This window comes from Methanomicrobiales archaeon HGW-Methanomicrobiales-1, from assembly GCA_002839675.1.
Classification (GTDB): Archaea; Halobacteriota; Methanomicrobia; order Methanomicrobiales; family Methanospirillaceae; genus Methanoregula.
Genome location: PGYM01000002.1, coordinates 114,008 through 166,076, shown reverse-complemented (window position 1 = coordinate 166,076; position 52,069 = coordinate 114,008). Strand labels below are relative to the sequence as shown.

At 54.3% G+C, this 52,069-nt stretch carries 70 protein-coding genes and 1 pseudogene (2 of these 71 cut by a window edge); 28 read left to right on the top strand and 43 right to left on the bottom strand.

Features of this window, described 5'->3' with window-relative positions; all coding sequences use genetic code 11:
• The 8 genes and pseudogenes from CVV30_07050 to CVV30_07015 all read right to left on the bottom strand — a co-directional run.
• Positions 1 to 99 (bottom strand): annotated as a pseudogene (locus CVV30_07050) (tetrahydromethanopterin S-methyltransferase subunit G) (it extends 458 nt beyond the left edge of the window).
• 10 nt (positions 100 to 109) lie between these two features.
• Positions 110 to 313, bottom strand: coding sequence for a tetrahydromethanopterin S-methyltransferase subunit F (locus CVV30_07045; GenBank protein ID PKL69765.1), 204 nt, complete (start codon positions 311 to 313; stop codon positions 110 to 112).
• A gap of 5 nt (positions 314 to 318) precedes the next feature.
• A complete protein-coding gene (locus CVV30_07040) occupies positions 319 to 825 on the bottom strand; it encodes a hypothetical protein (GenBank protein PKL69321.1) in 507 nt (168 codons plus the stop codon).
• A gap of 1 nt (position 826) precedes the next feature.
• Positions 827 to 1,120 carry a tetrahydromethanopterin S-methyltransferase subunit B gene (gene mtrB, locus CVV30_07035; GenBank protein ID PKL69320.1) on the bottom strand — a complete coding sequence of 98 codons (294 nt, stop codon included), beginning with the start codon at positions 1,118 to 1,120 and terminating at the stop codon, positions 827 to 829.
• Positions 1,121 to 1,969 carry a tetrahydromethanopterin S-methyltransferase subunit C gene (locus CVV30_07030; GenBank protein PKL69319.1) on the bottom strand — a complete coding sequence of 283 codons (849 nt, stop codon included), beginning with the start codon at positions 1,967 to 1,969 and terminating at the stop codon, positions 1,121 to 1,123.
• Positions 1,970 to 1,978: 9 nt separating this feature from the next.
• Positions 1,979 to 2,812: a tetrahydromethanopterin S-methyltransferase subunit D gene (locus CVV30_07025; protein ID PKL69318.1), complete on the bottom strand. Its 834-nt coding sequence runs from the start codon at positions 2,810 to 2,812 to the stop codon at positions 1,979 to 1,981.
• A complete protein-coding gene (locus CVV30_07020) occupies positions 2,809 to 3,708 on the bottom strand; it encodes a tetrahydromethanopterin S-methyltransferase subunit E (protein ID PKL69317.1) in 900 nt (299 codons plus the stop codon). Before CVV30_07020 ends, CVV30_07025 begins: the two co-directional genes overlap by 4 nt.
• A gap of 276 nt (positions 3,709 to 3,984) precedes the next feature.
• Positions 3,985 to 4,803 carry an ion transporter gene (locus CVV30_07015; GenBank protein ID PKL69316.1) on the bottom strand — a complete coding sequence of 273 codons (819 nt, stop codon included), beginning with the start codon at positions 4,801 to 4,803 and terminating at the stop codon, positions 3,985 to 3,987.
• A 901-nt stretch (positions 4,804 to 5,704) separates the two neighbouring features.
• On the opposite strand from CVV30_07015, the gene CVV30_07010 reads away from it, so the two are divergent.
• Positions 5,705 to 5,929 carry a hypothetical protein gene (locus tag CVV30_07010; protein ID PKL69315.1) on the top strand — a complete coding sequence of 75 codons (225 nt, stop codon included), beginning with the start codon at positions 5,705 to 5,707 and terminating at the stop codon, positions 5,927 to 5,929.
• A 24-nt stretch (positions 5,930 to 5,953) separates the two neighbouring features.
• Complete coding sequence (locus tag CVV30_07005; GenBank protein ID PKL69314.1) at positions 5,954 to 6,229, top strand: acylphosphatase; 276 nt, start codon at positions 5,954 to 5,956, stop codon at positions 6,227 to 6,229.
• 66 nt (positions 6,230 to 6,295) lie between these two features.
• Here CVV30_07005 and CVV30_07000 read toward each other — a convergent pair whose 3' ends face one another.
• The 7 genes from CVV30_07000 to CVV30_06970 all read right to left on the bottom strand — a co-directional run bounded on the left by CVV30_07000 (position 6,296) and on the right by CVV30_06970 (position 11,264).
• Entirely contained in the window at positions 6,296 to 7,504 is a 1,209-nt protein-coding gene (locus CVV30_07000) for a hypothetical protein (protein ID PKL69313.1), read from the bottom strand.
• Positions 7,505 to 7,602: 98 nt separating this feature from the next.
• A complete protein-coding gene (arsB, locus tag CVV30_06995; protein PKL69312.1) occupies positions 7,603 to 8,682 on the bottom strand; it encodes an arsenical-resistance protein in 1,080 nt (359 codons plus the stop codon).
• A gap of 22 nt (positions 8,683 to 8,704) precedes the next feature.
• Positions 8,705 to 9,139, bottom strand: coding sequence for a hypothetical protein (locus tag CVV30_06990; GenBank protein PKL69764.1), 435 nt, complete (start codon positions 9,137 to 9,139; stop codon positions 8,705 to 8,707).
• 22 nt (positions 9,140 to 9,161) lie between these two features.
• A complete protein-coding gene (locus CVV30_06985) occupies positions 9,162 to 10,121 on the bottom strand; it encodes a hypothetical protein (protein ID PKL69311.1) in 960 nt (319 codons plus the stop codon).
• Positions 10,122 to 10,124: 3 nt separating this feature from the next.
• Positions 10,125 to 10,469, bottom strand: a complete 345-nt coding sequence (locus CVV30_06980) for a hypothetical protein (GenBank protein PKL69310.1) — start codon at positions 10,467 to 10,469, stop codon at positions 10,125 to 10,127.
• A 7-nt stretch (positions 10,470 to 10,476) separates the two neighbouring features.
• Positions 10,477 to 10,869, bottom strand: coding sequence for a cupin (locus tag CVV30_06975; GenBank protein PKL69309.1), 393 nt, complete (start codon positions 10,867 to 10,869; stop codon positions 10,477 to 10,479).
• A gap of 11 nt (positions 10,870 to 10,880) precedes the next feature.
• Positions 10,881 to 11,264 (bottom strand): zinc-binding protein, encoded by a 384-nt coding sequence (locus tag CVV30_06970; protein PKL69308.1) that lies wholly within the window; start codon positions 11,262 to 11,264, stop codon positions 10,881 to 10,883.
• A gap of 82 nt (positions 11,265 to 11,346) precedes the next feature.
• Here CVV30_06970 and CVV30_06965 point away from each other — a divergent pair, with 82 nt between their 5' ends.
• Positions 11,347 to 11,736, top strand: coding sequence for an ArsR family transcriptional regulator (locus CVV30_06965; protein PKL69307.1), 390 nt, complete (start codon positions 11,347 to 11,349; stop codon positions 11,734 to 11,736).
• A 34-nt stretch (positions 11,737 to 11,770) separates the two neighbouring features.
• Here CVV30_06965 and CVV30_06960 read toward each other — a convergent pair whose 3' ends face one another.
• On the bottom strand, positions 11,771 to 13,060 hold the full coding sequence (locus CVV30_06960; protein ID PKL69306.1) for a citrate transporter: 1,290 nt from the start codon (positions 13,058 to 13,060) through the stop codon (positions 11,771 to 11,773).
• Positions 13,061 to 13,212: 152 nt separating this feature from the next.
• Positions 13,213 to 13,572 (bottom strand): ArsR family transcriptional regulator, encoded by a 360-nt coding sequence (locus CVV30_06955; GenBank protein PKL69305.1) that lies wholly within the window; start codon positions 13,570 to 13,572, stop codon positions 13,213 to 13,215.
• A gap of 149 nt (positions 13,573 to 13,721) precedes the next feature.
• Between CVV30_06955 and CVV30_06950 the strand changes: the two genes are divergently transcribed.
• Positions 13,722 to 14,273, top strand: a complete 552-nt coding sequence (locus CVV30_06950; protein ID PKL69763.1) for a hypothetical protein — start codon at positions 13,722 to 13,724, stop codon at positions 14,271 to 14,273.
• Positions 14,274 to 14,289: 16 nt separating this feature from the next.
• Here CVV30_06950 and CVV30_06945 read toward each other — a convergent pair whose 3' ends face one another.
• Genes CVV30_06945 through CVV30_06935 form a run of 3 tightly spaced genes read right to left on the bottom strand, consistent with a single transcriptional unit; the run spans position 14,290 to position 15,297 of the window.
• On the bottom strand, positions 14,290 to 14,619 hold the full coding sequence (locus CVV30_06945; GenBank protein ID PKL69304.1) for a hypothetical protein: 330 nt from the start codon (positions 14,617 to 14,619) through the stop codon (positions 14,290 to 14,292).
• Between the two features lie 9 nt (positions 14,620 to 14,628).
• Positions 14,629 to 14,982, bottom strand: coding sequence for a chromosome condensation protein CrcB (locus CVV30_06940; protein PKL69303.1), 354 nt, complete (start codon positions 14,980 to 14,982; stop codon positions 14,629 to 14,631).
• Positions 14,983 to 15,297, bottom strand: a complete 315-nt coding sequence (locus tag CVV30_06935; protein PKL69302.1) for a hypothetical protein — start codon at positions 15,295 to 15,297, stop codon at positions 14,983 to 14,985. It lies immediately after the preceding gene.
• Positions 15,298 to 15,533: 236 nt separating this feature from the next.
• On the opposite strand from CVV30_06935, the gene CVV30_06930 reads away from it, so the two are divergent.
• The 18 genes from CVV30_06930 to CVV30_06845 are packed head-to-tail and all read left to right on the top strand — an operon-like array spanning position 15,534 to position 26,407.
• Positions 15,534 to 16,037, top strand: coding sequence for a hypothetical protein (locus tag CVV30_06930; protein ID PKL69301.1), 504 nt, complete (start codon positions 15,534 to 15,536; stop codon positions 16,035 to 16,037).
• Positions 16,034 to 16,279: a DUF2109 domain-containing protein gene (locus tag CVV30_06925; protein PKL69300.1), complete on the top strand. Its 246-nt coding sequence runs from the start codon at positions 16,034 to 16,036 to the stop codon at positions 16,277 to 16,279. Before CVV30_06930 ends, CVV30_06925 begins: the two co-directional genes overlap by 4 nt.
• Positions 16,272 to 16,505 (top strand): DUF2108 domain-containing protein, encoded by a 234-nt coding sequence (locus CVV30_06920; GenBank protein PKL69299.1) that lies wholly within the window; start codon positions 16,272 to 16,274, stop codon positions 16,503 to 16,505. Before CVV30_06925 ends, CVV30_06920 begins: the two co-directional genes overlap by 8 nt.
• The gene (locus tag CVV30_06915; GenBank protein PKL69298.1) at positions 16,502 to 16,753 is read left to right on the top strand and encodes a DUF2107 domain-containing protein; all 252 of its coding nucleotides are present in this window, start codon (positions 16,502 to 16,504) and stop codon (positions 16,751 to 16,753) included. Before CVV30_06920 ends, CVV30_06915 begins: the two co-directional genes overlap by 4 nt.
• Positions 16,750 to 17,193: a NiFe hydrogenase gene (locus CVV30_06910; GenBank protein PKL69297.1), complete on the top strand. Its 444-nt coding sequence runs from the start codon at positions 16,750 to 16,752 to the stop codon at positions 17,191 to 17,193. The genes CVV30_06915 and CVV30_06910 overlap by 4 nt, the downstream gene beginning before the upstream one ends.
• 2 nt (positions 17,194 to 17,195) lie before the next feature.
• Positions 17,196 to 17,801 (top strand): hypothetical protein, encoded by a 606-nt coding sequence (locus CVV30_06905; protein ID PKL69296.1) that lies wholly within the window; start codon positions 17,196 to 17,198, stop codon positions 17,799 to 17,801.
• Complete coding sequence (locus tag CVV30_06900) at positions 17,794 to 18,453, top strand: hypothetical protein (GenBank protein ID PKL69295.1); 660 nt, start codon at positions 17,794 to 17,796, stop codon at positions 18,451 to 18,453. Before CVV30_06905 ends, CVV30_06900 begins: the two co-directional genes overlap by 8 nt.
• A complete protein-coding gene (locus tag CVV30_06895) occupies positions 18,453 to 18,662 on the top strand; it encodes a hypothetical protein (protein ID PKL69294.1) in 210 nt (69 codons plus the stop codon). Before CVV30_06900 ends, CVV30_06895 begins: the two co-directional genes overlap by 1 nt.
• Before the next feature lies 1 nt (position 18,663).
• Positions 18,664 to 19,512, top strand: a complete 849-nt coding sequence (locus CVV30_06890) for an NADH-ubiquinone oxidoreductase (GenBank protein PKL69293.1) — start codon at positions 18,664 to 18,666, stop codon at positions 19,510 to 19,512.
• Positions 19,509 to 19,751: a hypothetical protein gene (locus CVV30_06885; protein PKL69292.1), complete on the top strand. Its 243-nt coding sequence runs from the start codon at positions 19,509 to 19,511 to the stop codon at positions 19,749 to 19,751. The genes CVV30_06890 and CVV30_06885 overlap by 4 nt, the downstream gene beginning before the upstream one ends.
• Entirely contained in the window at positions 19,748 to 20,137 is a 390-nt protein-coding gene (locus CVV30_06880) for a DUF1959 domain-containing protein (GenBank protein PKL69291.1), read from the top strand. Before CVV30_06885 ends, CVV30_06880 begins: the two co-directional genes overlap by 4 nt.
• Complete coding sequence (locus CVV30_06875) at positions 20,134 to 20,589, top strand: hypothetical protein (protein ID PKL69290.1); 456 nt, start codon at positions 20,134 to 20,136, stop codon at positions 20,587 to 20,589. The genes CVV30_06880 and CVV30_06875 overlap by 4 nt, the downstream gene beginning before the upstream one ends.
• On the top strand, positions 20,586 to 21,671 hold the full coding sequence (locus CVV30_06870) for a hypothetical protein (protein PKL69289.1): 1,086 nt from the start codon (positions 20,586 to 20,588) through the stop codon (positions 21,669 to 21,671). Before CVV30_06875 ends, CVV30_06870 begins: the two co-directional genes overlap by 4 nt.
• Before the next feature lies 1 nt (position 21,672).
• Positions 21,673 to 22,290, top strand: a complete 618-nt coding sequence (locus tag CVV30_06865) for a 4Fe-4S ferredoxin (GenBank protein ID PKL69288.1) — start codon at positions 21,673 to 21,675, stop codon at positions 22,288 to 22,290.
• Positions 22,185 to 22,679, top strand: a complete 495-nt coding sequence (locus CVV30_06860; protein PKL69287.1) for a molybdopterin dinucleotide-binding protein — start codon at positions 22,185 to 22,187, stop codon at positions 22,677 to 22,679. Before CVV30_06865 ends, CVV30_06860 begins: the two co-directional genes overlap by 106 nt.
• The gene (locus tag CVV30_06855) at positions 22,666 to 23,955 is read left to right on the top strand and encodes a formylmethanofuran dehydrogenase subunit B (protein ID PKL69286.1); all 1,290 of its coding nucleotides are present in this window, start codon (positions 22,666 to 22,668) and stop codon (positions 23,953 to 23,955) included. The genes CVV30_06860 and CVV30_06855 overlap by 14 nt, the downstream gene beginning before the upstream one ends.
• Positions 23,952 to 25,652 (top strand): formylmethanofuran dehydrogenase subunit A, encoded by a 1,701-nt coding sequence (locus CVV30_06850; GenBank protein ID PKL69285.1) that lies wholly within the window; start codon positions 23,952 to 23,954, stop codon positions 25,650 to 25,652. Before CVV30_06855 ends, CVV30_06850 begins: the two co-directional genes overlap by 4 nt.
• The gene (locus CVV30_06845; GenBank protein PKL69284.1) at positions 25,649 to 26,407 is read left to right on the top strand and encodes a formylmethanofuran dehydrogenase subunit C; all 759 of its coding nucleotides are present in this window, start codon (positions 25,649 to 25,651) and stop codon (positions 26,405 to 26,407) included. The genes CVV30_06850 and CVV30_06845 overlap by 4 nt, the downstream gene beginning before the upstream one ends.
• A gap of 16 nt (positions 26,408 to 26,423) precedes the next feature.
• Here the strand turns inward: CVV30_06845 and CVV30_06840 are convergent, their stop codons facing one another.
• The 3 genes from CVV30_06840 to CVV30_06830 all read right to left on the bottom strand — a co-directional run bounded on the left by CVV30_06840 (position 26,424) and on the right by CVV30_06830 (position 30,403).
• Positions 26,424 to 27,206 carry a cobyrinic acid a,c-diamide synthase gene (locus tag CVV30_06840; protein PKL69762.1) on the bottom strand — a complete coding sequence of 261 codons (783 nt, stop codon included), beginning with the start codon at positions 27,204 to 27,206 and terminating at the stop codon, positions 26,424 to 26,426.
• Between the two features lie 86 nt (positions 27,207 to 27,292).
• Entirely contained in the window at positions 27,293 to 29,251 is a 1,959-nt protein-coding gene (gene cooS / locus CVV30_06835) for a carbon-monoxide dehydrogenase catalytic subunit (GenBank protein PKL69283.1), read from the bottom strand.
• Between the two features lie 120 nt (positions 29,252 to 29,371).
• Positions 29,372 to 30,403: a PhoU family transcriptional regulator gene (locus CVV30_06830; GenBank protein PKL69282.1), complete on the bottom strand. Its 1,032-nt coding sequence runs from the start codon at positions 30,401 to 30,403 to the stop codon at positions 29,372 to 29,374.
• A gap of 132 nt (positions 30,404 to 30,535) precedes the next feature.
• On the opposite strand from CVV30_06830, the gene CVV30_06825 reads away from it, so the two are divergent.
• From CVV30_06825 to phoU, 4 genes are read left to right on the top strand one after another with little or no spacing between them, the layout of a single operon-like run.
• Complete coding sequence (locus tag CVV30_06825) at positions 30,536 to 31,519, top strand: phosphate-binding protein (protein PKL69281.1); 984 nt, start codon at positions 30,536 to 30,538, stop codon at positions 31,517 to 31,519.
• Between the two features lie 58 nt (positions 31,520 to 31,577).
• Complete coding sequence (locus CVV30_06820; GenBank protein ID PKL69280.1) at positions 31,578 to 33,533, top strand: phosphate ABC transporter permease; 1,956 nt, start codon at positions 31,578 to 31,580, stop codon at positions 33,531 to 33,533.
• A 3-nt stretch (positions 33,534 to 33,536) separates the two neighbouring features.
• Positions 33,537 to 34,298 carry a phosphate ABC transporter ATP-binding protein gene (locus CVV30_06815; protein ID PKL69279.1) on the top strand — a complete coding sequence of 254 codons (762 nt, stop codon included), beginning with the start codon at positions 33,537 to 33,539 and terminating at the stop codon, positions 34,296 to 34,298.
• A 5-nt stretch (positions 34,299 to 34,303) separates the two neighbouring features.
• Positions 34,304 to 34,954, top strand: coding sequence for a phosphate transport system regulatory protein PhoU (phoU, locus tag CVV30_06810; protein ID PKL69278.1), 651 nt, complete (start codon positions 34,304 to 34,306; stop codon positions 34,952 to 34,954).
• 373 nt (positions 34,955 to 35,327) lie between these two features.
• Here the strand turns inward: phoU and CVV30_06805 are convergent, their stop codons facing one another.
• The 6 genes from CVV30_06805 to CVV30_06780 form a co-directional block, all read right to left on the bottom strand.
• A complete protein-coding gene (locus tag CVV30_06805) occupies positions 35,328 to 35,666 on the bottom strand; it encodes a hypothetical protein (GenBank protein ID PKL69277.1) in 339 nt (112 codons plus the stop codon).
• A 47-nt stretch (positions 35,667 to 35,713) separates the two neighbouring features.
• Positions 35,714 to 36,598 (bottom strand): ATP-binding protein, encoded by an 885-nt coding sequence (locus CVV30_06800; GenBank protein ID PKL69276.1) that lies wholly within the window; start codon positions 36,596 to 36,598, stop codon positions 35,714 to 35,716.
• A 54-nt stretch (positions 36,599 to 36,652) separates the two neighbouring features.
• On the bottom strand, positions 36,653 to 38,248 hold the full coding sequence (gene atwA, locus CVV30_06795) for a methyl coenzyme M reductase system, component A2 (GenBank protein PKL69275.1): 1,596 nt from the start codon (positions 38,246 to 38,248) through the stop codon (positions 36,653 to 36,655).
• A 291-nt stretch (positions 38,249 to 38,539) separates the two neighbouring features.
• On the bottom strand, positions 38,540 to 38,917 hold the full coding sequence (locus tag CVV30_06790; GenBank protein ID PKL69274.1) for a hypothetical protein: 378 nt from the start codon (positions 38,915 to 38,917) through the stop codon (positions 38,540 to 38,542).
• A 45-nt stretch (positions 38,918 to 38,962) separates the two neighbouring features.
• Complete coding sequence (locus CVV30_06785) at positions 38,963 to 39,283, bottom strand: hypothetical protein (GenBank protein PKL69273.1); 321 nt, start codon at positions 39,281 to 39,283, stop codon at positions 38,963 to 38,965.
• A gap of 42 nt (positions 39,284 to 39,325) precedes the next feature.
• On the bottom strand, positions 39,326 to 39,559 hold the full coding sequence (locus tag CVV30_06780; protein PKL69272.1) for a hypothetical protein: 234 nt from the start codon (positions 39,557 to 39,559) through the stop codon (positions 39,326 to 39,328).
• Between the two features lie 178 nt (positions 39,560 to 39,737).
• On the opposite strand from CVV30_06780, the gene CVV30_06775 reads away from it, so the two are divergent.
• Positions 39,738 to 40,586 carry an MBL fold metallo-hydrolase gene (locus CVV30_06775; protein ID PKL69761.1) on the top strand — a complete coding sequence of 283 codons (849 nt, stop codon included), beginning with the start codon at positions 39,738 to 39,740 and terminating at the stop codon, positions 40,584 to 40,586.
• Between the two features lie 47 nt (positions 40,587 to 40,633).
• Here the strand turns inward: CVV30_06775 and CVV30_06770 are convergent, their stop codons facing one another.
• From CVV30_06770 to CVV30_06725, 10 genes are all read right to left on the bottom strand, one after another.
• Positions 40,634 to 40,927, bottom strand: a complete 294-nt coding sequence (locus CVV30_06770) for a hypothetical protein (GenBank protein PKL69271.1) — start codon at positions 40,925 to 40,927, stop codon at positions 40,634 to 40,636.
• 295 nt (positions 40,928 to 41,222) lie between these two features.
• The gene (locus tag CVV30_06765; protein ID PKL69760.1) at positions 41,223 to 41,426 is read right to left on the bottom strand and encodes a DUF2892 domain-containing protein; all 204 of its coding nucleotides are present in this window, start codon (positions 41,424 to 41,426) and stop codon (positions 41,223 to 41,225) included.
• 280 nt (positions 41,427 to 41,706) lie between these two features.
• Positions 41,707 to 42,033: a hypothetical protein gene (locus CVV30_06760; protein ID PKL69270.1), complete on the bottom strand. Its 327-nt coding sequence runs from the start codon at positions 42,031 to 42,033 to the stop codon at positions 41,707 to 41,709.
• Between the two features lie 172 nt (positions 42,034 to 42,205).
• Positions 42,206 to 42,562 (bottom strand): dinitrogenase iron-molybdenum cofactor biosynthesis protein, encoded by a 357-nt coding sequence (locus CVV30_06755; protein PKL69269.1) that lies wholly within the window; start codon positions 42,560 to 42,562, stop codon positions 42,206 to 42,208.
• A 27-nt stretch (positions 42,563 to 42,589) separates the two neighbouring features.
• The gene (locus CVV30_06750; protein PKL69268.1) at positions 42,590 to 42,838 is read right to left on the bottom strand and encodes a hypothetical protein; all 249 of its coding nucleotides are present in this window, start codon (positions 42,836 to 42,838) and stop codon (positions 42,590 to 42,592) included.
• Positions 42,839 to 43,060: 222 nt separating this feature from the next.
• A complete protein-coding gene (locus CVV30_06745; GenBank protein ID PKL69267.1) occupies positions 43,061 to 43,867 on the bottom strand; it encodes a hypothetical protein in 807 nt (268 codons plus the stop codon).
• 2 nt (positions 43,868 to 43,869) lie between these two features.
• Positions 43,870 to 44,640, bottom strand: a complete 771-nt coding sequence (locus tag CVV30_06740; protein PKL69266.1) for an ABC transporter — start codon at positions 44,638 to 44,640, stop codon at positions 43,870 to 43,872.
• On the bottom strand, positions 44,637 to 45,566 hold the full coding sequence (locus tag CVV30_06735) for a zinc ABC transporter substrate-binding protein (protein PKL69759.1): 930 nt from the start codon (positions 45,564 to 45,566) through the stop codon (positions 44,637 to 44,639). Before CVV30_06735 ends, CVV30_06740 begins: the two co-directional genes overlap by 4 nt.
• A gap of 138 nt (positions 45,567 to 45,704) precedes the next feature.
• Positions 45,705 to 46,154 (bottom strand): metal-dependent transcriptional regulator, encoded by a 450-nt coding sequence (locus tag CVV30_06730; GenBank protein ID PKL69265.1) that lies wholly within the window; start codon positions 46,152 to 46,154, stop codon positions 45,705 to 45,707.
• Positions 46,155 to 46,312: 158 nt separating this feature from the next.
• Complete coding sequence (locus CVV30_06725; protein ID PKL69264.1) at positions 46,313 to 47,266, bottom strand: radical SAM protein; 954 nt, start codon at positions 47,264 to 47,266, stop codon at positions 46,313 to 46,315.
• 398 nt (positions 47,267 to 47,664) lie between these two features.
• Here CVV30_06725 and CVV30_06720 point away from each other — a divergent pair, with 398 nt between their 5' ends.
• Positions 47,665 to 48,147: a DUF2124 domain-containing protein gene (locus CVV30_06720; GenBank protein ID PKL69263.1), complete on the top strand. Its 483-nt coding sequence runs from the start codon at positions 47,665 to 47,667 to the stop codon at positions 48,145 to 48,147.
• Between the two features lie 430 nt (positions 48,148 to 48,577).
• Here the strand turns inward: CVV30_06720 and mcrA are convergent, their stop codons facing one another.
• The 4 genes in view from mcrA to mcrD are tightly spaced (at most 7 nt apart) and all read right to left on the bottom strand, a layout consistent with a single transcriptional unit that may run on beyond the window.
• Positions 48,578 to 50,263: a coenzyme-B sulfoethylthiotransferase subunit alpha gene (gene mcrA / locus CVV30_06715; GenBank protein ID PKL69262.1), complete on the bottom strand. Its 1,686-nt coding sequence runs from the start codon at positions 50,261 to 50,263 to the stop codon at positions 48,578 to 48,580.
• 2 nt (positions 50,264 to 50,265) lie between these two features.
• Entirely contained in the window at positions 50,266 to 51,033 is a 768-nt protein-coding gene (mcrG, locus tag CVV30_06710; GenBank protein ID PKL69261.1) for a coenzyme-B sulfoethylthiotransferase subunit gamma, read from the bottom strand.
• A 7-nt stretch (positions 51,034 to 51,040) separates the two neighbouring features.
• Positions 51,041 to 51,676, bottom strand: a complete 636-nt coding sequence (gene mcrC, locus CVV30_06705) for a methyl-coenzyme M reductase I operon protein C (protein ID PKL69260.1) — start codon at positions 51,674 to 51,676, stop codon at positions 51,041 to 51,043.
• Between the two features lie 2 nt (positions 51,677 to 51,678).
• On the bottom strand, positions 51,679 to 52,069 hold the 3' portion of the coding sequence (gene mcrD, locus CVV30_06700; GenBank protein PKL69259.1) for a methyl-coenzyme M reductase operon protein D. Its footprint extends 80 nt past the window's final position; the window shows 391 of its 471 coding nt (coding positions 81-471); its start codon lies off the right edge, out of view; it ends in the stop codon at positions 51,679 to 51,681.

Genomic DNA, 52,069 nt, shown 5'->3' with positions numbered 1-52,069 from the left:
ACCCATAGTGACAACAGCGACTGGGCTGTTTGCGTCACCTGAATGGTAGTCTCCCTTGACGAGTGGCCATCCGCTTGCTGGTGATTTCTTGTCTGCCATCTTGTTCACCTCATCCCACCAGTAATGCCGGTACTATGATCAGAATCAGTGCAAGGAGTAATCCTGCGACAAATCCGACCAGGCCGGACGCGGTAACTGCCGAGTCAATCTTGTTGGTCCTTACGAGGATCTGAGACTTATAGCGGATGTTTTCCACCATATTCTCGATCGCAACCATCCTGATTGGTCCTGTAGATTTTGCTTCTTCTGCCATCTCTTTCACCTCATCATCAGGAACCCGACCAGGGCGAACGAAACGATCAGACCAATCATCAGGCCTTCGATCTTACCTGCATAGACCCCGGCGGCAAATTTATCCCGGTACCCGATGTCCGTCACCATCTTTTCGATGATTTTCATGCGGGCTGTGATGATTGCCATTTCTCCGGAGATCGGTTGCACCTCACCGGTTGCTTCTTCTGCACCGGCCGCTTCTTTGACTTCTACGACAATGGCGTCGCCAGCGAACGCACCCGGGTCCCGGGCCTTGAGTTCGTTGATCTTCGCCTTGATTGCGTTGAGGTCCTCGCTTTCCATGATGTTGACGATTTCCGTCTGTTCCTGGAAGCGCTTGATAGCTGCATCGTTGAGGTTCTCGATGAACGGAATAGCCCCTTCAGCGCCGNNACCCATAGTGACAACAGCGACTGGGCTGTTTGCGTCACCTGAATGGTAGTCTCCCTTGACGAGTGGCCATCCGCTTGCTGGTGATTTCTTGTCTGCCATATCAGCTCACCTTGATTAATTGGAATGCAACGATTCCTGCAATGAAGAGTCCAACCGCGAGACCGTACCAGAATGATGTGATACTGCCACCAATTGCAAGTCCTTTCTCCCTGTTGGGGAAGGATGCAAGCATGTTGCCTTCGCCTGCGAGCATGTTGACGAGGTCATCGGCTGTTGCCTCAAGGACGGTAACTTTCTCCAGAACGGGGGAAAGTGATTCGCCTTGTGAGGTGATGATGCCGATGAACGGGTCAGCGACAAGCCCGAATTCCGGAAGCACTATAATGTTTGCCATTTAGTGTCCCTCCACATCGGGAATCGGTTTCGAGTCGAGCCATGCTGCTGCGTCGCGCTTTGACATTTCAAAGTACTGGCTGTATGTGTAGAACCAGCCGATGATTGCGATAATCAGCGAAATGAGTGCTGATCCAAAGCTGATCAGGGCAAACGACATTACGGCTGCAACGATCATGCTCAAAAATCCGCACTCTGCGGTGAGCATGAGCATCCTGTCCTGTTTCCAGCCGGGTCCAAGGCATGCGTTGAACGGGTGCTGGATTGCAATTGCGCCGAGCAGGAATGCGACAGCGATAAGTCCGCCGCCAAGGAAGGAGTTTGCGTAGCTGGTTATGGGCATTCCCATGAACGAAACGGTTGACGTTGTCAGGCCGGCAAAGGTAAATCCACCGGTGATCATTGCTGCAAATCCCATAACGGTAAGGGAACCAACCACTGCCATTTCAGTGAGTGCCTGGACCATGGCCGGGATTTTCATGTTCAGGATATTGTTTGAGACATACCCGAGAATGAAACCAATGACGGCTGCAAGCACGAGTGCAACAATCGGTGCCATCGTACCAAACTTGGTAGCGAGGAGCATCGCGATTACACCCGAGCCGAATGCGATCATACCTGCGGATGGTACACCGGTACCGATACCGTAGCTGCACAGCACCTTGATGGTGTGGCTGCCCCAGATCAGTGCAGCGACTACTGCAAGTCCGCCGAAGAATGAGAACATCTCGGTGTTGGTGACCGCATTGAGGTACGTCAGGTAAATGCACACGAGTGTGCTGACGAGTCCCGCGATCATGATCTTATTGTGCGGGACGCCGCCTTCAATTACTTCAACTTTTACTGACATCTTCACACCTCACATTACCACGATCAGGATCGCTACGAATCCGCAGAGTGCTGATGCAACTGCTGATGCAACGATTGCCCGTGGCCAGCGCTTGAACTTCGGGTCGTGGGGTCCTTCGATTGTTCCGGTGATGTTGTATGCGGTCAGCACTGCATTCACGAGGAATAAGGCGACTGCGAACATACCGGCGATGGATACTGCAACAGGGAGAATCTGTGCTGCAGTTGCGTTCATCATAGTCGGGAACGTTGCCTTGTAGAGGCCGAGAAGTTCCAGGTAGATGAGCGTACCGCCTGCACCGCCAAGAAGACCGCCAATCACGCCACCGACGAATGAGACGAACGGAAGACCGTGACCTTCAGTACCCTGGGATTTGTATTCTGCCTGTGAGTCCCCGGTGATGGGGTCCTTTAAGACTTTACCTGACGCGGCCGGGATACCCATGCCAAAGACGTAGACAAAGTTCACCATCATACAGGTGATTGCCATCATGAGGCCGCCACCAATACCACCGGTGACGACTGCAACGACCATACCCTGGTCTGCTGCCCATGCTCCGCCGAAGAGTCCGGCGAGACCTGCACCAGCTGCGAGCATGGCGACACCTGTCGCGATACCCGGTGCCTGTCCCATTGCTGCGGGAGCACCACCGACTGGCACGAAATGGGTGCCGAATCCGATCATGACACCGCCGATGATGATGCCGATAAGGGCCATGACTCCCAGACTGGGAGAGACGGTGTATGTCAGGCCGATGATGATGATCAGCATGACAATGCCGACTGCCATCGCGCCTGGGTTCATTGCGCCGCCAGCTGTTGGTTTTGCTGCAACTGCGCTCATGCTTCTGCCTCCTTGGCTGCGGTGTAGGGTCCGTAGTTCTTGCGTGCCCAGACCTCGATATACCGGTCAATGACCGTGAAGATCAGGATAATGAGGACACCGACTGCGATTGCACCCCAGCCTGCGTAGATTCTCTCGAAGAGAATGGTACGCCAGAGTTCGAGGAAAACAATCAGACCAAAACAGAGACCGGATGCCGAACCACCAATCTTGTGGGTGAAGAATCCGTTGTCAATCGAGTTGCGCTCGCCGGCTTCGGCGTAGCGGACGATATTACCTGATGCAGAGATCGGCACACCGGCGCCGAACTTCTGGTTCTGGTACTGACGTTCCTTACCATAGTACGGGTTGCCCGTCGCAGATCCTGCTGCACCGAGTGCAATACCCCAGATCAGTGCGAGCAGTGGCAGCGGGAACGGATGTCCCAGTGCACCATTGATCAACTGACAGAGTGCTACGGTACAGAAAATTGCGATGAACGCGTGTGCCATAGTGACCGTTGTCATGGACTTGATGATGTCCACGTAAACGGGCTGACCGAACTTAGCAAGACTTGCAGTCCTGCCAAGGTACGCAGTCGTTGCGTAGACGCCCTGTACAAAGACTGCGAGTACACAGCCGAGGACGATCGCAAGGATTGCGTTGATTTGCATCGCCATGAATGCCCATGCCAGGCCTGCACCGAGTGCACACCAGAGACCGTATGCCGGTGGTTCTCCAGCGACCGCCTTATTGAAGATACGGTGCAGGAATCCCATCTGCGGTGCGAGCTGAACCTGTGAGTTCGGGTCACCTTGTGATCCGATGTTGGATTCAGTATCTTCCGCAGATCCGGCTACAGTGGCAAGAGCTCCTGTCAATGCAGTAATTCCAATGCCAAATACTATTTGTTCCATTTAGCCTCCTCCCCTCGTGCGAAAACGAGAGTATTCAAAATGCAATGCCACACACATCGAGTTAAACTCTTTGTGGTTAGTGTAAATTTGGTGAGATCTTAATTAAAAGGTTTCGAAATCAAATCGCCGAAATCGGACGATAAATAGCCCGATTTATAAAATTGAGGCTGATATCGGGTTATTTACACATGTGGATTTGTGTTAAGGAAAAAAAAGTTGTGTTAGGGGCAACCGGGCTTGCGATATGGGTGAATGTTCAGGCGTGCCGGTATCGTATCAATCCGGTGGCTTTCCGCTGAGCTGTTGTTCGATTTGGTCGAGCCGTTGCCGGATCTGTTCATTCTGCCGGGTCTGCTCCTGGAGGGCAATCCTGATTTCGGAGAGATTACTATCGCCCGTCCCCGTTGTGTTGCCCGGTACGGGGGGATTGGCAGTATCCGGCGTGAGGAGCTTGTTGGCGATAAAACCGGCAAGGGTTCCAAAGAGGCCGACACCCATGGTCATGACCATAACGCCGACCATTCTCCCGGTATTGGTCACCGGGTAGCGGTCGCCATAGCCTACGGTGGTGATGGTCACGTATACCCACCACATGGCATCCGAGGCAGACAGGATATTGGCATCCGGGGCCGAGCGTTCCGCGATGAGCACGAAGAACGCCCCGGCCTCGATGACGACCATCACGCAGAAGATGACGATGTAGAGGACACTCTCGGCCCGGTGCTTTTTGAGCTGGAGAAAGATGTTCCGGCCGCCATACTTGTCGAGCAGGTGGTAGGCCTTGAAGATCCGAAAGAGCCGCAGGATGCGGAGCGCCGGGATGCTTGCGAGGAGATCTGCCCATCCCCAGTCCCGGATGAAATAGTATCTTTTCGAGCCGGCGGTGAAGAAGCGGTACAGGAAATCTGAGAGGAAGATGATCGTCAGGAAGAAGTTGAAGGTTACGATGACGTTGATGGCATCGGTATCGATCACGGGAAGCCAGGAGATGATGAGGTTGATGACGGATAATATCGAGACGAGGATGATGAAGATCTCGTAGCCGGGATCTTTCATGTCCTGCATGTCGAGGGTTGCTCTGCTGGCTTCGTCCATGGGTTTTCCCCGTTCTTTTTATGATATTCTTGCAGGGGACAATAAAAACAGGTAGGATTTGGATCGCTTTTGATTAGTGATGAAAGGCCCCCCCAGCGAATCATATGATATCGTTAACAGTACTGGTGCACTCTTTGAGCGGGAGGCTGAGGATACCTGGCCTGGTCCATCAAAATAGTATCAACTGCACCACTCACTGCACCACCCGCTAACTTAGAATGTGTTTCAACCCGGACCCTGCTCAAATTTTTTTTAATCACCCTTTGAATTTTATTTTTCAATCAAACCTTGATTTTAAAATTACAACCGGACTTTGATTTTTATTTTTAAACCAGACCTTGTTTTAAAAAAATTAATCGAACCTTGATTTTAAAATTTCAATCAAGCTTTGATTTTTAATTTTTAACCGGATCTTGCTTTAAAAAAATAAATCAAACCTTGCCCGGAAATTTTCAATCGACCCCCGGACCCTGCTTGAAAGCCGTTTGCAGATCAACCAGACTCTGCCTGGAAATGTTCAAAGGCGATCACTTTCAAGGCCACGGAATTCAAAATGGGAGAAAATATGTCCACCCTTCAGACGTAAACGTATTCCGGGATCTCACCAAAACAGTACTTTGGGCTGCTTAGTCGGATCAACCAGACCTTGCTCAAATTGTTTTCATGGCGATCACGATCGCGTTCGAAATCCTTTACCGGATCAATCAAACCCTGATTTTAAAATTACAATCGGACTTCGATTTTTATTTTTAAATCGAACCTTGCTCAAAAAAAATTAATCAAACCTTGGTTTTAAAATTTTAATCAAACCTTAATTTTTATTTTTGAACCGCACTTTGCATACAAAAAGACACTACGGTTGGAAAAATCCTGAAATAATCTGTTCAGCAGGAAATGGTTAGTGCACCAGATCACGGTGCGAAGTGGTGCGTTCCGGCAATTACCGGGTGTTCTTTTGCATCACAACCGGTTGATTATTGGAGTGATCCCGATCCGGAGGAAGCAGGGCCTGGATGGGGGCCTGATTGTGGGGTGGAGGGATGCCCCCCCTCAGCACAGGACCCCCCATTTCGCTGCTCTGTATCAGAACCCGCAGAACTCCCGGAATCAATTTCCCAAACTATAAAACACCCCGGGTCAGGAAATATATATGGAGCGGATCACCGCCGTAGCAAAGGGGAAGGTCCAGGGAGTAGGATACCGGCACTTTGTTTCGAATTGTGCCCAGGCAACCGGTGTGCACGGGTACGTCAGGAACCTTCCCGACGGCACCGTGGAGATGGTAGCCGAGAGTTCTCCTGCATCCCTTGCCGATTTTGTCCGTCTTGCCCGTGCCCGGGATAATCCCGTAATAAAAGTCGAGGATATCGCGGTCAGGAACAGTCCCGCTACTGAAGAATTCCACTACTTCCGGGTTGTTTGGTGACCGTTTTTTTAAAAAAGGCCGTGTTCCTCCCGGTAACCCGCAGACTGTATATACCGGTGTTTCCGTCTACCGCTTACCCGCAATAAGCCGGTTTGCAGTGGCAACCGCGTCATCCGCTCCCGCTGCATATGAATCGGCCCCGACCTGTTTCCAGAGGTCCGGGAGGATGGCAAACGGGTACCCCCCGATGATGATCTTCACGTGTGCCGTACCTGCATCCGCCCGGAGCGACCGGATCAGGTACTGGACATCGGGGAGGCGGGATGGCATGGTAATCGAGAGGGCGACCGCATCGGCCTTCCGGTCCTTTACCGCATCAAGGATACATTTTACCGGTGTGTTTGCCCCAGTGTAATACACCTCCCAGCCGTCCATTTCGAAGAAATCCGCCACCATGCGGATCCCGATATCGTGGAGTTCTTCCCCGACACTGGCAGCAACAACCGATTTTTTCTGCGTTATCTTCCTGCCTGAACCAGCGACCCGGTCATGCATACGACCCATGATCTGGTGAATGGTTCCGGTAACGTAATGCTCCTGCGCAACAGTTGCCTCGTTCTGCTGCCAGAGTTTTCCGGTTTCCCTGAGCACCGGCTGGAAGACCCCGAGATAGATGTCGTGAACCGTGGTGCCTGATGCGAGTGCTTCATCGATGATCGCATCGGCCCGGTCCCGGTCTGCTGCAAGGATTGCATCAAGGAATGATCGGGCAACCGTGGACAGCGAAGTCTCAGGGGCCATACACGGGTCGCTTTTTGCAGGCGATTTCAGGGCAGAAACTGCCTTTTTGACAAAAGCGCCGACATGCTCCCTATAGTCCGGGGGCAGTTCCTGCGCGAGAATATCCTTGAGAACCCCGAGGTAGGAAACAGCCAGTTCCCCGGGAAGGTGCCGGGCAGCAAAGCGGGACTGCTGGTGGCAGGTATAATCGATGAGAAAGGCCGGGCTGCCGGTTGCCAGCGATTCCTGGAGACTCCCGATCATATCCATGAACTCTGCCCGGATACGTGTCCTGCGGTGAGGACTGAATGCCTGCCAGGTTTTGGGATGTGCTTCTGCGTACCGGTCCAGCATTTTTCCGGCAAGATAATCCCGGTTAAGGCTGACCGGGTGGTATACGGGGGTTCCGGGATTTTTCATACTTATGCTCCGCTTCGTAATGAGGAAATCCCGCTGAAGGGTTATTAGCTTTCCCATTGGCACGATCTCCAGATCGCTGCGTGCTGAAGACAGCGCCCGGTGATGATGCAGTGCACGACGGGAAATATCCCCCATCTTATCCCCCTCCCCTGCCGCGACTTTAAAAAAAGGAATCAGGGCAAATGTCCTGTCAAACCCATCTGCCGGTTGACATCCCCCGTTTTTCTCTCAAATCAGGGCTGCGTGCATTCCATAGTGCACGAACCCGCGTTGCCCCCGTACCATCTCTCCCGGATCCAGAGCGAGACATTCACGAGCCCGATCAGCACCGGCACTTCGACGAGCGGGCCTATGACCGTGGCAAATGCCGCAGGTGAGGCGATGCCAAAGACCGCGATGGCAACCGCAATCGCGAGCTCGAAGTTGTTGGACGCGGCGGTGAACGAGAGCGAAGCCGACTTTGCGTAATCGATCCCGAGACGGTGGGACATCCAGAAACTCACGAAGAACATGATGACAAAGTAGCAGAGCAGCGGGATGGCGATACGGACCACGTCGAAGGGCACATTCACGATATACTCGCCCTTGAGCGAGAACATCACGATGATCGTAAAGAGAAGTGCGACAAGCGTGATCGGCGAGATCTTCGGGATGAAGACCTGCTCGTACCATGCCTTTGATTTTACGCGGAGCAGGGCATACCGCGTGACCATGCCGGCGATGAACGGGATGCCGAGGTAGATAAAGACACTCTCCGCAATCTGGAGCATCGTGATCGAGACTTCAGAACCGGTCCCGATGCCGAGCAGGGGCGGCAGGTACGTGATGAAGAACCAGGCATAGACCGAGTAGAAGAATACCTGGAAGAGCGAGTTCATCCCCACGATTGCGGCACAGTACTCGCAGTCGCCTTCCGCAAGATCGTTCCAGACGATCACCATCGCGATACAGCGGGCGATCCCCACGAGGATCAGGCCGTACATGAAAAGCGGCTGGTCGCGGAGGAAGATGACCGCAAGCGCAAACATCAGCACCGGGCCGACAATCCAGTTCTGGACAACCGAAAGACCGAGCACTTTCGTGTTCTGGAACACCTTTCCCAGTTCCTCGTACTTCACCTTTGCAAGCGGCGGGTACATCATCAGGATGAGCCCGACTGCAATCGGGATCGAGGTGGTGCCGACCGAGAGGCCGGTGATCAGGGCCGGTACGGCAGGTGAGAAGTACCCGATGGCGATACCGGCTGCCATGGCAAGGAAGATCCAGAGGGTCAGGTAGCGGTCAAGAAAAGAGAGTTGTTTGTCTGGTTTCATGCGTTTTTCACCCTCTATACTATCAGAGTATCTTTTCCAGGATATCTGCAGAATCCCGGACAAGTGCCGGGCATTTCGTCATGAACAGGCCGCTGTCCTTTGCTGCAGAGAACGCTTCCGGATCGCTCAGATCATAGCCGAGCAACTCCGTGCAGTTCACGGATCCGTTCTTTTCGGTAAACTCACGGATGAATTCCCTGACCCGCGCCCGGGTCTTCTCGGTTGCAGCTTCATCGTCTGCCCGTGTCTTGCCGTATTTCAGTCCGATCACCATGAGTGCCCCGGAGACCGCACCGCAGATATTGCCGGTCTTTGATATCCCGGCCCCGAAACCGCACGCGATCTTCTTTGCCGTATCAGGATCCAGACCCAGTTCATTGGAATATGCAGAGAAAACAGCTGATGAGCAGGTGAACCTGCTCATGAAGCTGGCATAGGCGTCGTCAGATTTTGTCATGGAAATGTTTCCGATCAATAGGTTAACCCAGAATCGCATTAAACAGGTAGCCCGTCAGCGTGAATGAGATGAACAGGATGCCTGCAAATACGGCGAGCAGTTTGATCTTGACCACTTTTCTGAGAATGATCATCTCCGGTAGCGAGAGACCGATGACCGACATCATGAACGCAAGGGCGGTTCCCATTGCCATACCTTTTGCGGTAAGCACTTCCATGATGGGGATCATGCCAGCTGCATTGGAGTAAAGCGGGACGCCGACCAGTACCGCAATCGGGACCGCGAGCGGGTTGCCCGGTCCGGCGATGTTGACCAGGAAATCTGCCGGGGCATATCCGTGGATGATTGCACCGATGGCGATACCGATGATGATATACGGCAATACTTTGAGCGTGATGCTCTTTGATTCGCTGATACCAAAGTCGATCCGTTCCTTTCCCGTCATCTCCTTATCCGGCTGATCGTGCATCTTGCACTTGTACACGAACTCCTCAACCTCGCCTTCGAGATGGAGGCGCCCGATGATGATGCCGGCCACGATTGCGATGACGAGACCGGAGACGATATAGATTAAGGCGATCTGCCAGCCGAACATGGCGAGCAGCATGGCGGCGGCAATCTCGTTGATCAGCGGCGATGCGATAAGAAACGAGAAGGTGATGCCGAGCGGTACGCCGGATTCCACAAAGCCGATGAAGAGCGGAACGGCCGAGCAGGAGCAGAACGGCGTGGGAATGCCAAGAAGGGCTGCGACCACGTTGCCCACTCCTTCGGTGCGTCCCCCCACCCATTTCTTCACTTTCTGCGGTGTGATGTAGGTACGGACAATGCCGACAGCAAAGACGATCACCGCGAGCATGAGCGTGACCTTGATCGTGTCGTAGACAAAGAAGTCCACGGAAGATGCGAGCGGGGTGGTCGGGACAAGCCCGAAGATCGTATAGGTCAGCCAGTCCGCAAAGAGTTGTAAATAGTCCTGCATGATTTACTCCCCGGATAGTGCGCCCTGTATGGCGGCAACCACCCGTTCAATTTCCTGGTACTGCACATCAGCCATCCCGTTCTTTTCAATGCCGAGATCGGTTGTGATGATATGGATATGAGGGGTGATATTCGTTGCCCCGAGTTTTTTTCCGGCACAGCAGTCTTTGCACCCGTCAATGACGATGATCTGTTCCCCACCCCTGCATTCTTCTTCCAGAGATGCAGCGGATTTCTTGACATGCGTCCACTGGAACCGGCCCGGCCGCCTCTGCATCAGGGAACATGCGGCCTGCGTGGTTAGTTTACCGGTGTTTGATATTCCCGAACAGGTTACAAGCACAATCATGGTTTCCTCACACGAGTGGCGGAGAGAACGTTGCGAGCAGGAGCAGGCCGCCGTCTCCTGCGTTGATCCGGTGCACCCGGTCCGCTGGCATTACCCCGACGATGCCGGGAGCGTACGGGATGACACTGCTTTCCAGCGTGCAGGTCCCGTTTCCCGCGATCACGTCATGGATCTCAATCTGCCCGGCATGGGCGTGGTCGCCGATAGTGCAGCCGGGATCGATCCGGACATGGTGGAGGCTGAGCCTGCCCCCGGTGTCCTTTCCCGTTACGAAGTGTTTTAACGAGACCCCGGCAAACTTCGGGTGCGGGTTCCAAGGCAGGCTGGCCGTGGGGACCGTCCGTCCGTTCGCGACAACCTCTGTGTGACGGCCTCCATCTGGGTTATTTATGCAGCACATGATCCCGGCGCTTATCCGTTTTTCACGGCATTGACTACGGTCTGTACATCTCCCCCGTCATAGGCCGGCCCGGGGATTTTTGTGATGCCGAGATCGGTGATCATCACGTAGCGGTCAATTGAGAGGCCTTTGTCGTCCATGATCTTCTTTGCACAGGCAACCGGACAACCGTCTATCACGATCCGCTCATCAGCCGATTTTCCAACGCTGACCAGCTTCTCAATGCCCCCGCCAACACCGGCAAGGCACGAACCGCCGCCATACCCCTCACGGGCGAGCTTGCATGCCGCTGCGTTCGCGAGTTGTCCGACGTTCGATCCGATACCGGAGCAGGAGTAAATAATCCGGGTTTTCTTCTCTGCACCGCAATTGCAGGTTGATTGTTGTCCTTCCATGATACTCACTTCATTTCAACTTTTGTTGAATCAATGTGAACGGGGCAAGGTTATATATCTTTTCATTTCAGATTAAATTGAAATGGTACAACGGAAAAAATCCTGCTGCGGAACACAACCGAAGGATACCCTGCCGGCAAAATCGACGGATATCCCGGAGCAGATCCAGAAGGAACTCGATGAGATTGGAGGATTCGAAGCACTGGCTGACCGGGTCCCTTCTCCCGGGGAACTTGAGGCACAGGGCCGGGTATATCATGCGCTGGCAGATCCCCTCCGCCTTACCATCCTCTATCTCATCAAAGACCAGCCGCTCTGTGTCTGCGTTATCAACCGCTTCACCCGCCTCTCCGGTTCCAAGCTCTCCTACCACCTGAATATCTTAAAAGAGGGTGGCCTTATCGAAGGGGAGTATCACGGGAACTGGATTGTTTATTCGCTGACGGACACCGGCCGGGAATATTTCCGGTAACCCTGCCTAGTTCTTCCGGCAGGTTCTGCCTCTTTTACCGGAAGACCAGGTACTCCAGGGCCACGGCAACAACGAAGATCCCGGCACCCGCGAGTGCAATGGGCAGCGAGTAATTTTTCACTACGGTTTTGATGTCATCCCCGGTTGTCCGCTGGACAAGCCAGAAGAACGGGTCGGTCACGTAGGATACAACGCATGACCCGGCACCGATGAGGAGGATGAGCGGGAGCGGGTGGATTGCACCGACAACTGCTGAACCTGCTAGGACTTCGGCCGTGATCACGGCAGTAACCACCCGTGAACCCTGTGCAGTCTCGATCAGTGCTGCGAGGATGAACGGCACGAGGATAATAGGGATCAGCAGGGTCAGCTGGCCTAAGGCAATCTGGGCAAATCCGCTTTTGACAATGACAAAACCGAGTGCTCCTGCGCCGCAGATGTCAAAGATGATCAGGCCCGCGTGTTTGGCCCCCTGCGACAATCCAGGTGCCCGTGCTGCTGAAGGAGCAAGGGCAATAGCCGTAACCGCACCGACCAGCATGATGAAGTTGATCATGCTCACCTGCGAGAGGTGCAGGATAAGAAAAGCTACCGGAATCGCGATCAGGATTGCGATAAAGGGAGCCCATGCCCGCCAGTGAATTCCCTGCTGCCGGGCCGGCGCGTTGACCTCCTGGCCCGGGGGAGACGCAGTGTACGCATCATCTCTTTCCGTAGTGAAAGAAGCCGGATGGACAAACCGGAAGTAAAGGAGGATTCCTCCCAGTAGCAGGAGAGAGAGCGGGATGGATACAGCATCAAAGAAAAACGGGCTCATTCCCCTGGAGAATGCTTCGTAGAGCGGGATGACAACCGGTGTTGGGTATATGAGGGCGTAGGAGATGATGCCCCCGACCGCGGCAAGATACAGGAGTACGTTGCGCCTTGTCCTGTCTTTTTCAAGGCTGTCGAGGATCGGGTTGAGCATGATATACGCGGTGATGCAGCAGGTTATCGGCACGGACAGGAGATATCCCGATACCCCGGCAATCACCGGCGGGTTTTTCACGTACCGCCGGATATCGGTAACGATCTCTTCGATCTGGTGCTGCTCCTGCAGGAGTTTTGCAATAACTGCCCCGCAGAGGATGATGATGCCAAATGCTGAAAAAACCTTACCGATCCCCGCGATGATCCCCAGCATCGTCGCGTCAGGAGTCATACCCGCAAGAAGCCCGAACAGGACTGCCCCGCCAATCAGGGTAAAGAACGGGGATATCCGGTACCACAGGCTGACCATGGTGATGAGGGCAAGGGTGATCGCAAACGCGAGGAGGGGATCCATGAGTAATGTACTTGTAAGGGGATAGAAAAAGACTTGGAATCATATCCGAAACTTCACGCAGGCCGGATGATTCTGCCCCGGCCTGAAAAGATCCGGTGACGCGAAGGGGAATTACCTGGTTCGAGAGGAGAAATGAGACCCGATCCTGTGGGTCACCTGCTAACTTCCCCGAGGATTTGTTTAAGAGCCGGTTCTGTCTCTGCCATTACCTTGTAGATCTTATGATTCGAGCGATAGTAAGATTCGATAAGCCCGCCCTCTTTGAGTTTTTTTAAGTTATAGGAGATCAGGTTCTGCGGTTCTTCAAAGACATAGAAAAACTCGCAGACACAGTGGTCCCGTTTTAAGAGCATCAGGATGATCTTCAAACGGAGCGGGTGAGAGAGCAGTTTTATGAGCCGGTGTAATTCCGTCACGGTATCTTGGTTCAGCATCTCTTTTTCGGCACGGAGTTCATCTTCCCAGTCACTTCGCAGGGCGCAGTCGGCAGGACAGCAGCGGGCAGTTGCCATGGTTACGAGATAGGCATGAAAAATACAAAAGATGCTCGCTTGGTCTTATGCAGGTATTTGAGAGGATCGTGCGATTTCAATTTTTCTTGAAATCCGGTTTGGGGATATATCAGACTCCCCGACTCACCTTTCATGCAGTGATGAAAGAGATGGATTACGAAACTGCAAAGATAGCAAAAGTGACCGGCAAATGCCCGGCCTGCGAAGACTATGCTGAGAGAAATTCCACCAACCCCCCGAAGATCGCGGTGATGGCCTGCGAAGGGGCGTGTGCCCGGGGCGAGGTTGCCCGGCGTGCGGCAAACCTTGTCGCCCACCGGCTCGCCCGCGACCAGACGGTAAGGATCTGCCTTGGCGGTGCATTCACCAAAGATACCGGCCAGCGGAACCTTATACGCAGGGCAGAGAAGGTGATCGCCATCGAAGGATGTTTCATCAATTGTTCATCGCGGATGATGGAAGGGGTCATGGCTGACCTCCGGCCGACAATCGTGCGGGCGGACCTGATCTATAACCTCGATCTCCCGTTCGGGATCGACGAGGTGCCGGACGAGATGTTCACGGTGTACGCATATCAGGTTGCAGAACAGGTGGTAAAAGAACATTTGACACCTGCTGCCTGTTGTGACAACCCGGAAAAAGGATCCCTTTGCGCAAGCGGTGGGTGCATATCGAAACGCTCCGGTGGTTGCGGGCCGTAGGGTAGAGATCAATAAATTACTGCTTTTTTTCTTTTAGTCCCATCTGCACTTTCTGGACGGTGACCAGCCCGTGCTCCACCATCGCCTCGACTTCAGGGACGATGGCCATGATCTTCTCTTCGGTATCCACCACATCGATCACGACCGGGAGATCCAGCGAGAGCTGGAGCACATCCACCGTGCGGATCTTGTACTCGTGGCCATAGCCGACCATACCCCGGAAGACCGTGCAGCCGGGAAATCCCTTTGCCAGAAAAAAATCAACCAAGTATTTGTATGCAGATTTTTCCTTGATGCGTACTGATTCTGCAATATAGATCCGTAACAGCATTCCGTCCGTTAACATAATGTTCCCTCACATGAGCCACAGGACAAGGAGATACCCCCCGAACACACCCGCGAGGCTGCCTGCAACATTGATGAGCATATTGGTAATCATCGTATGATAATCATGGTCTTCAAGCATGCGGAACGTCTCGAAACAAAATGTCGAGAACGTGGTGAACCCGCCCAGCGCCCCGATACCGATCAGTGAATAGAGTTCGCCCGGTAGTGCAGCAAAGACAACGAGCGAGAAGGCAAAACTTCCCAGGATATTTACGAGTGCTGTCCCAATTGGGAGACCCCGGACCGGTTGCAGTTTCGCGAGCTCGAAACGGAAGATCGATCCTATCGCTCCCCAGATTCCCACCAGGACAAACGGCTCCATTCAGATCCCCCGCTGGTAGCTGATGATGTACCGTCCGACAAAGATCCCAAAGAGCCCCAACACGAGATTTGCTGCAAGGTTCAGGATTGCGATACCCGGCGCCACCTCAAAACTCTGCACGGCTAACGTCGAAAATGTGGTGAATGCCCCGATGTAAATTGACTCGTACATGAACACGCCCATGAGGATACACCCGAGAAAATTGACAACAAGCGTACCGGGAAGGGACGGGATCTGCAGATCGATGAACCCGCGCAGAACCGCACCGAGGAATCCCCCGGCTGCGATGAGTGCGTAAGAATAATAAAATTTCATCTCGTGGGTTCACCGTATCGCTGGCATATCTGTGTGCATTATCCTGATGTACCTGGTCTATCGCAGGAAAACCGGGCAATGTGCCAGTAAAATTAGGGGGGATGGTAAAAAAATCAGTACCCGTGTTACTTGCCCCCTTCTCTCATTAAAGGGAGGCGGAATACGTCAATATCACAACCTTTATCCAGTTGCCTGCCGATGATTCGGTCAGACGATGATTTTCGCCGGGTTGTACCATGCTCGATGAGCCCGCCCGTATACTGATTGCTGCTGTGCTATGCTGGATCAATTTTGTAGCTATTGATATATTTTTCAGGTTACCGGAACGCGGGGGTGTTTCCGGAGCAACCGCCATAGCTGAGGAAATAGAACGGGGTGGCGGGGACCTGCATGGCGGGAATATGATGGGCAACATTGTCTCGTCACCCGATGCTTCGGCAGGCACGCTTCTCGCAGCCTGCGGAGTATACTGTGCAGGACTTCCCGGCGGTCTATTTGCGGTCCTGCTTGTCTATATCGGCAACCGCATCTGTTACGATCGCGGGTACGCAGGGACAACCGGAGCGATTACTGCAACGTTCCTTGTCTACGGTATGACCATGATCGGGTTTACCGCACCGGACTTTATCGCCGGTATGGTCATTGCGATCCTGACCATACAGGGCATCTCCCATGCCCGGTCCAGCCGGCTGATCGGCCGGCTCTGGGCATTCAGGAACCGGCTGCTGGGGGCCCCATGATCGCGATATACATCTGTGCAGCAATCGCGGTATATGCAGCCCTGCGGGTGATTGCCGAGCGAAAGACGATGCGCAAACTGCCCTTTCTCAACGTCATATCGTTTGCCGTCACCGCCATCATTGCACTCCTGCTGCCGCACCCGCTCACTATCCTTGCAGCAGCAGCGTTCTTTGTCGGGTCCACGTTCGAGTCCAACGCGATCGCCAGTACCTGGTCCGGGGGGATGAAGCGCAATGGATGAGATCATCCTCGTAGCATCGGCACTGCTCATCTTCATCGGTGTGGCAGCTGCGATCTTCAACCGCGATCCTTTCGATAAACTGATCTCCATCTCCATCCTGACCGCCGGGGTCTTTCCGTTCATCATCGACCGCGGGTTACTGGACGTGGCGATAGCACTGGCATTGATCGCTCCGCTTTCCACGATTTTCATCCTGATGGCATGCCAGAGGAGGGCACCATCATGACCGTCGGTTATGCGCCGGAATTTATCATTGGCCTCATCGTGCTGGTAGCCGGTTCGATCGCAGTCGCATTTCCCCAACCAAAGGATTACCTGACCCGACTGATCAATCTCGAGATCCCTGCCTTTGGCCTGCTGCTCATCATGCTCTCGTATAACGAGGCGCTGGCCCTGCTCACATTCGGGGCAATCACGGTGCTCTCGACGTTCATCTTCGTTCGGGTCATCCAGAAGAAAGAGGTGGCCGGATGATCATACGGAAGATCTCGCACATCCTGTGCAATTATGAAAATATTACCCGCCTCTTTGCCGGTGCCTGCCTGCTCCTGTTTATCGCCGGCATCCTCCTTCTCCCGCTCCCGTACAGCGAGAAGCAGCTCTATCCCAAGAACTTTGACAAGAACAGCTCGCTCGACCCGTATGATCGCGGGGGACCTCCGTTCACGCAGGCGACCATCGTCTCCCAGTACCCGGCAAATTCCCCGACAGCAGGGCTCGTAACGTCGTACCTGACGCCGTTTTCCCTGTTCCTGTCGCAGGTGACGATGCACCTTGGCACCACCATCGTCTCACACCCGGGAGGGATTATTGATGAGATCCTGTACAACACCCGGGGGCTGGATACCGTTGTCGAGGCCACGATCCTCTTCATCGCGTTTGCGATTGCCTCGTATATCTACCGGAAGGGCTGACCATGTGGGCACAGTACAGTTACGGGATATTGGTCGTGATGGTCGCTGCCGTGATCGCGTTCTATGCACTCGCACGGGAACATGATGATCTCCAAAAACTCCTTCTCCTCGATCTGGTCGAGATGGTGGGGCTCAGCGTAATCGCACTGCTCGGCACCGATCTTGCAGAAGCACTCATTCTCCCGGGCCTGACCGTGGGAATTGCCGAACTGCTTGCCCTCTCCCAGATCTATTGCACGAAAGAGGGAATACGGGACCGGCCCGTAACCGGGCTCAATATCGAAGTGATCGCAAAAGCGGATGCCCCGCTTATCCTCTCGATATTCCTTGTCGCCTATGGCCTGATCCTCTCGGGTTTCACCGGTGGAGCGGTGGCGGGTCTTGGCCTTGCCTTCCTCTTCATCTCCCGCACGTACCGGGAGGACTTAAACCTCCTCGAGATGGCAAGCGGCATCTCGTGGGCGCTCTGGATCGCAGCCTTCTTTGTCTTTATGTTCCTGCCGCAATACTGGTTTATCGCCCTCATGGGCGCTGCGATTGGGATCCTCCTGAAAGTGACGGTCAAGTTATCCCTTGTCGGGATGATGTGGGGGGAGTCGCATGATTGATCTCATCGGGGGAGTCCCCCTCTTTGTGCTGGAATTTGGCGACGAACTCGTGTACTTTACGCCGTACACGATCACGCTCTTCCTGCTCGCCCTCACCTTTACCGTGCTCGTGCTCATCAGCCGGCCGGAAAAACAGATCGATATCGCATTCGGGGGCGATGCCTACCGGGCCAAGGAGATCAGCCTTTCCGAGATGCGGTTTCGGCGCTTCATGGCGATTGCCTGTGGTCTTGCCACGATGGGGGCGATGGTGACCGGGGATATCTTCAATTTCACGCTCTTTACCGCGATGGTCGGGATTACCAATGTCGGTATCGTTGCTGCGGTGAAGAGCCGGCATGTGCAGGATGCAGCCTATCAGTACGGGCTGGTGGCCCTTGCGGCAACCGTCCCGCTCTTTGCGGGGGCAGCCATCTATGCAGCAGTCACCGGTTCGCTCTCCATGATCGAGCTGATGAAAGGGACTGTTCCCGCCGTCCCTTTGATTGCAAAGGGGATGCTCGTGTTAGGTGTAATAGGTGAAGGTATGGCCCCGTTCTACGCGGCAAAAGCCGAGATGTTCCGGGCACCGGGTGCCCCGTACGTGATTATGTGCTCTCTCTCGTCGCTGCTTATCTTCCTGCGGGTAGTCGAGATCGTTATGCTGGGGTGATGAAGATGAAGAAAAAAACGGTTGCACGAATCTTCTGGGCGGGTGCGGGTGTCTGTGTCATAGCATCCGGCCTCTACTTTATGGAAATGATACCGCTTTTCGCGTGTGCAGCCCTGCTGGTTGTGGCATTCCCGGTTACGGTCTTATCACTCTTCTTTAGCTGGATGGCAGGAGAGTCCGGAGGTGACATCCCGTTCATCGGGTACTGATATGATCGCAGAACTTGTCCTTGCTACGCTCTTTGGCCTGCTCCTCTTAGGCATCCACCGGAAGATCATCGCCCGGATCCAGCGGAGGCCCGGTCCGCCCATATGGCAGGAGATCCTGCACATGCTCAAGTTCTCCTTCAAGACGACCTGGATCCCAAAGACCGCAAGCCCGGTCCTCTTTGTCGGGGTTGTCCTGATCGCGATCGGCATCTGGACTGCGGCCTTCTATGTGCTCGTCAGCGGGGGAAGCCTGCTGGTCATATTAGGGATCTACATGCTCCACAAGATCGTAGAGCACGGGTTCGGGCTCTCGTCGGGATCGCCCTACGGCAAGTATGGCGGTGTCCGGTCGGTCATATCAGCGGCATCGGAGATCCCGCTCTTTGTCAGCGTTGCGGTGATCGCGGTCTACACCCGTTCACTCGACCTCTCTGCCATCATGCAGTACCAGCAGATGAACGGTCCGATGCTCATCACCGCGTTTCCGGCAGCCTGTGCCATGTTTCTCGTGATCCTCTCGAAGATGCCCTTTGGCCCCTTTTCTATTGTCGAGGCCAAGGAGCTGGTGAGCGGGTACAAGACCGAGCACTTCGGCATCTGGCGTGCGGGGCTTGAGATCTGCAATGGCTTGAAGACATTTGTCCTGCTCGCCGTCTTCCTCGCGGTATTTATCGGGCCGCTCTCCCTGCCCTGGCTCCTTCTGGGGATGATCCTCATGATAGTGCTCCTCGCCTTTGCCTGTGCAGTTACCCCGATGATGTCGCCTTTCGATTCCGTGACCATCCAGATGCTGGTCACCGGGCTGATGCTGGGGTATGCAGCAATTGTCCTGATGGTGGTGCACCCATGATCCGCGAAGCAATTCTTTTTGGGGGCATATTCTATGTCCTCGTTACCCTCGCACAGATCATCGATCGCCCGTCGATATGGGCTGAAGGTCTGGTTGTTGCCATTGTGCTTGCCATTGCTACTGCCTACTATCTCTTAAAAGACGAGGAACGGCTCCATGCCGCAGAGATCATCTCCCTCTGGGCAGCAGTGCTCCTGTTCGTGGTCTACGGGGCACTCAGGTACGGGGGGATACTATGACCACCTACCTTTACGAGCAGGATCTGGTCCCCCAGAAGTACCGGATTCTCATTGCCCTGTGGCACGACAAGCTCGTGCGACAGATCGCTCAGGAACTAGGTGTCCCTGTCCAGGAATTACGAAGATTCTTAATCGAACACCTCGACATGATCCAGCTGGAAAACCTTCCCGCCCGGGCAGAGGTGGCTGAGGCGCAGGCCGACTTGGGTGACACCGTTGCACGGGCACTCGGGCGGGAAAAATATACCCTCTATCTCCAGTTCCTTTCCGGTGCAGCAATGGATGCCATTTTCAGGGAAGTGAATGCACGCATACAGGAAGGCATCCCGATAGAAGATGCGATCGCGTATGGCAGGACACAGATACGGGAGGCACTGAAATCATGAACATTCTCCAGCGGATAAAAAATGTGGTCCGTTCACGCTCGATCCATGTGGCATACGTTGATGTCGGCTCCTGCAATGGTTGCGATATCGAGGTGCTCGCCTGCCTTGCGCCCCGCTACGATATCGAACAGTACGGCATCTATGTTCACAATAATCCAAGGGAAGCAGATATCCTGCTCGTGATTGGCGCCTACACCCCCGGATGGGAGGAGAAACTTGCCATGGTCTGGGAGAAGATTCCCGCACCCAAGGCAGCGATCACCATCGGCAACTGCCCGATCTCCGGGTGCCTCTTCGATCGGCGTGACTCCTATGTCGATCCGCCGGTAAAAAAGCATATCCCGATTGCCGCCGAAGTCCCGGGCTGCCCGCCCCGCCCCACCGAGATCCTGCAGGCAATCCTGTCAGTCCGTGATACGGTCTTTGCCAACTGGGAGGAGATACGCCCATGAAACGAATTGTCGATGTCAATATTCCGTTAGGACCCATTCACCCCTGCCTCAAGGAACCGATCCGGCTCAAGTGCGAGGCGAAAGGAGAACGCATCACGGGTGCGGAAGTCGAGCTTGGGTACATGAAAAAAGGGATCGAGCGGATCATGAAAGGACGCCCGTGGCAGGAAGTCATGTTCCTTGCCGAACGTGTCTGCGGCATCTGCTCGGTGATCCATAACATGGTCTTTATCGAGGCAATGGAGCAGATGAGCGAGATCGCCCTTCCGCCCCGCGCCGCATATCTCCGCGTGATTGCAAACGAGCTGGACCGGATGCAGAGCCACCTGCTGGCAAACTTCTCGTACTGCTACACCATCGAGCACGAGACCCTTGGCATGTACCTGCTCGACCTGCGGGAGCAGGTGATGGATGAACTCGAGCGCCTGACCGGTGCCCGGGTCACCTGTGCCTACATTATCCCCGGCGGGGTCCGGTGCGATATCCCCAAAAAGGAGGCAGAGACATTGCTGGTCTCGCTCGACCGGATGGAGGCGGACCTGCGCCGTTATACCGGTATGTTTGAAACCGGCCCGATGATCGCCCTGCGAAGCCGGGGGGTTGGGATTCTCACGCTGGAAGCAGCACAGCGGGCCCACGTGGTTGGCCCGACTGCCCGGGGGAGCGGGATCGCGTTTGACTGCCGGCAGAACCATCCCACCTACAAAAAACTCGGCTTTGTCCCGATCACCCGGCCTGATTGCGATAACTTTGCGCGGGTGATGGTCCGGTTCGACGAGGTCTTCCAGAGCATTGCCTTGATCAGGAAATGCTTAAAGGAACTCCCCAAAGGGCTCATACGGGGCGGAGGCGTCTGCAAGGCGGGAGAGATACGGTACAGCGGTGAAGCCCCCCGGGGAGAGCTGACGTACTTTATCAAGAGCGACGAGTTCGGGCGGATCGTGGAGATCCAGATCCAGACCCCGTCCATCATGAATATCGAGGCGTGCTGCCATGAGATGATCATCGGGTCGGATTCAATCGCCGATGTCACGTCAACTTTTATCTCGGCAGATCCCTGCGTTGCATGTGCGGAGCGGTAAGATGGGGTCATCGTTTTTCTGGTACTTACGGGAGTTTGCCCGCGCCGAGTGGATCAAAAAGTTCCTCTTTGCAAAGACCGCTCCGCTGGTAACACCCTCCCATTTCCGGGGCTTCCCGGAGCCGACCGGCAAGACCTGCCAGCATGCCCTCTTCTGCATGATGGCCTGCCCGGCGCCGGGCGCAATTGAAGTGGTGCATGCCGGTGACGGCTGGATGCCGAAGATCCACAAGGGGCACTGTATCCGCTGCGGGCTCTGCGTTGAGGCATGCCCGAACGGAGTGCTGAAAAGCGGGAGGATCCTTGAAACTGTTGAGCGCGAAGGAACATCGCTGCTCTTCTCGTTCCGCATTGCGATTGACACAGAACTCTGCACCGGTTGTGGGAACTGCTGCACGGCCTGCCCGGTCAACAAGCAGGCCGATGCCCAGATGGGGGCCGGCGGGCATTCCTCGAACGATGATGTGATCATGCGGGTGCAGGAAGGCGATGTCGTGGTGATTCACGAGGACAAATGCACGGGCTGCAAGACCTGCGAGACGAGCTGCCCGACCAATGCCATCCGGATTGCCCGGATCCTCGAAGGATACCAGCAGCCCGTGCCGGAGGGATTGCAGTGAAGTGCGTCCTCAATACCGGACGCTCGGTCCCGCAGGGAGCTGCTGTTGAGCACAAGGGATCCGAAGCTTACTCTGCTGTAGCATCGGCATGCTTCCTCAATCCTGTGGACATGATGGTGCTGGGAATTGAGAAGGGAAACCGGGTCCGGGTGTCTGCACCTGCAGGTTCTATCGTTCTTACCGTGTCTCCTGCGGAAGGTGTGGCACGAGGCGAGATATTTGTGACAAACGGCCCGTATGCAAACCACATCATCTCATCAGAGACCCATGGCACCGGCATGCCGGATTTTAAAAACCAGTTTGTTGATGTGGAGCCGTGCGATGAACCCGTGAAGAGTGTTGGGGAACTCATGGAAGCTATCGGGGGGTTGCGCTATGATCATACGTGATGTGATCTGTCCCTTCTGCGGCTGTCTCTGCGACGATCTCGAGATCGAGTGCGAAGGGGGAAAGATCATCAAGGTGCAGAACGGCTGTGCCCTTGCCGAGGCAACGTTCATTGACGATACCCGGCTCCCTGCCCCCATACGGCGCATGGAGACCGGATGGGAGGATATCTCCTATGACGAAGCGATCAAGGAGACGGCAGAGATCCTGGGGGATGCGGACCGTCCGCTCCTGTACGGGTGGAGCAGCACGCACGGCGAGGCCCAGAGCATTGGCGTGCATATTGCCGAACGGATTGGTGCTGTCATCGACAACACGAGCACGGTCTGTCACGGCCCGTCCATCCTTGCGATCCAGGAAGTAGGTCACCCCGGCTGCACGCTCGGGCAGGTGAAGAACCGGGCGGATGTGATCATCTACTGGGGGGGTAACCCGATCGAGGCGCATCCCCGCCACATGAGCCGGTATACTACGTTTGCCACGGGGTTCTTTGTGCCGGATGCCCAGCAGGAACGCACCGTGATCGTGGTAGATACCCGCAGGACCGACACTGCCAATATTGCTGACGAATTCGTGCAGATTGAACGCGGTGGGGATTATGCAGTTCTTTCTGCCCTGCGGGCAATTGTGCGGGGAAACTCATCGGTAATCCCCCAAAAAGTTGCCGGGGTCTCAAAGGAGCAGCTGCTCCGCATTGCCGAAATCTGCAAAAATGCAAAGTTCGGGGCGATCTACTTCGGGCTCGGTCTTACCATGAGCCGGGGAAAATACAAGAATATCCGGAATGCCATCGAGCTCACCGACGAACTCAACCGGCATACAAAATTTGTCATCTCCCCGCTGCGGGGGCATGGGAATGTCTATGGTTCAAACGAAGTTTCCACATGGATGACCGGGTATCCTTTTGCCGTTGATTTCTCACGGGGGATTGCGTTTTACAATCCCGGTGAAACGACTGCTGTTGATGTTTTGAGGAGAGGCGAATGCGATGCTGCTCTCATCGTGGCAAGCGACCCGGGTGCAAATTTCCCCAGGGCTGCGGCAGCCCATCTTGCAAAGATTCCGACGATAATCATTGATCCGCACGTGAATGCCACGACCGCGCTTTCCCGCATCCACATCCCCTGCACCGCTGCGGGTATCGATGCCGCAGGGACCGCGTACCGGATGGATGGGGTGCCCATACGGCTGAAAAAACTGATCGACCGTGGTTTTCCCGATGATGCCGAGATCCTCAAAAAGATCTATGATCTCCTGAACGGAGGCATGGGGCCATGACCGAGTTATGGGTAAAAAATGCCTGCGTCATCGACCCGATCCGGGGCATCAACGGCGAGATCATGGATATCGCGATCCGTGACGGCCGGATTGTGGAGTCAGTCTCGGACCGGGCAGACGTGATCGATGCACAGCGTTGTCTCACCCTGCCCGGCGGTATTGACTCGCATACCCATGTCAGCGGCACCAAGGTGAACTTCGGGCGGTACATGAGCCCCGAGGACATGCGGGCGGGACGCACGAAGCGCAAGGGGAAGATGCATGTCACGAGCGGCTACTATGTCCCGACTACGTTTGGGAACAGCTACCGTTACAGTGCCATGGGGTACACCACCCTGCTCGAAGGGGCGATGGCTCCCTTAGAGGCCCGCCACACTCACGAGGAGTTTACGGCAACTCCCCACCAGGACATGATGGCAAATACCCTCTTTGACGGCAACTGGGCAGTCATGGATGCGGTGCGGGAAAAAGATGTCCGGAAGACCGCGGCAGTTGTTGCATGGACCTTAAAAGCAGCCCGGGGATACGGGATCAAACTGACCAACCCCGGTGGCACCGAAGCATGGGGCTGGGGCGAGGACTTAACCGGCATCCATGACATGGTACCGCATTTCGCTGTCACGCCGTCCGAGATCATCACCACCATGATACGGGCAAATGAGCTTCTCGGCCTTCCCCACTCGGTGCACCTGCACTGCAACAACTTAGGAAAACCCGGCAATTACCAGACCACCCTTGAGACGTTCGATCTCGTGCCCGACCTGAATGCGGATCGCCAGACCCTGTATGCCACCCACGTGCAGTTCCACTCCTATGGCGGCGGGACCTGGAAGAACATCTGTTCCAAGGCAGAGGATATCACCCGCTCGATCAACAGCAAGCCCCAGATCGTGATGGACATGGGCCAGATCATGTTCGGCCGGACAATGACCATGACCGCCGACGGGCCCATGGAGTTCAACCTCCACTGCCTCCACAACAACAAATGGAGCAACCATGATGTGGAACTGGAGACCGGGTCCGGTATCATCCCGGTAACGTACTCGAAGAAGAGTACGGTAAACTGCATTATGTGGGCTATTGGCCTTGAACTGGCGCTCCTCACCAAAAGTCCGTGGCAGTGCCTGCTCGAAACCGACAACCCCAATGGTGCGCCGTTCGTGAAATACCCTGAGGTGATTGGCCTCCTGATGAGCAAACGCTACCGCGATGAGGAATGTGCAACGCTGCATACCGGTACCGAGCAGAAGACTTCGCTCTGTGCGCTGGAACGGGAACTGGACTGGCACGATATCGCCGTCATGACCCGGGCCGGGCAGGCAAAGGCACTCGGCATCGTCAGCCAGGGCAAGGGCCATCTCGGGATCGGTGCGGAAGCCGACATCGCCATCTACCCGATCCGGACGGATTCCGTTGACCCGGCCCGCGAATATCGGAAAGTGGTGGAAGGGTTCCAGAAGACCCGGTACACGATCAAGCGGGGACGCGTGGTATCGCGGGACGGGGAGATCATCGTTGACGGGGCAAATGCCACCTTCTGGGTGGATGCAAAGGTGCCCGAAGACATACGGATGGAGAACGATCCGGAATTTATCAAGAGATTTGAGCAGTTCTACACTGTGAGGATGAGCAATTACCCGGTGCAGGACGTGTACCTGCCCCGCGGGCGGCGCATAGAGACGGAGGCATTTACATGAGAGTGATCCTCGAGAGCAAGGTGCGAGCCAAGCCCAACATCCCGATTGAAGCAGAGGCGATCATCCCCCGCAATTTCTTAAAAGGTACTGACCTTCTCGTCTATGAGGGCAACAAGGAACGCCAGCTCTCTGAAATGTTCTGGATCTTTGTCGAAGGGACGGCAGTGGCCCCGGAGAACATCGAAGTCGTGCTCAAAGGTGACACGTCCCGGATAAAACGTGTAGGGGAGTACATGGACACCGGCAGTATCATTATCGAAGGGGATATCGGCATGCACTGCGGGAACTTCATGAGCGGCGGAACGATCGAGATCCGGGGCAATGCCGATTCGTGGCTCGGACGGGAGATGCGGGGCGGGACGATCATCTGCCGGGGCAATGCGGGTCATTACTGTGCAACCGGCTACCGTGGCGAGAAGAAAGGAATGCAGGGTGGAACCGTGGAAGTGTTTGGCAATACCGGGGATTTCTGTGCCGAATACCTTGCGGGAGGCACGGTGCACATCCATGGCAGCACGGGAGATTTCCCCGGCGTGGAGATGCGGGGCGGGGAACTGACTATCGAAGGAGACGCGACCCGGCCCTGCGGGAACATGAAGAACGGCTCGTGCGTGATCCTGGGCACGGTGCACGACATGCTCCCCACGTTTGAAAAGACCGGGCAGCGGGTGCTTCCCGCATGGAAGATCACCGCGGATGTGTACAGGGGCGATGTGGCAAACCGGGGGAAGGGCACCCTCTGCGTGCGGAGCTAAAAAAATATGTCGCCTTTCAGGCGCTCTCATTTTTCACGATCAGGTCAGCGAGACCCCTGACCGCATTCATGAACGGGGATTGCCCCGCAAGGAGCGGGGTGACTACCGGTTCAGCATGTACCACTTCCGGATCAGCCGGGAGATACACTACTTTAAAGAAAAGTCCTTCTTCCCCGCATATCTCATGAACTTTCCGGAGATCGTCCGGTGCACCCGACCGGTTCACAACCAGTATCCTGTTTTTGATCCCAATCTGCCGGGCGAGAAGCGCTGATTCCCGTGCTACCGACAGCGCATTATATGACGGGTCGCTGACAACCAGCGCCGTGTCAAACCCGTCAGCAACCGCCCGCCCGAAATGCTCCATGCCCGCAGGTGTGTCCAGCAGGACAACCTGTGCCGGCAGGAGCGGCATGTGGCGGAGGATTGCGGCAAGGAGGGTATACTCCGGGCAGAGACACCCGGCACCTGCCATACGGACGCCGCCCATGACGAGGAGCTGCAGGTTATCAGCCACAGGGACGGAGAAGCGGTCAATGACATCGCTCACCTCCGGGTTAAGGGTGAGGAGGCCGCCCGGAGAAATATCCGGACCGGCGCCGGTCTTTTCCCGGAGATATTCCGCGCTTTTCGAGACCGGCACTACCTGCACTGCCTTTGCCGGCGGGATTCCGAGTGTCACTGCAAGGTTCTGCTGGGGATCGCCATCCACGGCAAGCACCTGCAAACCCTCGCGGGAAAAAAGATGGGCAAGGAGAGCGGTGAGCGTGGTCTTGCCCACCCCGCCCTTGCCGGCCATCACTACCCGTATTCCCCCGGTCCTGCCGGAGGAGGGATTGCCGGTTCCCGGTATTTTTCCGGGACCGGATATGCCTGCCGGCACCTTCAAATCCCCAGTTCGGTCCGCTTGCGTTCGATGTGGTCCGAAATAAGCACCGCAGCTTTTGCCGGATCAGGTTCTACGGAGAAACTCGCGTTCACGGCGCCCTTCAGTCCTTCGGTCAGGAGCGACACCGTTGCAGGGCTTCCTGCAATGTGCGGCATCACGCCGAGCACCGTGTACACACCGGAGGCAACAAAGTATGCCCCGATGGAGACTGCTTTCTGCGAGTACCACTCGGGCGCTGCACCGGCAATGGGCAACTTGTGGATCGGCACATTGAGGGCATTGCCGAGTTCCGCTGCGAGCACGAGAATGCGGGAGTTGTCAACGCAGGAGCCCATGTGGAGCACCGGCGGGATCTTCAACGACTCGCAGACTGCCCTGAGGTCAGCACCGGCAAGCGATGCGGCCTCGGGCCGGAGGAGGCCGGCTTTTCCGGACGCGATCGCGGCACAGCCCGTCTCGACACAGAGAATATTTCTCTTGATGAGTTCCTTTGCCAGCGTTACATGACCTGAGTCATGCTTCACGTGAGGGTTGTTGCAACCGACGATCCCAACCGCACCCCGGATCTTCCCGGCAGCGATCAGGTCGATGAGCGGTTTGAACGAGCCGCCGAGTGCATTCTTGATCGCTTCATTGGAAAATCCCGCCATGACCGGCATGGGCTCTCCCGGGATAAGCACCCGCTGGGGGTTCCGGTTCTTGTAGTTCTCTACGGCCATCCGCACAATCGCTTTAGCCGTGAGATACGCTTCCTCTGCATGGAAGTCAAAGTAGTACGAGCCTGGGATCTTGGCTTTCGAACTCGTGGAGATGATCTGGGTGTGATAGCAGCTCGCGGTCCGGGGGAGCGAGGGGAAGATACACTGGTAGTCCACGACCATTGCTTCAAGGGCACCGGTTGCGATGATCATTTCCTGGTTGAGATGGTTACCGGACATCGGGATGCCCTTTCGCATGAGCAGTTCATTGCCGGTACAGCACATGCCGACAAGGTTGATCCCCTTCGCACCGTATTTCAGTGCGAGTGCCTTTAACTCAGGATCTGCAACTGCTTTTACTATCACTTCGGAGAGCATCGGGTTGTGGCCGTGCACTGAGATGTTCACGTGATCTGCCTTGAGTACAGCCAGGTTCATCTTCGAGCTGGTAATCGTGGGCGTGCCAAACAGTATGTCCGAGACATCGGTGCCGATCATCGATCCGCCCCAGCCATCCGAGAGCGAGGTGCGCAGACCCTGGAGCAGGATATTGACATAATCGGCGCCGACACCCATCTGGATGCGATGCATCGAGTCCACCACTTCGCGGTCAATGCCCCGTGGCGTTATGCCGAGTTTGTCCCAGATCTCCCGGGTGGCTTTCGGGGCACGGTTGAGGAACTGGAGCGTGTTCTTCTTCATGCCGTACTCTTCGAGCATGGCACTGCCCAGTTCTTCGGCAAGCTGCTCCGGCTTCTTCCCGTCGGTTTTGATATTATATTCCTTGCAGATCCTCTGGAGTTTTTCTGGATCGCCGATTGCATAATCTTTGGTCTTTCCGGTGCCAAGGAGATACAAGGTCTCTACGATATCGCGGCCATGATCCGAGTGGGCTGCCGCTCCCGTTGCGATCATGTCTAACAGGTTGCGCGAAACGATCAGGTCGGCATCGGCCCCACAGACGCCCCGGATGCGGTGGGGCGGGATGATCCGGCAGGGCCCCATGGTACATCGTGAACAGGACGAGCCGGCTTCACAGTATTTACAGGGTGGCTGCTGCATCTCGAACCGGTCCCAGACCGTCTCGATACCCTTTTTCATCATCAGTTCAAGGACCGGCTTGGCGTTCTCGTCGGTTGTCCGCTCATTCTTCTTCTGCTCGATCAATGCCGGGTTCAGAAGGGACATCCTTGCCCTGTCGAGCTCGCAGACATCGAGCCGTTCCCGGATCAGCTGGGGTTTTGGTTCTTCTGGCATTTTTCAACACACCCTATCTTTTGGATATCTGGTTATCGATCACGAGCGTATTTATTTCCTCTCCTTGGGGAACCAGAACCCTGGTGCGAGAGTATGCGGAAAATGCCCGGGAGAGTATTACTATCCTTTCCGGGACTTGTTGTGTCCCTGCTCCTTTTCCATCAGCAGGTTGATCACGGTCTCGGAAATATCCCCGGCGTACTCGCCGGCCCGCCGGATACTCTCCGCGATATATCCCACGTGGATTGCCACGAGCGTATCCTGTTTCAGTACCATATTGTTGATATCCCCGCAGATCGTATCGAGTGCCTGGATCGATTCGATATTCCGGTTTGCGTCTTTCATATCGGCATTAAAAAACGATACTATGCTCCGGTCAAAGTTCTCCAGCGACAGGGAACTTGCCTTCCTGACTGCCGCAAGGATCTTTTTGTCGAGTTCACCATCAATAATCGGCGGGGTATTTTCGGCGATCCTGACGGCATGGTCCCCAATCCGCTCTATGATACGGCTGAGCATGTAATAGTGCATCGCCATGCTTGTCGAGATTCCCATCTTCCGGGACAGCGATGCATTCTGCATGATCATGTTGGTCTGCCGGGCAATCAGCCAGTTGAGCCGGTCCACATCCATGTCGCGGCTGACTACATCTTCAGAAAGCGCTTTGTTGCGGGTCTCTAAGGCAGAGATTGCATCCTCGTGCATGGTCTTGACGATTACAAACATGCGCTTGATGGTATTTTCAAACGGCATCTCCGATGGATTGAGGAGATCTTTTATCGCAATCACCGACTCGGTCTCCTCAACTACTTCCTGGCCGATGGTCATCTGGGAAAAGTCCCGGACAACCGTTCGGACGAACGGGGGAAAGCGCTGTTTTGTGGTGAGCCGGATCATGGTGAACCCGGTGATGTAGGTCCCGATCAGAAGGCGGAAGAGAAACGCCGGGTCTGCAATGGTGCTACAGTTGATCTCCTTGATCCGCTGGAGGGGATCTTCAGTAATCTTTGTCGTGACCAGCAGCGTCCCGTCCGGTTGGGCGATAAGCCCGACAGGATCATTTTTCTTGATATGTTGTTCCCCTGCCCAGTCCTTGGGGAGTGTGACTACGAATGATGCACCCCCGGTTACCTGCACCCGCCTTATTTCCATGACTCACCTCGTATTACTATAGTAAACTGATTTCACTATGTTACTCTATTCTCATCTTTATGATATATATTCCTGTATAGTCTATGGCGAAAAACAGTATATCAGCCCCGGGGAAATGGTGGATGGAACATCATGAGAGCAAACAGGAGTTCATCGTTACTCATCACCATTGGCCTTGCCGTATTGCTCATCGCAGCAATGGCAGTAGCAGGCTGTACTGACACCGCAAACAAGAACACCCCTGCAGCACCGGCAACAACGCCGGCTGCGGTCGTGACCGCACAGGATGCAGCCCTGGCAGCAAATCCGGCAGTACCGGCAGCCACATCTGCACCTGTATCAACCGGCCAGAAACAAACCATTAAGATCAGTGGGTCAACCACCGTTCTTCCCATAGTCCAGAAGGCTGCCGACCAGTACATGGCAACGCACCCGGACGCTGACATCCAGATATCCGGTGGCGGATCCGGTGTAGGCATCCAGGCAATCGGTGCTAAGACCGTTGATATCGGTATGTCCTCCCGTGAAGTGACCAAGGCAGAGATGGCAAAGAACCCCGGCTTTGTTGTCACTTCGGTTGCACAGGACGGTATTGCCGTTATTGTCAACCCCGCAAACACGATCCAGTACATTACCCTTGACCAGATCAAGAACATCTATCTCGGAAAAACCACCAAGTGGACCGAGATCACCGGTGCAAGCGTTCCCAATACCAACAACCAGATTGTGGTCATAGGTCGCGACAGTGCATCAGGAACCCGCACGTATTTCGATGAGACTGTTCTCCTGAAAGCAACACCTATCAACAAGATGCTCGAGAAGAACTCCAATGGGGCAGTCCTCCAGACCGTAGCCCAGACGCCCGGTTCGATCGGGTACGTCTCTATCGGGTTTGTAAGCAACGATGTCAAGGCACTTCCCGTCTGGTATAATGCCCAGAAGATTGTTGCACCAACCATCGACAGTGTGAAGACCAAGACCTACCCGGTCTCCCGTGACCTCTACATCATTACCAATGGTCAGTCCAGCGGTCTTACCGGCGACTTCATCAAGTACATCCTCAGCTCCGATGGCCAGAAGATTGTTGCCGATGAAGGCTACGTAACCCTCAATTAAATCCTGGAGCAGGTGACAGGAACAATCCCCATTTTTCTTTTAAAGGAGGCGATGAAACATGGAATTTACTAAAAAAACGGGGGGTGCCTTTAACGCCTCTAAGGGCACTGCCCGGTTATCTGTTCGCAAAGAACAATCGATCAAAACCGTATTCTTCTTTACAGCCTTCTTTGCCGTAATCGTAGTCTCATTCATCCTGCTTTTCTTATTACGGGATGGCTACCCGATCTTTGCGCAGGTCGGAATACTCAGTTTTCTCCTTGGCCCTGACTGGGCGCCAACAGCAGTTGTACCCTTGTTTGGTATCTTCCCCCTTATTGTCGGTACCCTGCTCGTCACCATTGGGGCCATGGTCTTTGCCGTCCCGCTTTCCCTTGGCTGTGCAATCTACATCTCTGAACTCGCATCCCCGAGGTCAAAGAAAATCCTCAAACCGGCAGTTGAACTATTGGCCGGCATCCCCTCGGTGGTATACGGGTTCTTCGGGCTCATTGTTCTTACCAGTTTTATCCGGGTGAGTTTCGACATTCCCACCGGGGAGACCTGGCTTGCGGCTTCGGTGCTGCTGGGGATTATGGCCCTTCCCACGATCATCAGTGTCTCTGAAGATGCCATCAGTTCGGTACCCCATGAGTACAAGGAAGGGTCGCTTGCGATCGGGGCAACCCGCTGGCAGACAATCAGCCGTGTGCTGGTGCCGGCAGCCCTGTCGGGCATTGCAGCAGCTGTCATCCTTGGGATTGGCAGGGTAGTAGGTGAGACCATGGCAGTTCTGATGGTGGCAGGTAACGCAGCCATTATCCCGGACCCGATCTGGAATATCCTGTCCCCGTTACGGACACTGACCGCTACTCTTGGGATCGAGATGGGCGAGGTATCGGTCGGCAGCGAGCACTACAGCGCCCTGTTCGGCATTGCCGTTGTCCTGCTCGTCATCACGCTCATCATCAACCTGTCGGCCGTTGCCATCCTGCGCCATATCCGGGAAGGAAGAACCCGAAGTTCCGCACGAACACCGCTCGTCTCTTCGGCTACCAGAGAATCCCTTTCCCGGTTTTACGGGATCATCGGTGTTGTCGTTTTACTGGTCTTCCTGCTTGCCGCTGCACCGTGGTGGCTTGCAGCCCTCGTCCCGCTCATAATCGGGGCCTGGTATTTCGGCAGGGACCGGCTCTCCCCGAAAAATATCCAGATAATCGCCTTTGGCCTTATCGGCGTTGCGACCGTCATTGTACTTGCCATTCTTGTCATCATCCTGCAGGACATTGTCATCAATGGGCTTCCGGCACTTTCGTGGGAGTTTTTGACCCAGCCCCCGAAAGATCTCGGCCGGGCCGGCGGGATCTTCCCGGCGATCATCGGCACGCTCTACCTTGTTATGGGCGCGATCTCGATTGCGCTTCCTCTCGGTGTGGGGGCGGCCATTTATCTCGTGGAATATACGCGGGAAGGGAGGATCACCCGGCTCATCCGGACCGGGGTAGACCTGCTCAACGGCACACCTTCGATTGTGTTTGGCCTCTTCGGGTTTGCCTTCATCGTGCTCTATCTCAATGTCGGTGTTTCGTTATTGGCCGGGCAGGTTACGCTTGCCCTGATGGTACTTCCAACCGTGATCCGCACGACCGAAGAATCCTTAAAAAATATCCCGCAGTCCCTGCGGGAGGGCAGTCTCGCGCTGGGTGCAACCCGTTGGCAGACGATCAGCCGGGTAGTCCTGCCACCGGCAGTGCCAGGAATTGTTACTGGTGCAATCCTCTCTATCGGCCGGGCAGCAGGAGAGACTGCCCCGATCATGTTCACCGCAGTCGTCTTTTCGTCGCGTTTCCTGCCCGACTCGGTACTCCAGCCGGTCATGGCGCTGCCCTACCATCTCTTCATACTCGCAACCAATGTGCCCGGGTCGTCCACCAACAAATACGGGACTGCGCTCGTACTGCTCCTGCTCGTCATCGGGTTCTATGCGGTTGCGATCCTCATCAGAACACATTTCCAGAATAAGGCACGGGGATAAACAATGTCTGAATCTGCAATTATCACGACAAATAACGTCAACCTCTGGTATCATGAGAAGCATGCACTCCAATCGGTCTCGATAAAAATCCCGAGAAACCGGGTGACTGCACTTATCGGCCCGTCGGGCTGCGGGAAATCAACCCTGCTGCGGTGCTTCAACCGGTTAAATGATCTCATCGATCACGTGAAATGTACCGGTGAGATCCTGCTTGACGATGAGAACATCCATGCTCCGGCAATCGATGTGGTGACACTCAGGAAAAAAGTCGGGATGGTCTTCCAGAAACCCAACCCGTTTCCCAAATCCATCTATGAAAACGTGGCGTACGGCCCCCGGGTGCATGGCATCCGGGATAAATGCGAACTCGACAGGATCGTGGAGCAGAGCCTCCGCCACGCGGCCATCTGGGATGAGGTAAAAGACCGGCTGAATGATTCTGCGCTCGGGCTCTCGGGGGGCCAGCAGCAGCGGCTCTGCATTGCCCGCACGCTCGCTGTGGAACCCGAAGTGATCCTGATGGATGAGCCCTGTTCAGCGCTCGATCCGATTGCAACGGCAAAGATCGAGAACTTAATCGAGCGGCTCAAGGAAGATTACACCGTCATCATCGTCACCCACAACATGCAGCAGGCAGCACGGGTGAGCGATTATACGGGCTTCATGTATCTCGGCAAACTGATCGAATGCGGAAAGACGGGGCAGATCTTCGAGCACCCGAAAGAAGAACTTACTGAGAATTATATCACCGGCAGGTTCGGGTAAGCATCATGGCAGAAAAATTCCACACTGAATTAAAAAACCTGAAACGCGACACGCTGAAGATGGCGCATCTCGGGCGACTCATGCTGCGGACGGCAGTCGATGCGCTCATCCGGCAGGATACGGAACTGGCAGCGTCCGTAGTTGCACGAAAAGAAGAGATCCACGAGATGGAAGTCCGTCTCGAAGAGCACTGCTACCATTTGATTGCCCTAAACCAGCCGATGGCAAAAGATATGCGGATCATTGCCTGCACGCTCAAAGTCATCACGGCATCGCTGCGTATCGGGAGGTACGGTAAGTCAATCGCAAATACCGTAAACGACCTGTCCACCAAACCCCACATAGCGAACATGATGAGCATACCGCACATGGCGGATCTCGTGCTCGACATGGTCGACGATGCGATCAAGGCGTACGAGTCTGATAGCCTACGACTAATTGATGATTTCTCGTCACGGGATGATACGATCGATGCGCTCCGGCACTCGATCTTCCGCGAAGGGATCACCTACATGATGGAAGATCCCAAGAACATCTCGCGTTGCACGCACTATATCATGGTGGCCCGGTATCTCGAGCGGTGCGCTGACCATGCCTGCAAGATCGCTGAGAATGTTCATTATATGGAGACGGGTGAGAGGATCGAGATCCATTAAACGGCGGGTGTTTAGGAGAGTCTGATGGAAATAAGATCGTGCCTTTTATTCAATGGAACACTCGTGTACCCATTTTTTGAAATCTTCGTCTGAAAAAAAAGAGCCTCATATTCGCATTCCGGTAGACTTTTTTGTGTTGGGATGGACTAAAACCCATAGTAAAAAATGCCTGAATTTAAAGGCCTTTGGTGGCTACCGGGCGAGGGTGTTTCCACCCGTATTTCGGCAATCGCAAGGAATTTCGGGCGTGTTTTTTACCGGGCCGAAAAAGGAGACTTTTACGGGTTTTTCCGGTAATAACCGGGATGCCGGAACAGGAAAATGAGCCCGTAATGGGCTTATTTTTCTCTCAGTGATCTTTCCCCTTCCCGGACTAACTGCTGTCTGCTTTGCGTCGTACCTGCATGCCCGAATGTTGCAGTATTCCCGGGATCTTGGCAGAGCTCATATTCTTCCGTTTCACGAGATACCGGCATTTCGGGGGATCGGAGGGGTTTATTCTCTCCGCCTTTTCGATCCTGAGCACGATAAAGGGGCACTGACCGAACGATCCGAACTCCAGCCTGCGCAGGAATCCTGAGATCGTGTTGTACTGGTAGCGGTTCAGGTCAAACCGTTGCCGGATCTCCTGCACCGTAACCCACCGCTCATCGGTGCCATTCTCCTCCATAAACTGGTCAAGCAGTTCGGGTATACCGGAATATTTTTTCATCCTGGCACTTCTTGATTCATTTCAGACCGTTAAAAAGGTAAACGTCGTCAGGACTCAACCAGTTTTACCAGTTTTTCCATGACGGCATCCACGGCTTTCCACGTGGGTGTATCAGCATGGCGGAGAACGTAGGGGCGTCCCTCATCCCCGGCTTTTACCATTGCCGGGTCAAGGGGAATTGCACCGAGATACGGGACGCCCAGATCTTCTGCCGCTTTCTTTCCGCCACCCCTGCCGAACAGGTCTATCGTATCTCCGCAGTGGGGGCAGATCATCCCGCTCATGTTCTCGATGATGCCGATGACCGGTACTTCCAGTTTCTGGATGAATTTTACCGATTTGACGGCATCCAGTACCGCCACATCCTGCGGGGTCGTCACGATGACCGCACCTTTTACGTTTGGGGCCAGTTGCGCGATCGAGAGCGCCTCATCTCCGGTGCCCGGGGGCAGGTCTACGACAAGGTAGTCAAGCTTTCCCCAGTTCACTTCGTCAAGGAACTGCTGGATCGCCGCCATTTTCATCGGCCCGCGCCAGACCACCGGGGTACTCGTATCCGGCAGCAGGAATGCCATGGACATAACCGAAAGCGTTCCGGTGACATGTACGGGCTCGATATGCTTTTCCAGAACGGCCGGTTTCTGGCCTTCTATACCCAGCATCTTGGGGATATTGGGGCCATGAAAATCGAGATCCAGGAGTCCTACATTTCTCCCGTGGGCAGAGAGTGCGGAAGCAAGGTTAACCGAGACTGTGGACTTGCCCACGCCACCTTTTCCGCTGAGCACAAGGATGACGTGCTTCACGTCAATTTTTGATTTCGGCGGCAGCCCTTTCTGGGGTTGTGGCGGCTGTGCTGATGAGCAGCTGGAACAGTTCTCATTACAATTCTCATCGCAGTTCGAATCTTTTGCGGGTGTGTTTTGTGTCATAGTGTCATTCATCCTTGTAAAGTGAGATTGCTGCATCAGCGGGTTTATGTTTTGTCAGTCGCGCTTCTCTTCCTCGGTCACCTGTGCGAGGATCGCAGCGGTCGGGCCGATATCGATGATCTTCCCGCCCCGCATCAGGGCCACACGATCACAGACATCCCGGACAAAGTCCATATCGTGCGAGACAACAATAAAAGTCTCGTCCATCTCGTCGCGGGCGTTTAAGATAGAGTGTTTCACGTCCTGCTTGGTGATCGGGTCCATGGTCCCGGTCGGCTCGTCAAGAATCACAAGACGCGGCTCGCGGATAAGGACCTGCGCCAGGGCGACGCGGTGCCGCTCCCCGTCCGAGAGTTCGCCCGGGAACCGGTTCAGGATCTCCCGGGCCTTCACTTCAGTGAACCCGGCCATACGGAGCGTGACTACCGCTTTCCGGATTGCCAGCTCCTTGGGGAAATCCAGTCCGATCGAGTCGGTGAGGTTGTCAAGCACCGTGCGGTGGGGGAAGAGATCATACTCCTGGTGCAACAGCCCGATGTACTCTTTTGCCCTGCCCCGCTGGTCGATGCCGGGTTTGGTCATATCCACCCAGTCGTCACCGATCAGGATATTCATCTCGCCGCTTGTTGGTTCGATGATCCCGGAGATGATCCCGGAGAGGGTGGTCTTGCCCGCCCCGCTTTTCCCGATGATACCGAAGATCTCTTTCTTTGCGACATCGAAAGTGACCAAGTTTACCGCTTTTATCACGCCACGATCGACTGAGATGTACCGTTTGGTCACATTCCGTGCCGAGAGGATCTTCCCTCCCAGTTCTACCGGGGTCGACTCCTCGATCTCATGATAATCTTTGGCAAACGCACGGATCACCGTTTTCGGTGAACCGATGGACGCGATCTCGCCATCCACCAGCAGTATTGCACGGTTTGCCATCTCCTCGATTACCTGCGAGAAGTGCGAGGTAACAACCATGCCCATCGTATTCTTCTTTGCCGCCTCGATGAGCATCGCATGGACCAGCCGGGCGGTCCCGGGATCGAGTGTTCCTGTAGGCTCGTCTGCAAAGAGCATCGACGGGTTCTTGGCCAGTTGCCGGGCCAGCACTACCCGCTGCTTCTCGCCGCCGGACAGGTCGCGGGCAATGTGAAGCATCCGGTGCGAGAGCCGTACCTGGTCGATGAGATCTGCGGCCCGGTTGACCGCATGTTCCTGCGGGTAGCGGATGTCATCGAGTGCGTGGAGCACGTTCTCGATCACCCGGTCATCTCCATAAAGTGCGAATGTCCGCTGGAACATGATCGCGGTCCGGTTCATGACCCGGGACTTCATCCCATCCGTTTTCTTGCCCCAGAGATCAACATCGGCAGCCACGAGTTCCCCGCCGCACTCGGGGCATTTTTTACCGGCCCGGCTCTGCACATCCATGAATGTGCAGCGTTCACAGGCCGCCATATGGTAGACAATGGAGCCTTTGGTCGGCGGCTGCTCAACACCACGGAGCAGGTGCATAAGCACGCTCTTTCCCGCTCCGCTCCTGCCGATGACGCCTATAATCTCTCCTTCCGGTATCTCGAACGAGACCTTGTTCAGGACTCTCGTATTATCGAAATCCATGCAGAGGTCGTTTACGCTGATGAATGGTTTTGACATAATCTGTCTTCCTCAGTACGGCTGTTGTTCAGGAGTTTCATTTTTGGTAAGGATTTCCGGACCGGTATCCTTTCGCGGGTAATCTTCGGTATCCTGCCGGCAGGATCCGCGCCCCCATCCCCGTTTCAGCGGCCCGTTCCCGTCAAAGTTCGGCATTATAAAAATCCTCACGACTGTTGTAGTGGATTATTACACATATGAGCATAAAGATTTAAGGATCGGGTTAAAAAAAAGTTATGCTGAACGGGCGTTGGTATACCGTGCATCCCTCCAGTAAAAAAAAAGACTTTCCTACTTTTCGGTACTTTTATCCTTATGACATTTTGGGCACCGGCCTTCAGCAGCTTTTGTGCAGCCGGCCATCTCAATACCCTTGCCGTTGACCAGCGCATCGGCGATCTTGCGCCGGGCTTCATGCAGGTCGCGCCACGCAGTTTTGCGCGAGACCCCGAGTTTTTCTGCAGCCTCTTCCTGTTCGAGCCCTTCGAGATCGATAAGCCGGATCAACTCGATCTCATCGGGCTGTAACGATATGCCCCGTCCCTCTGCTTCAGGGAAGCAGCAGGGCTTGTAACAGCGGGATTCCGAAGTACCGGCGATAGTGCGCCTGAGCCGTGGCCGTCCGCGCCGTGGACATTCCTGCACTTCGTTTATTTCATCCGCTGCCATTGCGTACTCCTGATTAGAGTGTATATCCGGAATAGTAAAACCTGTTTACCGGGTTGACCGGACGAATTTTTCTGCATCGGTGACCTGATGACCTTTGCGCACCGGGCGTTCCTGGACAAGATATTTCTTGATGATCCGGTAGGGCGGGTGTGTGTCCTGGAACTTTTCCATGCGGGTGACCTTGTACCGGCAGGTGAAGAACGGCCCATGATGGATTCTCTGCAGAAATCCTGAAAATGCCGGACCCGTGGTTTCATCCAGCTGAAAAAAAGAACGAAGTTCCCTGACAGTAACCCAGCACTCTGCTGAACCGGAAGCCACCATGTACAGCTCCAGCAGTTCGGGGACTTCCGGATGATGGGTCATGAGAGGTTCTGTCGTTGCGCTGTGGAATGAAGAGTGCTGTGCTTACCGGCATCTCGGCCCGTGGCCGCAGCGGTGGCGTGCTTCTTTTGCTGCCTCGCCGGATCCGCAGCAACAGGAATCGCCAAATTTAAGGGTGGACGTGCAGGCATCCCGGTGGCTGGGGGAGCCGGGGAGATCCTCGTGCTGCTCGCCGCAGGCGCAGGTATGCAGGGAGGATTCGGTTTTATTATTAGATTTCGTGGTCTCGTTGGACGCTGGTTGTGTATCTTCTGGCATTTGTTCACCTACAGTACGGTTGTCGTACGTTAATTACTCATATGCGCATAAATCATTTAAACCATTGCCCCCTGACAGTGTACTGACTGATGGTTTCTTCCCTCTTCTTTTTCGGCCCTGTCCATACTATCAGAAAAAAGAAAAAGCTCATCCCTTCTCCTGATCGATATTCTTCATGATGATTCAGCTCTCCCTCACGGTCCTTGTCGATAACACCACCCTCACGGACCATGATTTTTGTGGCGAAGCCGGGCTCTCGTTTTTCATTGAAACTGCTGGAAAGAAGATCCTCTTTGATACCGGCTTATCAGAGCTGTTCCTTACGAATTCAGAGAAGATGGGAATCAACCTCCGGGATCTGGATTTCCTCGTCCTCTCACATGGACATATCGATCATACCGGAGGATTGGCCGCGTTTGCCCGGCACCTTGCCGGTGCAACAACGGAGGGGGTTTTGCCACGGGTGCCTAACCTCATTGCTCACCCCCGCTGTTTCTGGCCCAAGGAAAAAGATGGCAGGAAAAACGGATCGGCAGTGAGCGAGGAGGAGATCTGCCGGCAGTTCCCGGCCAACCTGTCCGCAAAACCGGTCTGGATTACGGATGACCTTGTCTTTCTGGGGGAGATCCCACGGAGATTTGCGTTCGAGCAGGCAGATCCTGACAAGCGGATCATTCATCATCCTGACGGAACCATTGAACCGGATTACCTGCTTGACGACACCGCGCTCGCGTTCCGCTCGGAAGAAGGACTCGTTATCATCACCGGATGTTCACATGCGGGAATCTGTAACATCACGGAATATGCAAGAGAGGTCTGCGGGGAACGGAGGGTTGCCGATATCATCGGCGGGCTTCATCTTCTTTCGCCGGAACCAAAACGGATGTCAAAGTCGGGAAAATACTTAAACCGCCTTCATCTCAATGCCCTGCATGCCTGCCACTGCACCTCACTTCCGTCAAAACTCGAGCTTGCAGCCTATTGTCCCATGAAGGAAGTGGGCGTGGGAATGACGATCTCTTGGTAGAGTCCCTCAGGTGGGTTCTCTTTTTTAAAAATGATAATCTTTGAGACCTATTCAACATCACACGAGGTCTTTTCTCCGGGAGAGATGCATTGCTTGATATTCCGGAAAAATCTCCAGTGCAGGAGCACATGGAGGATGAGCAGAGCGGTGAATGCAAAACTCGTGTAATTGTGCATCGTGACCCATTGGCTGCGGGGGATATCCAGGTACGTTACCCAGCTGTTTCCTCTCCCCCCTCCTGATGGGAGCACAATATACAGAACAAGCCCGGTGACAAGCGACGGGATGAACGTGATCAGGCAGCCGATATCGATGATTGCATTGATGGTGACGCGTTTCATGGGAATTCCTTATGATTCTCTGAAGATGTCCGGATTAATAAATCCAATGGAAGTACCAGGAACAAATCAAAAGGCGATATCCTGTGGAGGAAGCATCCACTTCCTCCTATCAGAAGGCCATTGCTCCTGATAATCCATGAATACGGACAAAGAAATGCGATAAGCCCAACACAGCTCAGTATCCCCTGCTGCAAAAAGGAGTCTGACACGGGCCCGGTGAAGTACTTATGAAAATTTGTGAAGTCAGATGAGCGCTTCTTCCGGGTGAAGGCTCTTTTTGAGACTCTCTTTTAGCCTACTTTCCTAATGTATTCATGCCGATGAGGGAATACAAGGCGCAGGTCCCGACAACTCCGGTGATAAGCGCAATCAGCCCGATGAGTGCAACGAGATATGACCATGGTGAAGCGACCATGTTAAGGGCGAAAACACCAATAAGTACGATTCCAAGAATGATCCTGACCACACGGTCGATCATACCGACATTCTTTTCTCCGATCTTCAACCTTTTCACCTACATGTGTGATGAGGTGGGACGGGATATATACGTACCTACACCTGTAAGGTCCGGCATATTTGGTTCAACCGCCGGAATCCCTATTTTTTAGATGTCCCCTGAAAAATGACCCTCGTATTCATATTCCTGTTGACTTTTCAGGGTCCGGATGGGCTAAATGATGTGGTGAAAAATGCCTCGACCGCAGGGCCTTTGATGCCCATTTGAAGAGGGAATTTCCTGCCGTATTTTAGCAATCATGGTAAAATAATGTTCCTGTATATCAGGGTAAAAAAGTTTTTTCTTGCGATTTATTGTGCTCCCTGGCAGATTTCACGCGAGGAGCAGGTCTCTTCTTTACCAGGTATCGTTTTATGAACCTGCGCTGCGGGGTGTTCACGACAATTTTCTCCATTCTTTCAACCCGGTAATGACAGGAAAAGAACGGGCCATGATAGATCCTGCGCAGAAAGCCGGAAATCGCCGGTGCAGAAGATTCATCCAGCTGAAAATATGTGCGGAATTCCTGTACCGTGATCCATCGTTGAGTTTCGCCAAATTGCTCCATATACTGTTCAAGAAGTTCAGGAATCTCCCTGTTGCGTGCCATGTTATTCCTTCATGATTCTGATGGAGGTGGCTGTCGTGAAACAGATGTATCAAAAATGATTACCCGGTGAGGGGCCGTCTTTTTAAAGTGCTGGAACATCCGGCCTCTGCATTTCCGTTAAAACGGGAAGTGATCATCATCTCTTCAGGAAAGCGCACGTGACACCATGGGGTTAATGCCCACTGCATTCGTGATCGGGGCCGTGGGTACAACTGCTCTCACCCTGTCCAATCTTTCCTGCTATGAAATCCTTGATTACGGTCTCGATCTTGCCCCGTACTCCAAGGAAAACCTCGATATTGTTTTCGCAGAACAGGTCCACGGCCCGTGGGCCCATGCCGCCTGCGAGGACGTGCGTAACCTTTTTTGAGGCAAGGAATGGCGGCAATTTTCCCGGCTCGTGCCCGGGGCTCTCGAGAACTTCCTGAGAGGTAATCTTTGATTCTTCGATAACGAACACTGCGTATTCAGTACAGTGTCCGAAATGCTCGGACACCATATCTCCTTCTTTTGCGATTGCTACTTTCATGAATAAACCTCGAAAAATATTGAATTCTTATCCTTTGGGGCGCCTGTTGCCCCCAAAGCCATGTCCGCACCCGCAGGGAACACCCCCACGCCGACGACCATAGACCGGAACCGCCTGTGCGGAACCCGGTGAGATCGCAGGTATGTTCTCATTATGAGACGGTTGTGATGCGACGGTAAGTTCCTGCGTAAGTACAGGAGTTATGCGGCACCTGCCAATTCCCCTGCCGATAATCGGACTATTTCCCTGTGGTCCTGTTCCGTCTAATCCTGGCATTGAAATTCTCCTGGCACCTGTTTTGGTTCCTTAATTACTCATATGCGCATAAATACTTAAAAACTTTGGTTTGGGGCATCTAAAAAAACCAAATCAATCCGGAGGAAAATGATCTGTTACTGAGGTGGGATAGTGCAGGCAACCCGGTGGGGGGTTTTGGATCGATCAGCCCCGGATTTGGTCATCGCTAACCCAGCCCCTCCTGAATTCCCGGTGAATCTGTTATCTGCCAGCCAGTCTCTTTTTTACCAGCACAAGTCCGTATACCGCTGCACTCACCAGGATGATGGTTGCGCCTGAGGGTATGTTTAGAAATGCCGAGAGGAAGATGCCTGTGGTGGTGAATGCAATCCCTAACAGGATTGCATAGATCATCATGGTTCCCACTTTTGATGTGCATTCCCGGCTGATTGCCGCCGGGAGTGTGAGCAGGGCGATGACAAGGATGATCCCGACCACCTGGATGAGCATAACAACGGTAAGGGCGATGAGCACCAGCAGGATCAGCAGGAGTCGCTCTACGGGCAGGTTGATTACCGTTGCATACTCTTCATCGAAAGTGACCGCAAGAAGGTCATTGAACAGCAGTCCCACGGTGATAACAATAATGACGATGAGCACCAGCATGAGCAACAGGTCGCCCTGGGGTACCAGCAGTATATTGCCGAAAAGGTACCCGAAGAGATCGGGTGCAAATCCGGGTGTTAAGTAGATGAAGAGGATACCCAGCGCCATGCCGGTTGCCCACACTGCACCGATAAGCGTGTCCATGTTCTGCTTTGCCCGATGTTCGAGTTCACCCATGGTCAATGCAGCCCCGACCGTAAACACGAGTGCTCCCAGCAGCGGTTCAATCCCAAGGTAATAACCAAGACCAATGCCCCCGAAGGCCGCGTGGGAAACCCCGCCGCTGACTGCAACCATGCGCCGGATGATCACATAGGTCCCGATGATACCGCAGGCGATACTTGCAAGCACCCCTGCAATAAGGGCATTCTGGAAAAATTCGTAGCCGAGAAGATAGAGCACGGCTAGTCCTCCGGTGTATGCGGACTGAACACCCGGTGAGGGTGTCCATGGGCGATGATATCAACCGGACATTGGTAGGCCCCCTGGATCATATCTTCGGTCAGTTCCCGTGAGTCATGGGTGTAGAGACGGCGATTGAGGCAGGCTACCTTGGTGACGTGGGAAATGATCACCCCGATATCGTGGGTGACTAACACAATCGTCATTGTACGTGCCAGATTCCCGAGAATATCATAAAACTGCGTCTCGGTCGGTGTATCAACAAACACGGTTGGCTCATCGAGGAAGAGCACCTGCGGGCTGCCCACCAGTGCCCGGGCAATCACCACCCGCTGCTGTTCACCTCCCGAGAGGTTACGGATGGTGCGGTCGGCGAGATGTGCGATCCCCATGGTCGAGAGCGCCTTGTCTGCAAGTGCTTTATCCCCATCACTGAATGTCTTGAAGATGCCTGTTTTCCGGCCAAGCAGGCCTGAGAGGACCATCCCCCGGACGCTGATGGGATAATCAAAATCGAATGTCCGCAACTGGGGAACATAGCCAATGAGGTGCCGTTTCTCCTGCGGTGACCCGCCAAGGATGCGTATAGTCCCGCGATCGGGAGGGATGAGGCCGAGGATAACCTTAAGAAGCGTGGTCTTTCCACTTCCGTTTGGCCCGATGATTGCAAAAAAGTCCTTGTGTAAGACGCGGAGGTTGATATCTTCAAGGATCACCTCACCTTTCCTGCTGAGCCAGAGGTCTTTGACCTCAATTACCGGTTCTTCCGTCATGTGCTGCTGACCCCCCTGGTAAATGCGGATGAGACATTCCTGATATTTCCCAGATAATCTTCTTCGAGCGGGTCGACAAGTGCCACACTGCCGCCGATCTCTTTAGCGATCACACTCGCACTTTTTGTACTGTATTGCGGTGATGCGAAGATTACGGTAATATTGTCTGCCTTTGCCTGTTGTATGAGGTTTTCTATTCCCGTGGGTGTGGGGTCCTTGCCGTCTGCTTCAATGGGGATCTGGAGAAGGCCATAATCGCGGGCAAAATAGGACCATGCCGGGTGATAGACCATTATCGTGTGGACCTGATTACGGGCGATCTCGAGGCTGATATCTGCATCCAGCTCGTCAAGCTTTTTGAGGTATGCGTCCGTATTGGCCCGGTACTCTGCTTTGTGGACGGGATCTGCCCGGGCAAGTCCCTGGTACGTGTTCTCTACCATGATCTTTGCATTTTTCGGCGAGAGCCAGATATGGGGATCTGCACTGTTTTGCACTCCCGGTTTATCCTGAGTACCCGGTGCTGCACCCTCTTCATCCGGGTCCTGGTAACCGGAGATCAGGTGTATTCCCGTTGAACTGTCAACAACCGTCATCCGGCGATTGACCCCGCTGAGTTTGTCCATCCATGCCCGTTCAAACTCGATACCCGATCCCACCTTGAAATACACGGAAGCCTGACCGATATCCTCCAGTTGTTTTGGGGTGGGTTCATGGGTATGGGGATCTGCCCCGGGGGGAACGAGGACGATGACACGGGCATGTTCCCCGGCAATACTTTCCACGAACTGTTTCTGCGGCAGGATCGTAACGGCAACGGTGAGGGGAGTTGTCCCGTCATTTGCAGAAACCACTGTCTCCTGCTGCTGAATACACCCGGCCGCCATTAGCAGGATCATCGCTCCAGCTACTGCACACAGTATCATAATTATGCGGCTGTGTCTGCCAGTCGAGGCCCGGTCTCTGGTTTCCTGAACCACGGCAATCTTCTGTCCCTGCATCAAACTCACCATAATTTGGGCTCTACCCAAGTTTTAGTCTTACTGTTCCCCGGTTTTCATGGTTCAGGACGGGTTCCTGTTCTTCTGGTTTTCGATAAGGCAGCCATCGTCGTGCATAATTTCCCCGCATACCCCCTGCCGGGGGTGTCCCATAAAATGGCAAATCCTGTCAATTGCCTTTTTGGAAACGTGGCTCTCAAACCGTGCCGCCTCATGACAGGCTTCTTGCGGGGGGAGGCCGTTCCTGGCCAGCATAAGACTGAGAATGCGGTGACGTTTCACGAGAAATTCTGCATGATGCTTACCGAAATCGGTCAGGGACACGCCGTGGTAAGGGGTATGCGTGATATATCCTGCAGCGGCAATTTCCGCAAGGGTTTTTGTGATCGTTGAAGGATCAACGCTGAACGCTGATGCGATCTCATTTGTCCTGACCGTACCCCCCGTTTTTAATATAAATTTGAGGTAGTCCACTTTACGGGCGGAGAGGGCAAGACCACGCTCGGGCTCCATGCAGCTGTATATGCATGCACTTCAGAATAAAGTTTGGGCTTACCCCAAACATTTGTTATGTCCGGCTTTGATATCTGCGGTAAACCCATGCTCTGCGGTAAAGAAACGGCCAAAAAGCGCAGTGTTGTCCGAGGCTGGTAACATTCATTCAGGTTTCCTTATTGATCATCTTTTCCCGGTAAGACCGCATAAAAAACACCCCGAGAACCCCGCTGCGAAGTTACCGTACCTGCCCGTTCAAGCACGCCAAGAATTTTTGCCACCTCGCCGCCGCTCAGACCGGTGGTTCGTACGAGGTCTTCGACCGTTGATGGTCTCCGGCAGAGCGTTGCCCGGACCAGATCGCCTGCATCAATATTCGCTTTCGTTGCGTGGGAAACGGGAAGTTTCCGGCCGACGATTTCGATGCCTGTCCGTCCAAGCACCGCACTGACTCGTTCCAGTTCGGCATCCGTTGCAGCCTCAACCCACCCCTCCGCCGGAGGACGGTCAAGGGTATTTAGCTGGACATGATCCGGATGGATTCGTTCGATCGCCTTTTTCAGGCCGGTCAGTTCCTCTGTGGAGGTATTGAGCCCGGGCATGACGAACACTTCGAGCCAGAGGGCACCGGAATACCGCTTACGGAACTGCACTATTCCCCCGATGATTGCATCTATCCGGAGCGATGGGTGGGGGTGATGGATACGCTCAAAGGTTTCCTGGAATACCGAGGTCAGGGTCGGGATCACCAGATCTGCGGAGATGAGTTCCTCCTGCACCCCGGAATCGGTCATGAGACTCCCGTTGGTGAGGACACTTACGGTATATTCCGGGTACTCGCGTTTCACAAACGCGATCACCGGCCCGAGTGAGCGGGAGAGTGTTGGCTCACCGGAACCGGCAAAGGTGATGGAATCGAGATGAGGACGGGATGCAAGAACGTCGCGGAGTTCAGCGATCACATCTTTTGCAGGAAAAAAATCCTGCCGCATGAGGGTCTTGTTGGTAGTGGTTCCGCATTCACAATAGGCGCAGTCATAGGAGCAGATCTTGAATGGGATCAGGTCAACGCCAAGCGAGAGCCCGAGCCTGCGGGAGAGGACCGGACCGAAAATGTGCTTTTTAGTCATCAGGGATACTCCGTTGTCCTATTGTTTACCCGAAGAAAAACCATGATCCTGCTATCTCCTTTCTGTTGCATGATGACTATTCAGCGCCGGGAACATCCGGCAACTGGTCAACGGTATTTTCTGCCAGCGAGGTGCTGTCAACATCTGATGCCATACCCCGGTATCCCTCATTTTTGCTGGTCTCGATAATGCCTCAACTCTACGTAAAGATTGGATTTTAGCATTTGAATGGTTTTTGCTGCGGGAAATGTACCAGCGCCCGGTACAAGCCGGGCATGTACGCTTTGCTACCGTTCAGTGTCCGAATTCATCCCCTCGCCCGTTCATTTCCGGTGACAGAAACGTTCCTGTGAAAATAAGGAATTATCATCATCTTCCGGCAAGACTCTTGATCTATCATGGCTACAAAGGAAGTCTTCCACGGTGTCCCGGGTATCCTGCGCCCGTTTAAGGAATTTATCGAGGCAAAGAGCCTGAAAAAAGGCGACCAAATCATCTACTACAGCGTCCCGGGTACCTGCACGCCGTTTGTCGAACTGCTCGCCTTTGCTCTTCGCTCGTTCGAACTCGAGCAGGTATTTGTCCCGTTTGTGGATGAGAGCAAGGCTAAGAAGATCGATCATGTCGATCATGTTGGCATGCAGGTACACATGGCACCCGTGAAGTTTAATCCAAAAGTTATTGTTTTTATGGGCGGGCTCTCGATGCCCAATGTACCGGTGAAGGCAGAACTGGTGAAAGCGGTTATAGAAAAGCATCCGGGTACAGTAGTGATTGGGGTGTGCTTCATGCATATGTTCGAGAAAGCCGGGTGGCTTGGTACGGTATCATTCGATTGCCTGATAGATGCGAACATTGATCCGGTCGAGGTTACGAAATAATCCATAAATACGACGGGAATAGTGTTTTTTAATGGAAATCAAATCTCCATTTTTTTCATTTTCTAACACCCGCTTTTTTTTCTGTATCACTTGGGTAAACCAGTACCTTGAAAAAAAGTCGTCCGCAAACGCATTTTGGTGGCCGTTTTCCCATCAGATTGCCTGAACTCTGTGGTCAAATTCATCGCGATTTACGGGCCATTGGCATCGATTATATGGCACGGTTTCCGCGGGTATTTTTGCTAACAGGGGCTAAATACGACGATTTTTCCCTTGCGATCCAATCGGAGCCAGATTAGGGTTTTTCTGGATCCCGAGAATCAAGAACGGGGCTCAATTCGGGGGTATTTTCGCGTATCTCTGTGATCTGATTAAAACTGATAATTCCAATGTAGGAAAAAACCCTTGAAAAAAAAGTGATTGAACTGATCTACCTTGCTGGGATGATCAGTGAGCGCTCGCCCGCGGGCATGAACTCGCGGATTGCACCCTTTGCGAACTCGCGGCGTGGTTCGGAGAAATCGAACTTCAGCGACGGGTCTGCGAAACAGATCTTGATCAACGGGGACAGGGTCCAGGCATCCTGGCGTCCATAGTGGGCGGCAGCTGCAATTGCTGCATATTCTCCCTGGTGTCCGACGTTCATTGCGTAGTTGGGGTAGTTTGGTCCACGGAGCTCGCCGATACAGCCTTCGTCGGGTCTGATCGACATTGAGTTGGTTGAACCGCACTGGTCCTGAAGGTCGTAGCCGAAGAAGCCGAGACGTGACCATCCTTCCTTGTGAGCGAGCATGGACATGTACCATCCGTTCAGACCGGCGTTGGAGTTTGCCGTTGCCAGTGAACAGGAGATACCTGATGCTGCTGCAAGTACGGATGCACGCTGGGATCCGCCGAAGTGGTCCTCGAGGGTGGTGGGGTACTGTTCGTACTGTTCCATACCGTAGAGGGTAACTTCGGTTGCGATGTCGTTGATAACGTCCTGGGACTTCTTTGCCTTGCCGAGACCACCGTGCTTGGACTTGATGTAGTCAAGACCATAGTAGCAGTAGTCATCGAGGATGTTGTCGGTGTATGCAGCGGTTGCATACTGGGTGAAACCGACACCACCGCTCATGTAGGATCCGAGCCAGATCTGGTCGAAGAGCATTGCACCTGCACCGACGACTTCAAGGGTTGCCTTGACGGGGTCGTTGGGGTACTTGCGGTCCGCCTGGATCATGTCTGCGAAGTGTCCGAACTTGATGCCACCTGGCTCGTTCGGGCCACGTGCACGGCGGGCGGGCAGGATATCTGCCATCTGGATAACACCGGCGTGTTTTGCGGCGAAGGCGAGGTCGGCGACTGCTGCCTCACCGGCGCACATCTTGTATGCGCCGATAAAGGACATACCGATCTGCATTGCAGACCAGCGGGAGGTGGTTCCACCATCGCAGGTCCTGCTTACGGTTGTGGGGATGTGCACTGCCTGGAACATTGACTTTCCAACGGCTGCCTTGAGTGCTGCTGCACTCTTTGCCGGGAAGAGCTTGTCGAGGTTTAAGAGGAACTGGGGCTCGATGTCATCTGCCATCTCGTCGTCGCCAGTGAAGATCTTCACGTAGCAGTCGTCGACAAGTGACGGGTGGGTCTCGACCATGTGTTCCTGAACGACTGCTGCGCCGGGCATGGCGTGGTTCAGCACGTGGAGGTACTCGTTGATGGTCTCAGGGGTGACTTCCTTGCCGAGACGCTTCTGGAGCGTGTTGTGGGCGAGGTCGAGGCCAACGATGATGGTCCTGCGGATGTCGTCCCACATCTGCTGCATTGCTGCGTTGTTGACAAAGTGAAGGTCGTCGCCTTCTACAAAGACGTTGGTGCCGCTGACTTCGTAGGTCATCAGCTGGCGCTGACCGAGCGGGATACCACCACAGTGGCAGCGCTTCGGGTCGTACATGGAGATACCGCGGTCCATCTCGGCCTTCTTACCGGCCTTCATGAACTCCATCTTACGCGGGGACTGCTCAAGACCTGCACGGGCAAACACGGTTGAGGTTGCCTGGGGGTCTTCTGCAAACTTCTCCTTCATTGCCTTTAAGAAGAGCTTCTGCGTTCTCTCAATTTTTGCTTTTGCCATGATTATGCCTCCTTAGGCATGAAGCCGTATTTTACACGGAGCGAGTGGATGCGCTGGATGTATTCAACCAGTTCTGCGTCGTCACGGTAGGCGGTGCCCACGAGTGAGTGGTAGATGGTGCTGTGTGACTTGACCCACTTCGCGTCCATTGCTTTGCCGATCTTGACTTCGCCGTCAAGTGGAACGCCGACCTGGTCCTTGACAATCTTGATGATTCCTGATTTCTTGTCGAGGATACAGCGCTGGAGCATGTCGAACATCATACCGTTCTCATCGAGACGGAGGGAGTGTCCATGCACTGTACATCCACGAACGCCGATGAGGGCTGGGTCGAAGAGTTCAGTGTTGACAAGATCTTTTGCGTATTTCTCGAGGTCACGTTCGCGGCACTCGACGATCTGACGGCCTGACAGGGTACCGGGGTCAATTCCACGGAAGCGGTATGCTTCGAGGTATGACCTGAGGTAGGGCTGGCAGGGTGCATTGTACATTGAGTCCGAGAACTGGATGTAACGGACACGGTCGCCGGCCTTTGCGCCGTCGGTCGGGGTTACCATCTTGCGGACAGGGCACGCGGGTTCCTGCTGCTCGGCGAGCGGCGGGTGTGCACTCTTGTAGGCTGAGCCTGGTACACGGTGTCCCATAATAAGAACGAGGTCCTTATCAGAGACATCACGGAGCTTTTCCAGCTTGTGGGCCGGGTCCATCTGCTTGCGCCTGTTGTCGGCTACAATAGTCTGGCCAGCACAATATTGGGGTTTGTATGCCATTTTTTTATCACTCCAATGAATCCTTCTTTTTCATGAGTTTCATCACTGACGATATGACTTCCGCCATCTTTTCGCGGGTGGGGGTCTGACCACGGGTAACACCGCTCACAATGGACATCACCGTACCTTTGGTACGGATTTTATCCTCGGGGGGCATTACAAGTGAAGTCTTCACTCCCTCTTTGGCGAAATCCTCATAATCTACAGGTGATTGGGAAACAACAACTGCCTTCACATCACAGGCTGCAAGAATAAACCGCACCTTGTGCACCACGTGGGAACGAACATTCCCGTGGTGGAGAATAGCAATTTTGTGTTTCTCGATCTGCATGACCTCTTTGTCGGATAACCCAAAAGAAGCGCCGAGAACGCCACCACCAATCTTTGGTGCGTCCGGCGGTACGCCACTTCCGGCATTCAGCACCAGCGTACTGATGCTGTATTCGACGCCCTGTTGTCGTAAGCCTGAGGTAATATCGCACACCGGCTTGGTCACGTGGCGGCGTCCGGGAGACATCCCGACCACTATGACATCCGGGTACCGGCATTCGGAGATGGTGCCCCGCTGGGCAATGCCGCCTCCTTTACCCATGCCCATCGCCTCACGGCAGTCAACAACCTGGGTTACTCGTCCAATCGGCATGATTATTTATTTCCCTGTAGGATTACGGGCTTGGACTTGCTGCTAGGATCAGCAAGGCCGAGCATTTCTTTGTCCGCGTCCGGGCCGTACTTGCAGTAATCGACAAGTGACGGTTCGGTCTTCATATATCTGCCTTCCTGAAGACGGAAAGTAAAGTCGGTAAAGACCGATTCGCACGCGGCTTTCAGTGCAGGAATACTTTCACGGTTTTCAAGCTCAAGAAGAACGTTACCTACATGAACCTGCAATTCGACTTCCTGGTCCCCTACCTTGATCGTCCTCCTCATAGGATGAGGATTGGCAAGACCTTTGGCGGGGCCATAGGGAATGATCGCCGGCAGGCGCTGTCCGTTTAAGAGCATGCGCCGTATACCGGGGACTTCGATGAGCTTG

What these genes read in the sequence shown, in the direction of transcription:
- CVV30_07045 (PKL69765.1), bottom strand. Translation starts at nt 313, where the DNA reads ATGGCAGAAGAAGCAAAATCTACAGGACCAATCAGGATGGTTGCGATC.
- mtrB (PKL69320.1), bottom strand. Translation starts at nt 1,120, where the DNA reads ATGGCAAACATTATAGTGCTTCCGGAATTCGGGCTTGTCGCTGACCCG.
- CVV30_07030 (PKL69319.1), bottom strand. Translation starts at nt 1,969, where the DNA reads ATGTCAGTAAAAGTTGAAGTAATTGAAGGCGGCGTCCCGCACAATAAG.
- CVV30_07025 (PKL69318.1), bottom strand. Translation starts at nt 2,812, where the DNA reads ATGAGCGCAGTTGCAGCAAAACCAACAGCTGGCGGCGCAATGAACCCA.
- CVV30_07020 (PKL69317.1), bottom strand. Translation starts at nt 3,708, where the DNA reads ATGGAACAAATAGTATTTGGCATTGGAATTACTGCATTGACAGGAGCT.
- CVV30_07015 (PKL69316.1), bottom strand. Translation starts at nt 4,803, where the DNA reads ATGGACGAAGCCAGCAGAGCAACCCTCGACATGCAGGACATGAAAGAT.
- CVV30_07005 (PKL69314.1), top strand. Translation starts at nt 5,954, where the DNA reads ATGGAGCGGATCACCGCCGTAGCAAAGGGGAAGGTCCAGGGAGTAGGA.
- CVV30_07000 (PKL69313.1), bottom strand. Translation starts at nt 7,504, where the DNA reads ATGGGGGATATTTCCCGTCGTGCACTGCATCATCACCGGGCGCTGTCT.
- arsB (PKL69312.1), bottom strand. Translation starts at nt 8,682, where the DNA reads ATGAAACCAGACAAACAACTCTCTTTTCTTGACCGCTACCTGACCCTC.
- CVV30_06990 (PKL69764.1), bottom strand. Translation starts at nt 9,139, where the DNA reads ATGACAAAATCTGACGACGCCTATGCCAGCTTCATGAGCAGGTTCACC.
- CVV30_06985 (PKL69311.1), bottom strand. Translation starts at nt 10,121, where the DNA reads ATGCAGGACTATTTACAACTCTTTGCGGACTGGCTGACCTATACGATC.
- CVV30_06980 (PKL69310.1), bottom strand. Translation starts at nt 10,469, where the DNA reads ATGATTGTGCTTGTAACCTGTTCGGGAATATCAAACACCGGTAAACTA.
- CVV30_06975 (PKL69309.1), bottom strand. Translation starts at nt 10,869, where the DNA reads ATGTGCTGCATAAATAACCCAGATGGAGGCCGTCACACAGAGGTTGTC.
- CVV30_06970 (PKL69308.1), bottom strand. Translation starts at nt 11,264, where the DNA reads ATGGAAGGACAACAATCAACCTGCAATTGCGGTGCAGAGAAGAAAACC.
- CVV30_06965 (PKL69307.1), top strand. Translation starts at nt 11,347, where the DNA reads ATGGTACAACGGAAAAAATCCTGCTGCGGAACACAACCGAAGGATACC.
- CVV30_06960 (PKL69306.1), bottom strand. Translation starts at nt 13,060, where the DNA reads ATGGATCCCCTCCTCGCGTTTGCGATCACCCTTGCCCTCATCACCATG.
- CVV30_06955 (PKL69305.1), bottom strand. Translation starts at nt 13,572, where the DNA reads ATGGCAACTGCCCGCTGCTGTCCTGCCGACTGCGCCCTGCGAAGTGAC.
- CVV30_06950 (PKL69763.1), top strand. Translation starts at nt 13,722, where the DNA reads ATGGATTACGAAACTGCAAAGATAGCAAAAGTGACCGGCAAATGCCCG.
- CVV30_06945 (PKL69304.1), bottom strand. Translation starts at nt 14,619, where the DNA reads ATGTTAACGGACGGAATGCTGTTACGGATCTATATTGCAGAATCAGTA.
- CVV30_06940 (PKL69303.1), bottom strand. Translation starts at nt 14,982, where the DNA reads ATGGAGCCGTTTGTCCTGGTGGGAATCTGGGGAGCGATAGGATCGATC.
- CVV30_06935 (PKL69302.1), bottom strand. Translation starts at nt 15,297, where the DNA reads ATGAAATTTTATTATTCTTACGCACTCATCGCAGCCGGGGGATTCCTC.
- CVV30_06930 (PKL69301.1), top strand. Translation starts at nt 15,534, where the DNA reads ATGCTCGATGAGCCCGCCCGTATACTGATTGCTGCTGTGCTATGCTGG.
- CVV30_06925 (PKL69300.1), top strand. Translation starts at nt 16,034, where the DNA reads ATGATCGCGATATACATCTGTGCAGCAATCGCGGTATATGCAGCCCTG.
- CVV30_06920 (PKL69299.1), top strand. Translation starts at nt 16,272, where the DNA reads ATGGATGAGATCATCCTCGTAGCATCGGCACTGCTCATCTTCATCGGT.
- CVV30_06915 (PKL69298.1), top strand. Translation starts at nt 16,502, where the DNA reads ATGACCGTCGGTTATGCGCCGGAATTTATCATTGGCCTCATCGTGCTG.
- CVV30_06910 (PKL69297.1), top strand. Translation starts at nt 16,750, where the DNA reads ATGATCATACGGAAGATCTCGCACATCCTGTGCAATTATGAAAATATT.
- CVV30_06905 (PKL69296.1), top strand. Translation starts at nt 17,196, where the DNA reads ATGTGGGCACAGTACAGTTACGGGATATTGGTCGTGATGGTCGCTGCC.
- CVV30_06900 (PKL69295.1), top strand. Translation starts at nt 17,794, where the DNA reads ATGATTGATCTCATCGGGGGAGTCCCCCTCTTTGTGCTGGAATTTGGC.
- CVV30_06895 (PKL69294.1), top strand. Translation starts at nt 18,453, where the DNA reads ATGAAGATGAAGAAAAAAACGGTTGCACGAATCTTCTGGGCGGGTGCG.
- CVV30_06890 (PKL69293.1), top strand. Translation starts at nt 18,664, where the DNA reads ATGATCGCAGAACTTGTCCTTGCTACGCTCTTTGGCCTGCTCCTCTTA.
- CVV30_06885 (PKL69292.1), top strand. Translation starts at nt 19,509, where the DNA reads ATGATCCGCGAAGCAATTCTTTTTGGGGGCATATTCTATGTCCTCGTT.
- CVV30_06880 (PKL69291.1), top strand. Translation starts at nt 19,748, where the DNA reads ATGACCACCTACCTTTACGAGCAGGATCTGGTCCCCCAGAAGTACCGG.
- CVV30_06875 (PKL69290.1), top strand. Translation starts at nt 20,134, where the DNA reads ATGAACATTCTCCAGCGGATAAAAAATGTGGTCCGTTCACGCTCGATC.
- CVV30_06870 (PKL69289.1), top strand. Translation starts at nt 20,586, where the DNA reads ATGAAACGAATTGTCGATGTCAATATTCCGTTAGGACCCATTCACCCC.
- CVV30_06865 (PKL69288.1), top strand. Translation starts at nt 21,673, where the DNA reads ATGGGGTCATCGTTTTTCTGGTACTTACGGGAGTTTGCCCGCGCCGAG.
- CVV30_06860 (PKL69287.1), top strand. Translation starts at nt 22,185, where the DNA reads ATGCACGGGCTGCAAGACCTGCGAGACGAGCTGCCCGACCAATGCCAT.
- CVV30_06855 (PKL69286.1), top strand. Translation starts at nt 22,666, where the DNA reads ATGATCATACGTGATGTGATCTGTCCCTTCTGCGGCTGTCTCTGCGAC.
- CVV30_06850 (PKL69285.1), top strand. Translation starts at nt 23,952, where the DNA reads ATGACCGAGTTATGGGTAAAAAATGCCTGCGTCATCGACCCGATCCGG.
- CVV30_06845 (PKL69284.1), top strand. Translation starts at nt 25,649, where the DNA reads ATGAGAGTGATCCTCGAGAGCAAGGTGCGAGCCAAGCCCAACATCCCG.
- CVV30_06840 (PKL69762.1), bottom strand. Translation starts at nt 27,206, where the DNA reads ATGGCCGGCAAGGGCGGGGTGGGCAAGACCACGCTCACCGCTCTCCTT.
- cooS (PKL69283.1), bottom strand. Translation starts at nt 29,251, where the DNA reads ATGCCAGAAGAACCAAAACCCCAGCTGATCCGGGAACGGCTCGATGTC.
- CVV30_06830 (PKL69282.1), bottom strand. Translation starts at nt 30,403, where the DNA reads ATGGAAATAAGGCGGGTGCAGGTAACCGGGGGTGCATCATTCGTAGTC.
- CVV30_06825 (PKL69281.1), top strand. Translation starts at nt 30,536, where the DNA reads ATGAGAGCAAACAGGAGTTCATCGTTACTCATCACCATTGGCCTTGCC.
- CVV30_06820 (PKL69280.1), top strand. Translation starts at nt 31,578, where the DNA reads ATGGAATTTACTAAAAAAACGGGGGGTGCCTTTAACGCCTCTAAGGGC.
- CVV30_06815 (PKL69279.1), top strand. Translation starts at nt 33,537, where the DNA reads ATGTCTGAATCTGCAATTATCACGACAAATAACGTCAACCTCTGGTAT.
- phoU (PKL69278.1), top strand. Translation starts at nt 34,304, where the DNA reads ATGGCAGAAAAATTCCACACTGAATTAAAAAACCTGAAACGCGACACG.
- CVV30_06805 (PKL69277.1), bottom strand. Translation starts at nt 35,666, where the DNA reads ATGAAAAAATATTCCGGTATACCCGAACTGCTTGACCAGTTTATGGAG.
- CVV30_06800 (PKL69276.1), bottom strand. Translation starts at nt 36,598, where the DNA reads ATGACACAAAACACACCCGCAAAAGATTCGAACTGCGATGAGAATTGT.
- atwA (PKL69275.1), bottom strand. Translation starts at nt 38,248, where the DNA reads ATGTCAAAACCATTCATCAGCGTAAACGACCTCTGCATGGATTTCGAT.
- CVV30_06790 (PKL69274.1), bottom strand. Translation starts at nt 38,917, where the DNA reads ATGGCAGCGGATGAAATAAACGAAGTGCAGGAATGTCCACGGCGCGGA.
- CVV30_06785 (PKL69273.1), bottom strand. Translation starts at nt 39,283, where the DNA reads ATGACCCATCATCCGGAAGTCCCCGAACTGCTGGAGCTGTACATGGTG.
- CVV30_06780 (PKL69272.1), bottom strand. Translation starts at nt 39,559, where the DNA reads ATGCCAGAAGATACACAACCAGCGTCCAACGAGACCACGAAATCTAAT.
- CVV30_06775 (PKL69761.1), top strand. Translation starts at nt 39,738, where the DNA reads ATGATTCAGCTCTCCCTCACGGTCCTTGTCGATAACACCACCCTCACG.
- CVV30_06770 (PKL69271.1), bottom strand. Translation starts at nt 40,927, where the DNA reads ATGAAACGCGTCACCATCAATGCAATCATCGATATCGGCTGCCTGATC.
- CVV30_06760 (PKL69270.1), bottom strand. Translation starts at nt 42,033, where the DNA reads ATGGCACGCAACAGGGAGATTCCTGAACTTCTTGAACAGTATATGGAG.
- CVV30_06755 (PKL69269.1), bottom strand. Translation starts at nt 42,562, where the DNA reads ATGAAAGTAGCAATCGCAAAAGAAGGAGATATGGTGTCCGAGCATTTC.
- CVV30_06750 (PKL69268.1), bottom strand. Translation starts at nt 42,838, where the DNA reads ATGCCAGGATTAGACGGAACAGGACCACAGGGAAATAGTCCGATTATC.
- CVV30_06740 (PKL69266.1), bottom strand. Translation starts at nt 44,640, where the DNA reads ATGACGGAAGAACCGGTAATTGAGGTCAAAGACCTCTGGCTCAGCAGG.
- CVV30_06735 (PKL69759.1), bottom strand. Translation starts at nt 45,566, where the DNA reads ATGATACTGTGTGCAGTAGCTGGAGCGATGATCCTGCTAATGGCGGCC.
- CVV30_06730 (PKL69265.1), bottom strand. Translation starts at nt 46,154, where the DNA reads ATGGAGCCCGAGCGTGGTCTTGCCCTCTCCGCCCGTAAAGTGGACTAC.
- CVV30_06725 (PKL69264.1), bottom strand. Translation starts at nt 47,266, where the DNA reads ATGACTAAAAAGCACATTTTCGGTCCGGTCCTCTCCCGCAGGCTCGGG.
- CVV30_06720 (PKL69263.1), top strand. Translation starts at nt 47,665, where the DNA reads ATGGCTACAAAGGAAGTCTTCCACGGTGTCCCGGGTATCCTGCGCCCG.
- mcrA (PKL69262.1), bottom strand. Translation starts at nt 50,263, where the DNA reads ATGGCAAAAGCAAAAATTGAGAGAACGCAGAAGCTCTTCTTAAAGGCA.
- mcrG (PKL69261.1), bottom strand. Translation starts at nt 51,033, where the DNA reads ATGGCATACAAACCCCAATATTGTGCTGGCCAGACTATTGTAGCCGAC.
- mcrC (PKL69260.1), bottom strand. Translation starts at nt 51,676, where the DNA reads ATGCCGATTGGACGAGTAACCCAGGTTGTTGACTGCCGTGAGGCGATG.